The sequence below is a fragment of the Fictibacillus sp. B-59209 genome, from assembly GCF_036216745.1.
Classification (GTDB): domain Bacteria; phylum Bacillota; class Bacilli; order Bacillales; family Fictibacillaceae; genus Fictibacillus_C; species Fictibacillus_C marinisediminis.
On the sequence record NZ_JARMMC010000016.1, the window covers coordinates 1 to 57,671 of the forward strand.

56 protein-coding genes and 2 other annotated features (1 of these 58 running past the window's edge) are annotated in these 57,671 nt (G+C 44.2%); of the genes, 9 read left to right on the forward strand and 47 right to left on the reverse strand.

The annotated features are described in order from the left end of the window. From P4361_RS11805 to nadB, 4 genes are all read right to left on the reverse strand, one after another. Window positions 1–1,135: LysM peptidoglycan-binding domain-containing protein (locus P4361_RS11805; protein ID WP_328089548.1), on the reverse strand; the 1,135-nt coding region annotated here is incomplete at its 3' end. 140 nt (window positions 1,136–1,275) lie between these two features. Then, on the reverse strand, window positions 1,276–2,379 hold the full coding sequence (gene nadA, locus P4361_RS11810; RefSeq protein WP_328089549.1) for a quinolinate synthase NadA: 1,104 nt from the start codon (window positions 2,377–2,379) through the stop codon (window positions 1,276–1,278). Beyond that, window positions 2,336–3,220, reverse strand: coding sequence for a carboxylating nicotinate-nucleotide diphosphorylase (gene nadC, locus P4361_RS11815; RefSeq protein WP_328089550.1), 885 nt, complete (start codon window positions 3,218–3,220; stop codon window positions 2,336–2,338). Before nadC ends, nadA begins: the two co-directional genes overlap by 44 nt. Next, the gene (gene nadB, locus P4361_RS11820; RefSeq protein ID WP_328089551.1) at window positions 3,174–4,745 is read right to left on the reverse strand and encodes an L-aspartate oxidase; all 1,572 of its coding nucleotides are present in this window, start codon (window positions 4,743–4,745) and stop codon (window positions 3,174–3,176) included. Before nadB ends, nadC begins: the two co-directional genes overlap by 47 nt. A 99-nt stretch (window positions 4,746–4,844) precedes the next feature. On the opposite strand from nadB, the gene P4361_RS11825 reads away from it, so the two are divergent. Together P4361_RS11825 and P4361_RS11830 are read left to right on the forward strand one after the other, a co-directional pair. Then, window positions 4,845–5,987: an IscS subfamily cysteine desulfurase gene (locus P4361_RS11825; protein ID WP_328089553.1), complete on the forward strand. Its 1,143-nt coding sequence runs from the start codon at window positions 4,845–4,847 to the stop codon at window positions 5,985–5,987. Between the two features lie 9 nt (window positions 5,988–5,996). After that, window positions 5,997–6,530, forward strand: coding sequence for a transcription repressor NadR (locus P4361_RS11830; protein ID WP_328089554.1), 534 nt, complete (start codon window positions 5,997–5,999; stop codon window positions 6,528–6,530). Between the two features lie 145 nt (window positions 6,531–6,675). Here P4361_RS11830 and P4361_RS11835 read toward each other — a convergent pair whose 3' ends face one another. The 28 genes from P4361_RS11835 to P4361_RS11970 all read right to left on the reverse strand — a co-directional run bounded on the left by P4361_RS11835 (window position 6,676) and on the right by P4361_RS11970 (window position 31,513). Beyond that, window positions 6,676–7,119, reverse strand: a complete 444-nt coding sequence (locus P4361_RS11835) for an ACT domain-containing protein (RefSeq protein ID WP_053357706.1) — start codon at window positions 7,117–7,119, stop codon at window positions 6,676–6,678. Between the two features lie 98 nt (window positions 7,120–7,217). After that, window positions 7,218–8,501 (reverse strand): GTPase ObgE, encoded by a 1,284-nt coding sequence (gene obgE, locus P4361_RS11840; RefSeq protein ID WP_053357705.1) that lies wholly within the window; start codon window positions 8,499–8,501, stop codon window positions 7,218–7,220. A 27-nt stretch (window positions 8,502–8,528) separates the two neighbouring features. Beyond that, window positions 8,529–9,071, reverse strand: a complete 543-nt coding sequence (locus P4361_RS11845) for a Spo0B C-terminal domain-containing protein (protein ID WP_256226207.1) — start codon at window positions 9,069–9,071, stop codon at window positions 8,529–8,531. Window positions 9,072–9,200: 129 nt separating this feature from the next. Next, window positions 9,201–9,491 (reverse strand): 50S ribosomal protein L27, encoded by a 291-nt coding sequence (gene rpmA, locus P4361_RS11850; protein WP_053357703.1) that lies wholly within the window; start codon window positions 9,489–9,491, stop codon window positions 9,201–9,203. A 41-nt stretch (window positions 9,492–9,532) separates the two neighbouring features. Next, window positions 9,533–9,871: a ribosomal-processing cysteine protease Prp gene (locus P4361_RS11855; RefSeq protein WP_091004197.1), complete on the reverse strand. Its 339-nt coding sequence runs from the start codon at window positions 9,869–9,871 to the stop codon at window positions 9,533–9,535. 5 nt (window positions 9,872–9,876) lie between these two features. Then, window positions 9,877–10,185, reverse strand: a complete 309-nt coding sequence (gene rplU, locus P4361_RS11860) for a 50S ribosomal protein L21 (protein ID WP_053357701.1) — start codon at window positions 10,183–10,185, stop codon at window positions 9,877–9,879. Window positions 10,186–10,198: 13 nt separating this feature from the next. Further along, window positions 10,199–10,272, reverse strand: a sequence feature (ribosomal protein L21 leader region). Between the two features lie 52 nt (window positions 10,273–10,324). Next, window positions 10,325–11,812 (reverse strand): Rne/Rng family ribonuclease, encoded by a 1,488-nt coding sequence (locus P4361_RS11865; RefSeq protein WP_328089556.1) that lies wholly within the window; start codon window positions 11,810–11,812, stop codon window positions 10,325–10,327. A 37-nt stretch (window positions 11,813–11,849) separates the two neighbouring features. Next, window positions 11,850–12,710, reverse strand: coding sequence for a M50 family metallopeptidase (locus P4361_RS11870; RefSeq protein WP_091004194.1), 861 nt, complete (start codon window positions 12,708–12,710; stop codon window positions 11,850–11,852). Beyond that, complete coding sequence (locus P4361_RS11875) at window positions 12,703–13,452, reverse strand: M23 family metallopeptidase (protein ID WP_328089558.1); 750 nt, start codon at window positions 13,450–13,452, stop codon at window positions 12,703–12,705. Before P4361_RS11875 ends, P4361_RS11870 begins: the two co-directional genes overlap by 8 nt. Before the next feature lie 158 nt (window positions 13,453–13,610). After that, window positions 13,611–14,405: a septum site-determining protein MinD gene (gene minD, locus P4361_RS11880; protein ID WP_053357697.1), complete on the reverse strand. Its 795-nt coding sequence runs from the start codon at window positions 14,403–14,405 to the stop codon at window positions 13,611–13,613. Between the two features lie 19 nt (window positions 14,406–14,424). Further along, window positions 14,425–15,099: a septum site-determining protein MinC gene (gene minC, locus P4361_RS11885; RefSeq protein ID WP_053357696.1), complete on the reverse strand. Its 675-nt coding sequence runs from the start codon at window positions 15,097–15,099 to the stop codon at window positions 14,425–14,427. A gap of 65 nt (window positions 15,100–15,164) precedes the next feature. After that, window positions 15,165–15,683 carry a rod shape-determining protein MreD gene (mreD, locus tag P4361_RS11890; RefSeq protein WP_328089560.1) on the reverse strand — a complete coding sequence of 173 codons (519 nt, stop codon included), beginning with the start codon at window positions 15,681–15,683 and terminating at the stop codon, window positions 15,165–15,167. Beyond that, a complete protein-coding gene (mreC, locus tag P4361_RS11895; protein WP_256226212.1) occupies window positions 15,683–16,558 on the reverse strand; it encodes a rod shape-determining protein MreC in 876 nt (291 codons plus the stop codon). The genes mreD and mreC overlap by 1 nt, the downstream gene beginning before the upstream one ends. Window positions 16,559–16,573: 15 nt before the next feature. Continuing rightward, entirely contained in the window at window positions 16,574–17,614 is a 1,041-nt protein-coding gene (locus P4361_RS11900) for a rod shape-determining protein (RefSeq protein WP_053357693.1), read from the reverse strand. A 71-nt stretch (window positions 17,615–17,685) separates the two neighbouring features. After that, on the reverse strand, window positions 17,686–18,357 hold the full coding sequence (radC, locus tag P4361_RS11905) for a RadC family protein (RefSeq protein WP_328089596.1): 672 nt from the start codon (window positions 18,355–18,357) through the stop codon (window positions 17,686–17,688). Between the two features lie 32 nt (window positions 18,358–18,389). Next, window positions 18,390–18,977: a Maf family protein gene (locus P4361_RS11910; protein ID WP_053357692.1), complete on the reverse strand. Its 588-nt coding sequence runs from the start codon at window positions 18,975–18,977 to the stop codon at window positions 18,390–18,392. 249 nt (window positions 18,978–19,226) lie between these two features. Then, window positions 19,227–20,246 (reverse strand): SPOR domain-containing protein, encoded by a 1,020-nt coding sequence (locus P4361_RS11915; protein ID WP_328089562.1) that lies wholly within the window; start codon window positions 20,244–20,246, stop codon window positions 19,227–19,229. A gap of 129 nt (window positions 20,247–20,375) precedes the next feature. Further along, window positions 20,376–21,224 (reverse strand): hypothetical protein, encoded by an 849-nt coding sequence (locus P4361_RS11920; protein ID WP_328089563.1) that lies wholly within the window; start codon window positions 21,222–21,224, stop codon window positions 20,376–20,378. Next, window positions 21,221–21,814, reverse strand: a complete 594-nt coding sequence (locus P4361_RS11925; protein ID WP_328089564.1) for a PilN domain-containing protein — start codon at window positions 21,812–21,814, stop codon at window positions 21,221–21,223. Before P4361_RS11925 ends, P4361_RS11920 begins: the two co-directional genes overlap by 4 nt. Continuing rightward, the gene (pilM, locus tag P4361_RS11930) at window positions 21,804–22,802 is read right to left on the reverse strand and encodes a type IV pilus biogenesis protein PilM (RefSeq protein ID WP_328089565.1); all 999 of its coding nucleotides are present in this window, start codon (window positions 22,800–22,802) and stop codon (window positions 21,804–21,806) included. Before pilM ends, P4361_RS11925 begins: the two co-directional genes overlap by 11 nt. A gap of 28 nt (window positions 22,803–22,830) precedes the next feature. Continuing rightward, window positions 22,831–23,586 (reverse strand): A24 family peptidase, encoded by a 756-nt coding sequence (locus P4361_RS11935; protein ID WP_328089566.1) that lies wholly within the window; start codon window positions 23,584–23,586, stop codon window positions 22,831–22,833. A 61-nt stretch (window positions 23,587–23,647) separates the two neighbouring features. After that, on the reverse strand, window positions 23,648–24,094 hold the full coding sequence (locus P4361_RS11940; protein WP_328089567.1) for a type II secretion system protein: 447 nt from the start codon (window positions 24,092–24,094) through the stop codon (window positions 23,648–23,650). A 61-nt stretch (window positions 24,095–24,155) separates the two neighbouring features. Further along, entirely contained in the window at window positions 24,156–25,367 is a 1,212-nt protein-coding gene (locus P4361_RS11945; RefSeq protein ID WP_328089569.1) for a type II secretion system F family protein, read from the reverse strand. A gap of 1 nt (window position 25,368) precedes the next feature. Beyond that, window positions 25,369–26,409: a type IV pilus twitching motility protein PilT gene (locus P4361_RS11950; RefSeq protein ID WP_328089597.1), complete on the reverse strand. Its 1,041-nt coding sequence runs from the start codon at window positions 26,407–26,409 to the stop codon at window positions 25,369–25,371. 9 nt (window positions 26,410–26,418) lie between these two features. Further along, window positions 26,419–28,083 (reverse strand): GspE/PulE family protein, encoded by a 1,665-nt coding sequence (locus P4361_RS11955; RefSeq protein WP_328089570.1) that lies wholly within the window; start codon window positions 28,081–28,083, stop codon window positions 26,419–26,421. 5 nt (window positions 28,084–28,088) lie between these two features. Further along, complete coding sequence (locus tag P4361_RS11960) at window positions 28,089–29,516, reverse strand: G5 domain-containing protein (RefSeq protein WP_328089571.1); 1,428 nt, start codon at window positions 29,514–29,516, stop codon at window positions 28,089–28,091. A gap of 17 nt (window positions 29,517–29,533) precedes the next feature. Beyond that, window positions 29,534–30,265 carry a PRC-barrel domain-containing protein gene (locus P4361_RS11965; protein WP_328089572.1) on the reverse strand — a complete coding sequence of 244 codons (732 nt, stop codon included), beginning with the start codon at window positions 30,263–30,265 and terminating at the stop codon, window positions 29,534–29,536. 51 nt (window positions 30,266–30,316) lie between these two features. Next, window positions 30,317–31,513, reverse strand: coding sequence for a hypothetical protein (locus P4361_RS11970; protein ID WP_328089574.1), 1,197 nt, complete (start codon window positions 31,511–31,513; stop codon window positions 30,317–30,319). Window positions 31,514–31,649: 136 nt separating this feature from the next. On the opposite strand from P4361_RS11970, the gene P4361_RS11975 reads away from it, so the two are divergent. The 3 genes from P4361_RS11975 (at window position 31,650) to P4361_RS11985 (ending at window position 34,404) form a co-directional block, all read left to right on the forward strand. After that, entirely contained in the window at window positions 31,650–32,135 is a 486-nt protein-coding gene (locus tag P4361_RS11975; protein WP_328089575.1) for a prepilin-type N-terminal cleavage/methylation domain-containing protein, read from the forward strand. Then, window positions 32,132–32,611 carry a prepilin-type N-terminal cleavage/methylation domain-containing protein gene (locus tag P4361_RS11980; protein ID WP_328089577.1) on the forward strand — a complete coding sequence of 160 codons (480 nt, stop codon included), beginning with the start codon at window positions 32,132–32,134 and terminating at the stop codon, window positions 32,609–32,611. The genes P4361_RS11975 and P4361_RS11980 overlap by 4 nt, the downstream gene beginning before the upstream one ends. A gap of 167 nt (window positions 32,612–32,778) precedes the next feature. Further along, window positions 32,779–34,404 (forward strand): hypothetical protein, encoded by a 1,626-nt coding sequence (locus P4361_RS11985; RefSeq protein WP_328089578.1) that lies wholly within the window; start codon window positions 32,779–32,781, stop codon window positions 34,402–34,404. A 33-nt stretch (window positions 34,405–34,437) separates the two neighbouring features. Here the strand turns inward: P4361_RS11985 and P4361_RS11990 are convergent, their stop codons facing one another. Further along, complete coding sequence (locus P4361_RS11990; protein ID WP_265410058.1) at window positions 34,438–36,120, reverse strand: sensor domain-containing diguanylate cyclase; 1,683 nt, start codon at window positions 36,118–36,120, stop codon at window positions 34,438–34,440. 126 nt (window positions 36,121–36,246) lie between these two features. Continuing rightward, entirely contained in the window at window positions 36,247–37,551 is a 1,305-nt protein-coding gene (locus P4361_RS11995; protein WP_328089579.1) for a folylpolyglutamate synthase/dihydrofolate synthase family protein, read from the reverse strand. A gap of 85 nt (window positions 37,552–37,636) precedes the next feature. On the opposite strand from P4361_RS11995, the gene P4361_RS12000 reads away from it, so the two are divergent. Next, the gene (locus P4361_RS12000; protein ID WP_062234085.1) at window positions 37,637–38,548 is read left to right on the forward strand and encodes an ATP-grasp domain-containing protein; all 912 of its coding nucleotides are present in this window, start codon (window positions 37,637–37,639) and stop codon (window positions 38,546–38,548) included. Beyond that, on the forward strand, window positions 38,541–39,416 hold the full coding sequence (locus P4361_RS12005; protein ID WP_256226232.1) for an ATP-grasp domain-containing protein: 876 nt from the start codon (window positions 38,541–38,543) through the stop codon (window positions 39,414–39,416). Before P4361_RS12000 ends, P4361_RS12005 begins: the two co-directional genes overlap by 8 nt. Before the next feature lie 19 nt (window positions 39,417–39,435). Here the strand turns inward: P4361_RS12005 and P4361_RS12010 are convergent, their stop codons facing one another. Continuing rightward, a complete protein-coding gene (locus P4361_RS12010; RefSeq protein ID WP_328089580.1) occupies window positions 39,436–42,084 on the reverse strand; it encodes a valine--tRNA ligase in 2,649 nt (882 codons plus the stop codon). Between the two features lie 45 nt (window positions 42,085–42,129). Then, window positions 42,130–42,378: a binding site (T-box leader), on the reverse strand. Between the two features lie 178 nt (window positions 42,379–42,556). Between P4361_RS12010 and P4361_RS12015 the strand changes: the two genes are divergently transcribed. Continuing rightward, window positions 42,557–42,769, forward strand: coding sequence for a hypothetical protein (locus P4361_RS12015; protein ID WP_062234076.1), 213 nt, complete (start codon window positions 42,557–42,559; stop codon window positions 42,767–42,769). Window positions 42,770–42,807: 38 nt separating this feature from the next. Here the strand turns inward: P4361_RS12015 and ysxE are convergent, their stop codons facing one another. From ysxE to hemA, 9 genes are all read right to left on the reverse strand, one after another. Next, complete coding sequence (gene ysxE / locus P4361_RS12020) at window positions 42,808–43,851, reverse strand: spore coat protein YsxE (protein ID WP_091004137.1); 1,044 nt, start codon at window positions 43,849–43,851, stop codon at window positions 42,808–42,810. Continuing rightward, window positions 43,848–44,768: a hypothetical protein gene (locus tag P4361_RS12025; protein WP_062234070.1), complete on the reverse strand. Its 921-nt coding sequence runs from the start codon at window positions 44,766–44,768 to the stop codon at window positions 43,848–43,850. The genes ysxE and P4361_RS12025 overlap by 4 nt, the downstream gene beginning before the upstream one ends. 15 nt (window positions 44,769–44,783) lie before the next feature. Further along, the gene (locus tag P4361_RS12030) at window positions 44,784–46,136 is read right to left on the reverse strand and encodes a LysM peptidoglycan-binding domain-containing protein (RefSeq protein WP_328089581.1); all 1,353 of its coding nucleotides are present in this window, start codon (window positions 46,134–46,136) and stop codon (window positions 44,784–44,786) included. Between the two features lie 119 nt (window positions 46,137–46,255). Then, window positions 46,256–47,539, reverse strand: a complete 1,284-nt coding sequence (hemL, locus tag P4361_RS12035; protein ID WP_328089582.1) for a glutamate-1-semialdehyde 2,1-aminomutase — start codon at window positions 47,537–47,539, stop codon at window positions 46,256–46,258. A gap of 18 nt (window positions 47,540–47,557) precedes the next feature. Next, window positions 47,558–48,526, reverse strand: a complete 969-nt coding sequence (gene hemB, locus P4361_RS12040) for a porphobilinogen synthase (RefSeq protein WP_062234059.1) — start codon at window positions 48,524–48,526, stop codon at window positions 47,558–47,560. Between the two features lies 1 nt (window position 48,527). Continuing rightward, on the reverse strand, window positions 48,528–49,286 hold the full coding sequence (locus P4361_RS12045; RefSeq protein ID WP_053357666.1) for a uroporphyrinogen-III synthase: 759 nt from the start codon (window positions 49,284–49,286) through the stop codon (window positions 48,528–48,530). Next, entirely contained in the window at window positions 49,283–50,215 is a 933-nt protein-coding gene (gene hemC, locus P4361_RS12050) for a hydroxymethylbilane synthase (RefSeq protein WP_062234054.1), read from the reverse strand. Before hemC ends, P4361_RS12045 begins: the two co-directional genes overlap by 4 nt. A gap of 34 nt (window positions 50,216–50,249) precedes the next feature. Beyond that, window positions 50,250–51,077, reverse strand: coding sequence for a cytochrome c biogenesis protein (locus P4361_RS12055; protein ID WP_091004126.1), 828 nt, complete (start codon window positions 51,075–51,077; stop codon window positions 50,250–50,252). 38 nt (window positions 51,078–51,115) lie between these two features. Beyond that, window positions 51,116–52,456: a glutamyl-tRNA reductase gene (gene hemA / locus P4361_RS12060; protein ID WP_328089583.1), complete on the reverse strand. Its 1,341-nt coding sequence runs from the start codon at window positions 52,454–52,456 to the stop codon at window positions 51,116–51,118. Between the two features lie 519 nt (window positions 52,457–52,975). Between hemA and P4361_RS12065 the strand changes: the two genes are divergently transcribed. Continuing rightward, entirely contained in the window at window positions 52,976–53,452 is a 477-nt protein-coding gene (locus P4361_RS12065) for a LiaF transmembrane domain-containing protein (RefSeq protein WP_053357662.1), read from the forward strand. Between the two features lie 20 nt (window positions 53,453–53,472). On the opposite strand, the gene yihA is transcribed toward P4361_RS12065, so the two are convergent. From yihA to lonB, 3 genes are all read right to left on the reverse strand, one after another. Next, window positions 53,473–54,063 carry a ribosome biogenesis GTP-binding protein YihA/YsxC gene (yihA, locus tag P4361_RS12070; protein ID WP_053357661.1) on the reverse strand — a complete coding sequence of 197 codons (591 nt, stop codon included), beginning with the start codon at window positions 54,061–54,063 and terminating at the stop codon, window positions 53,473–53,475. After that, the gene (lon, locus tag P4361_RS12075) at window positions 54,060–56,384 is read right to left on the reverse strand and encodes an endopeptidase La (protein WP_256226240.1); all 2,325 of its coding nucleotides are present in this window, start codon (window positions 56,382–56,384) and stop codon (window positions 54,060–54,062) included. Before lon ends, yihA begins: the two co-directional genes overlap by 4 nt. A gap of 242 nt (window positions 56,385–56,626) precedes the next feature. Continuing rightward, window positions 56,627–57,671: the 3' portion of an ATP-dependent protease LonB gene (gene lonB, locus P4361_RS12080; protein WP_062234043.1), read on the reverse strand. Its footprint extends 629 nt past the window's final position; 1,045 of the gene's 1,674 nt are visible here — the last part of the coding sequence; its start codon lies off the right edge, out of view — the gene reads right to left on this strand; it ends in the stop codon at window positions 56,627–56,629.

Sequence of the window (57,671 nt, forward strand, 5' to 3'; positions counted from 1 at the left end):
GCTGAACTTGCATTCCCTGGCCCATCGGCTGACCTTGCATCGGCATAAACGTAGCATATGGATTTTGCTGCTGATCCTGCGATAGCATCATTCCGTGCTGGGATGCCATATTAGGCTGCTGTTGCATTCCAGTCTGAGGCATGCTGCTGTATCCCATCTGGCCTGAACCTGGCGCCCCCATACCCATTTGTAAACCGCCTGGGGGACCTTGAGGATAAGATCCTGCCTGCTGTCCCTGGCCTTGATAAGGCATGGCACTGAATGGCGGCATTCCTGCCCCTGCACCTCCATATACTGGAGCAGTGTACCCCTGAGGCTGTTCAAACATCGGCGGAACACCTGAATACATCTGGTTCATTACAGAAGATGACTCTTCACCCAAGAATGGATGTTTATGCTGTTTCCCCATTCCAAACTGGTCTTTTCCATGGACGAGCCCCGGGGAAAGATAGGCAGGCGGCACATAGTTCATTTGAGGTTCTTTATAGTGAATCGGCTCGTGGTGATGTCCCCATTTCATATGTGAAGATGAGGATGATTCCATAAACGCCGCAAAATCTTTATGAGACATAGGGGCAAGCGGTTTTGGTGATTTCATGGACGATTCTTTGTAATCTTTTTTCGGAAGCAATGGATTAAATGGCATATCCTTTTTTGCCGGTGCCGGCTTTAACGGCATGATGGGTTCTGCTTTCATCGGCATTTTATGCTCGGCCTTTGGCGCCATTTTAGGTTCAGCTTTTAGGATTATCGGTGCTGCTTTTGCGATTATTGGTGCTGCTTTTGGGATAATCGGTGCTGCTTTAGGCGGAGCTGGAATAGGTGCAGGTTTTGGCGGCGGTGGCGGCGGGGCTGGAACCGGAATTTCCTGAACTGGAGCTGCTGGCATTTCTTTTTTGGGCATTTCTTTTTTCTTCGGCTGCTCTTTTTTAGAGCCTGGCATCATAAACGGCATCTTTGCTTTCTCTCCGCGTCCGATCGGCACTTGTTCAGAAGGAATCTTTACTTTTGATCCTCTTTCAAGAGCGCCTGAAGATAAACCGAAATTCACTCTTCTTAATTCTTCAGAAGTTACATTATACTTATCGGCGATTTTTTCGAGAGTATCACCTTTTTGAACGATATGAATTCTCACGTAAACAAAACTCCCTCCTGCCAAATTTCTATACAGTATATGAGAATCTGGGCATTGTGCTACTACCTATTTCAGTAGTCGGTCTTTTACCAATTTATGCCCTGAAAATCAGCTGTATGACTTTGACAGGAAGGAGTCATCTACGCTCTTGCTAACATTCTCTCAAGAGCTTTTACTGCGTATTCAGTTGTTTCGCTGTCCACTGTTATGATGTTCTGAGGATCTCCCTGTGCGATTTTTTCAAGCGCATATGTCAGATGAGGAAGATCAATGCGGTTCATCGTCAGACAGGGGCACATATTAGGATTTAAAGAAATTATCCGTTTATCCGGATAGTTTTTTTTAAGGCGGTTGACGAGATTCATCTCTGTCCCTATCGCCCAAGCGCTGTTTGGCTCAGCGTTTTGGATCGTCTGAATAATATAATGAGTGGAGCCCGCCATATCCGATTGCTGAACGACTTCATGGCTGCACTCTGGATGGACGATGACCTTCATCTCTGGATCGTTCACACGCAAGGATCGAATATTATCAACTGTGAATTTTTCATGGACCGAACAGTGTCCTTTCCAGAGAATCACTTTAACTGCATCCAGATTTCCGTCATATTCCAATTTATTAGCAATTGGATCCCATACAGCCATTTGCTCTAATGGAACACCCAGCGTATAGGCAGTGTTCCGGCCCAAGTGCTGATCGGGAAGAAAAAGGATTCTTTCTTTTTGTGCAAACGCCCATTCCAGCATTCGTTCTGCATTTGATGAGGTCACGGTTGCACCCCCATTCTTACCGCAGAATGCTTTGATGGCTGCCGTAGAATTGACATACGTGAGCGGCAGGAGCGTATCACCGAACAAGGACTGTAATCGGTCCCACGCTTTCTCTGTCTGATGGATATCCGCCATGTCCGCCATGGAACATCCGGCTCTCATATCCGGAAGGATCACTTTTTGATGAGATTCCGTCAGCATATCCGCTGTTTCCGCCATGAAGTGCACCCCGCAAAATACGATGAATTCCGCATCACGGTTATTGGCCGACTGCTGGGCGAGCTGTAGCGAATCTCCCGACGTATCCGCAAATTGAATCACTTCATCTTTTTGATAGTGATGTCCTGGAATATACAAACGGTCTCCGAGCTTCTTCTTAACTGCTCTGACCCGTTCGATCATCTCTTCTTCCGTCATCGTGAAATAGGTTTCAGGAATTCCGGATTTCAGCTTGAAGGCTTCCAGTAAGCTCATCTTTTAACCCCCCTGTAATGTTTAAACTGATGTCGAGTGATACCGCTGAGTGAGTGAGCAATCCAAGCGAAATAAAATTCACTCCTGTTTTCTCATAATGACGAAGTTCATCAAGGGATATGCCTCCGGAAGCTTCCGTAATGATATGACCAGGAACATGATGTTTCCATGCTCCAATCTCTTCTGGTGTGCGGTTATCGAACATAATCACATCCGCACCTGCGCTTACAGCTTCTTTCACCTGTTCAAGATTCTCTGTTTCTACTTCCACTTTCACCATGTGTCCCAGACTGGACTTCACAGTATTTACGGCTTCAGTTATACCGCCAGCCCGGGCGATATGATTGTCTTTGACCATCACCCCGTCATACAGGCCGAAACGGTGGTTATACCCTCCGCCGCAGCGGACAGCGTATTTCTCGAACATCCTGAGCCCTGGTGTGGTTTTACGCGTGTCGCAAATTTTCGTTGTTTCACTGTTTAGAACGGTTACTGCTTCATTCGTTAGCGTCGCTATCCCTGACATCCTCTGCACGAGATTCAGAATGACTCGTTCTCCGCCAAAAATAGCAGATGCAGGACCTTTCACCTCAGCAAGAATCTGTCCAGGTTTAATAACATCGCCGTCTTTCACATTAGGAACAACTGTACAATTTTCGCTTAGCAGCCGGTACCCTTCGGAAATCACATCCATTCCCGAAAATACACCGGATTTTTTAGCGATAAAGCGCGCTTCTGTCTCCTCATCCTCCGGAAACAGCAATCCGCATGTGATGTCCCCTTCTCCAAGATCTTCAAGAAAAAATTCCTGCAGCTGCTTTTTTAGCTTCAGCTTGTTCATTTTGATCCTTCTTTCTGTATACTTGTTTTTTCAGCCAGCAGTTATCATCGTTGGACGGAAAATCACTTCTGTAATGGCCGCCCCTGCTCTCTGTCCGCAAGCGAGCAGATGTAACGATCAGCCAGCCGGTTTGCAGCATGTTAATCCTTTCAATTTCATCGGGTTTACAGTGATAATCCGGCTTTTCTATGGAGAAATTTTCAAACCAGCGGATCGCTTCACCCAGGCCTTCCCTTGTCCGGACAATCCCTGCATACTGTGTCATTTGTCTTTGAATCTCATGTTTCTCCGGCCATCTCCTCTTCTGTTGTTCTGTATATTCCCATTTAACCGGGTACAGGGAGGCTTCATGCTCTTTCAAAGCCATAATCCTTGCAGCTGTCCGTTTGGCGAAGACTACACCTTCAAGCAGTGAGTTGCTCGCAAGCCTGTTGGCGCCATGCACGCCGGTTCGGGAAGCTTCCCCAACAGCATACAGATGAGGAACTGTCGTTTCCCCCCATTGGTTTGTGACCGCTCCTCCCATTGTAAAATGAGCACCCGGGGCAACAGGAATTCTGCCTTCGTTAAGTACAATTCCAGCGTTTCGGCAATTTGCTGTTATGGCAGGAAACCGGTTTGTGAAGCTTTTCACTTTTGAAACATCAAGAAAAATTTCATATCCCTTTTGAATGAATTCAAAAATAGTCCTCGATACGATATCTCGAGGTGCCAAGTCACCCATCTCATGGACACCAGACATCAAGGGTGTTCCTTCGGAAGTAACCAATGTGCCCCCTTCTCCTCTTACCGCTTCCGATACTAAACCGAAAGATGCCCCATTCGTAAATAGCATCGTTGGATGAAACTGTATAAATTCCAGGTCAGAGAGTACCGCACCTGCTCGAAATGCAAGGGCGATGCTGTCTCCTGTAATGCTTTTGTCGTTGGAATTGACGGTATAAAGACCAGCTGCGCCTCCGGAAGCAAGAATGACAGAGTCTGCGAAATAAACAGTAATCTTACCGTCCGCATTCTTTGTCCAGGCACCAACGCATTTTCCTTGCTTAATGATAAGGTCCCCAGCTATTTCAAATTCTTTGACCGTAATATGATGTGAGATTCTTTGATAAAGGACATCAACTATTTTTGAACCTGTTCTATCACCGCCAGCATGGACGATCCGTGCCCGCCGATGTTCTCCTTCCCTGCCGAGCGTGGGACTGCCATCTTTGTTGCGGTCAAAGGGAACCTTCCAATCCTCCATCGTTCGGATCATGTCCGGACCTTCTTTGACCAGAATCTCGGTGAGAGTTTCTTCATTGTGAAAACTTCCTGCTTTTACGGTATCTATAAAGTGTTCAGCCCAGTGGTCTTCTTTTTCAGTGACCGCTGCAATCCCTCCTTGGGCATGATAAGAATTGCTGTTCTGGAAGGAAGACTTTGTGATGATTGTCACATTCTTATGCGAGCGTAAACATTCGGCTGTCATTAATCCAGCAATGCCGGAGCCGATAATGAGAACGTCTGTAGACTCTACGTTCATGACGAAACCCCCGTTCATTTTCTTTACAGGTGTCTTGACACTTATATTTACATAGAATTACACTTATGACAAGAGTTTTTTACGAGAGGCGGTTTAAGAATGATTTATCTTGATTACGCAGCAACGACTCCTATGTCAGAAGAAGCACTGTATGCTTTTACAGAAACAGCAAAAATGTACTTTGGAAATACCTCGAGCCTGCATGACCAAGGATCACAGGCTGCAGATCTGGTCAATCTGGCACGTTCTGAACTGGCCGGGATGATTGGCTGCAATAGTGAAGGGATCTACTTTACAGGAGGAGGGTCCGACGGTAATTTTCTTGCGCTCACAAGCCTTGCTTTTGGAAACAAGGAAAAAGGAAACCACATCATCACTTCACCGCTAGAGCATGGATCCGTGCAGCAGGCCCTTGCTTTTCTAGAAAATGAAGGCTTTGAAATCACCGTACTTCCTGTTGATCAGAACGGGAGGATCGCTTTAAACGATCTTCGCAGCGCCATTCGAAAAGAGACCATTCTCGCTACGATTACTCATGGAAACAGTGAGATAGGCGTTATCCAGCCATTAGGTGAAATCGGAGCTTTGCTGAAAGAAGAGAATGTCATTTTCCATAGTGACTGTGTCCAGACGTTCGGAAAGATCCCTCTTCATGCGGTGAAAATGAATATTGGTGCTCTTACTGTTTCTTCTCATAAAATTCATGGCCCTAAAGGTGTAGGTGCTGTATATATTTCCCCCACTCTCACCTGGCAGCCGCTGCTCAAGAACGGTACACATGAAAAAGGGTTTCGCCCTGGAACAATCAACACTCCGGGAATCGTTTCTTTTATTACAGCGGCAAGCAATCACGTGACTCGTATGGTAGAATGGAAGACAAATGTAGAAGAATTAAAAAACTACTTTCTTTCCCTGACAGAAGAAGATGAATGTTTAATCATTGAAGGAGACAGCCATACGACGCTGCCACATTTTCTGGCCATTCGTCTGAAAGGGATTGAAGGGCAGTATGTCATGCTAGAATTAAACCGCCAGAAGATCGCTGTTTCAACCGGTTCAGCTTGTAAAGCAGGAAAGCAGGAACCTTCCAAAACACTCCTTGCGATGGGGCGATCAGCGGATGAAGCACATGAACTCGTGCGGATTACACTCGGAAAAGAAACAACAAAAGAGGAAATTAAGGCTTTGGCTGCAGCCATCCATGATCTTACACAACGCTTTTATTATCAAACAGGGAGTTGAAAATGTGTAATGGAGACTCCAAAAAAACCAGGAGACGAAAGAAGAGACCTCATACTAAAGTGGTTAAAAGAGAGCAAGAGCCCAATCAAAGGCGGTGAACTCGCACTTAAAACAAATGTCAGCCGCCAGGTTATTGTTGGCGACATCTCGCTGTTAAAAGCAAAAAATGAACCGATTATCGCCACTTCCCAAGGATACCTCTATTTAAAAACGGAAGAAAAAGATGTTCCACATAGACATTTGATTGTTTCCAACCATTCTCCTGAGCAAACGAAAGATGAACTTTTTACAATTGTCGATCATGGAGTGACTGTTAAGAATGTAATTGTCGAACACCCGATTTACGGAGACCTGACTGCATCTCTTCTTCTCAGTACCCGAAAGGATGTAGAGGATTTTCTCGGCAAATTGTCATCAACAAACGCTGCATTGCTCAGTACATTAACAGAGGGCATCCACCTTCATATGCTCGAGGCACCAACGAAAGAGCAGCTGGATAACGTATGCAGGGAGCTTAAACAAAAAGGATATTTGCATTCATAAAAAAGAGGGGGCTGTCCTGAAAGTCGAAAATTGACCTTCAGGCAGCCCCTTTGACGTGAAAAATCTTCANNCCGCGGAAAGCGAGCAGCCTGGAGCGGAGATCAACAGCTACCAGACTTCTTGGACAGCCCCCTTCTTTTTGTTGTTATGCCCCGGTTCCAATCACTTCGACTCGCTCTACAGCTTCCATACGATTCAATGTGGTCAGCAGTTCATTGATTTCACCACGAAGGCCGTTGGTTTCAATCGTCAGCATCACATTGGCTCTCCCTTGCAGCGGTATGGTCTGGTTAATGGTGAGCACATTGCAGCCAACAGAGGCAACAATGGTGAGAAGGCTTGACAACGCACCTGAACGGTCTTCGAGATTGATGGAAAGGGTGATGATCTTTTCTTTGATCATCGTATGAAAAGGAAAAATTCCATCCCTGTACTTATAGAACGCACTCCTGCTGAGGCCCACTTTTTCAGCAGCCTCCGCGACAGTTTTTACCTTGCCACGGTCTAACAAGGATTTTGCTTCAAGCGTTTTTTGCATGGATTCTGAAAGAACATCTTCCCTGACCATGTAAAATTGCCTTTCTTTCATATGTAACCTCCAAAACGGGCTTTTTCATAAGTATATCCAATGAGATAACCATATGTCTATCCCATATAGACAAAAAATAGACTGCCCTCAAGCGCAGCCTATTCGATAAATTCAAATTCATATTTCAAGATTCGGATGGTATCCCCGTGTTCCGCACCTTTTTCACGAAGCGCTTCGTCCACACCCATGGAACGCATCTGGCGTGCAAACCGTTTTACTGACTCGTCTCTTGTAAAGTCTGTCATTTTGAATAGTTTTTCGATCTTTGGTCCGTTGATGATAAATGTACCAGCAGAATCCCGTGTAATATAAAAACCGGACTCTTCCTTTTCGTGGCGGTACAGCACCCGGCTCTCTTCTTTTTCCTCATGGATCAGCGGGAACTCAGGTGTGTTTTCCAGAAGATCAGCTGTTGTGTAAAGGACCTCTTTTAATCCTTGTCTTGTAACTGCTGATATCGGATAAACAGGAATATCCTCAGATAGCCTCTGTTTAAATTCTTCCAGGTTTTCTTCCGCACCCGGAATATCCATTTTGTTGGCTACAACAATCTGCGGACGTTCTGTAAGCCTTAAATTGTATTGCTTTAGTTCTTCATTAATTTTAATGAAGTCCTCGTATGGATCTCTTCCTTCCATGCCGGACATGTCGATCACATGCAGGATAACCCTTGTCCGTTCAATATGGCGAAGGAACTGATGTCCGAGGCCAACGCCTTCATGCGCGCCTTCGATCAACCCTGGCAGGTCAGCCATCACAAAGCTTCTGCCATCATCTACTGCCACTACGCCTAAATTAGGAGTGATGGTCGTAAAGTGGTATTCTGCAATCTTTGGCCTAGCCGCGGATACAACAGAAAGAAGCGTGGATTTCCCTACGCTCGGGAATCCAACAAGCCCAACATCCGCTAGTACCTTTAATTCTAAAACAACTTCTCTTTCTTCACCTGGTTCCCCGTTTTCCGAAAGCTCAGGAGCAGGGTTTGCCGGTGTAGCAAAACGGGTATTTCCCCTTCCTCCTCGTCCGCCTTTGGCAATAACAGCACGCTGTTCATGATGAACAAGGTCTGCTAGTACTTGTCCTGTTTCAGCATCTGTTACGACTGTGCCAGGTGGTACTTTTACGATCATATCTTCTGAATTTTTGCCATGCATGCCTTTGGACATGCCATGTTCACCGCGCTTGGCTTTAAAATGCTTGTTAAAGCGAAAGTCCATTAACGTACGCAGACCCTCTTCTACTTCAAAAATAACATTAGCGCCTTTACCGCCGTCTCCGCCGGCAGGTCCGCCGTTAGGTACGTATTTTTCACGGCGAAACGCAACCATTCCGTTTCCGCCGTCTCCGGCTTTCACAAAAATTTTGACCTGATCCACGAACATGTTTGCTCGCCTCCTTCTATAATTTCTTTACTGTTTCATCTGTAAAACAAGAAATACTTCATGGGGTTGAATATAGCTTTCGATTACGTCTAATAATTTATGTGCTGAAATGACATCCTTCAGCTCCGACTCAAATTCCTCTGTATTATGTATACTGCCCGTTAAGCGAAACATAAAAGCGGAAGGATGCTGTTGGTTTGAGATCGTGAAAACAAGCCGATTTTCAGCCAGCGGATTAACCGAGCGGTTCATGACCGCAAAAAGAGACTGGCAAGCCTCAAGTATGACCTTCCCAACCTTTGAGAGGTCTCTCGCCTCACCGGCAACTTCCGTTTCAAGTACAATGGGGTGTTTCAGCCAGTTGAAGGTTATGAGGTACTCTGCCAATTCAGGAACTTTCAAATTCATGAGGTTTGATTCGTGCCTGGAAATAAGAATGATTTCCTCGATAATCTCCTTTGCCCGTTCGGTCCGACCCATAGATAGGTTTGCCTTAATAAGCTGGAGCTGATTGAGCCAGTCATGGCGGGCATGCCTTAATAATTCTAACGTTGACCAATCTTTACCCATATTTGCACTCCTGTTTGAATAGTTAAATTGCCATTTCCTCTGCTTCAATGGTATTAGACCCAAAAGCCTGTTAATAAATACCCATTTACAAAAGAAAAAGCTCTAACCAACCCGGTTAGAGCTATCTTCTTACGCTTCGTTTGCGATTGGGTATACACTTACTTGTTTGCGGTCACGTCCAAGACGCTCAAAACGAACAACTCCGTCCACTTTCGCAAAAAGAGTGTCATCTCCGCCACGGCCAACATTCATACCAGGATAGATTTTTGTACCGCGCTGACGGTAAAGAATAGATCCGCCTGATACCATTTGACCATCCGCTCTCTTAGCACCAAGGCGCTTTGATTGGGAATCACGACCGTTCTTTGTGCTACCTACTCCCTTTTTGGAAGCAAAGTATTGAAGGTTTAATTTTAGCATTCGTCCCACCTCCTCATTCGGTGTTTTGCAGCAAACCAAGACTATGCTTGTTTTTCCTGCAATGAAATAAATCGACCATAGTCGTTTTCGATTGTTTTTAAGGAAACAACCATACCTTCCAGAAGAAGCTGCACTTTTTCATGGATATGGTCTTCAAGATGATCCGGAGCACGGAAAACCAGGTAGCCTCCATCCTGTTGTGTTTCCACATCAGGTGTAATGCTGCACAGGACTTCCATCGCATTGATCGCTCCAAAAGAGACGGCTGATGCACCGGCACAGACAAGATCTTGTCCATAAGGGCCGGAATCGGCATGTCCACTCATTGAAAATGAACGAATGTGATGCTGTTCATCTCTGTAGATGGTTACCTTAATCATTGGAATTAACCGTTGATTTTGTCGATAACTACTTTAGTGTAAGGCTGACGGTGACCTTGTTTACGACGGTAGTTCTTTTTCGCTTTGAACTTGTAAACGACCACTTTTTGGCCTCGCCCATGTTTTTCAACTTTACCTGTTACAGTCACTCCATCAAGCAAAGGAGCTCCTACTTTCAGGCTGTCTCCACCAACCATAAGAACATCCTCGAATGTTACAGTATCGCCAGCTTCCACATCAAGCTTTTCAACATAGATCACTTGACCTTCTTCAACTCTTACTTGTTTGCCACCAGTTTGAATAATTGCGTACATCACGTGCACCTCCTTGTAAACTCAGACTCGCCATCACAGGTGCTTATGTAAGCTTGAAAACCTGTTCCTGAGCGGTTGGAGCGGGTGCTCCAATAAACTAACAGAAGAATCATACCATGTTGTGTTCTGCCATGTCAATTTATCTTTTCATTCTTTCTTCAATTTCATTAATCGGCCCGATATGGCGGATAGCATAGGATGGGATGGAATCGTGGCCGCTTTCACTTATATAAATCCGATACGAGAGAAGCGACTCAAGATCTTGAAGATGTTCACTGTCTATCCCTCTTAAATGGCGGGCTACTTCAGGAGTAGCTTCGATCCACAGAGCTTCATCATCCATGTGGCGATATTCCCGCAGCGCCAGTTCTGCCTGATTGGCGACTGTTCTTGCAGACTGCACCCTGCCTGTGCCCTTACAGACAGAACAAGGCTCGGTCAGTACATGGAACAGTGGCTTTTTCTCTTTTTTGCGAGTCATTTCAAATACGCCCATTCGGGTAAATCCGTGAACCACGGTAGTTGTTCCATCGAGAGCAAGTGCAGCTTTTAAAGCTTCCTCTACACGCTGCTGATCCTCTGGCTCGTTCATCGTAATGAAATCAATGACAATCATGCCGGAAATGTTTCTAAGCCGAAGCTGTTTCGCAATCTCCTCAGCCGCTTGAAGGTTCGTTTGAAGAACAGTTTCCCTCCGGCTTGATTTCCCTGTGAATTTATCCGTGTTAACATCAATAACAGACATGGCTTCGGTGTGATCAATCCGCAATGAACCTCCGTTTTTGAGCCAGACATGCGGTCGGAGTGCTTTTTCCCATTGTGCGTCAACTCCGTAATAGGAGAAGATATTCTCCTTCCCGCTGTACAAAACGATATTCTTTTGAAGCAGCGGAAAAGGCTTGGCCAGCCAGATCAGTTTCCTGAATTCCCCTCCGTCATCAATGATGATCTCCGTTTCGTCTTCATACGCATGGTCACGGATAATCTTATTCAGATAATCACCTTCATCATGCAAAAGAGCAGGAGCTGCCGCTTGTTCCGCCCGTGCCGCCAGATGGCGGTGCCTCTCTACAAGTCCGTCGAACTCCGCTTGTATATCATCTTCCGATTGTCCCGTGCATGCGGTACGAAAAATCACGCCATCTTCGCCTTTCACAAGAGAATGGCCAAATAGACGCCATTTTTCCTTCTCGTTCCTGCTCATTTTCTTGGATACACCGATATGAGAAGCGTTCGGAAGGAAAACAAGCCGTGAGCCCGGGATTGCCAGCATCCCGGTCAGCCTCGCTCCTTTTGAATCTGTTTCTTCCTTTATTACCTGGACGATCAGTTCTTCCCCCTCTTTCACAAAAGAACTGATGGATGTCCCTTTCTTATCTTCTGGTGCCATATACGTCTGCTGATAGGAAAGCAGGTCATCACGATGAATGAATCCGTTCTTCTCAGCTCCAATGTCCACAAAGGCCGCCTGCATGCCAGGCAGCACTTTCTTTACCCTGCCTTTATAGATGCTTCCAGGTACAGTCTGATCGGACGAATCATCAACTTGAAGTTCTATCGCTTCATCGAAATCCATGACTGCTGTTCTTTTGATTTGGGTTAAAGCATTAATAATAATTTTTTTCACATTTACTTACCTCGCTTACGTCACTCATCCTTTTATTTTAACGAAAAAGATGTCCGATTGCACATCTGACCTGATTGGATGAAAAAAACATGTTAAGCACCTGCTTCTCTTCCACGATCCTGTTTGTTTCCGAAGCCTGGATGACGATAAAATGACGGACCCCTTTTCGAAACAGACTGATGACGTCATAAAGCGCTGCATCCGAGGGAACATGTATGGGCTTTGTCAGCCAGCCCGATCTCCTGTCATCCGCAATCCTCGACATCAAGAAACGAAGGAAGACAAACTGCCGCCTTTTCCACTCGATATAATGAGAGACACCAAGGAAGATCGTCACGAACCATAGATTTAAATGCAGGGGATCCCGGGGTAAAAATGAAAAGAACAGGATCAGCATGATGGAGAAAGAGGTTAATAAAAATACAGTATGTGCTTTTTTAAATGGAAAAATGCTGGCTGCAGCGGCAAACATCAGTTTTCCTCCATCAAGGGGCCATACCGGCAGCAGATTAAAAACCAGAAGAGTTACGTTCATTTTAATAAACCACTCAAAGTCCTGAGGATTCCACCAGCCAAGCTGAAATAAGAAAAAAGCGGCCAGCATAAGCCAAAGATGCTGCACAGGGCCCAGCAGTGTAACGATCACTTCTTCACGGAACGGCCGGTTTCCATGTTCCTCTACTTCCGCAACTCCGCCAAACGGAAAAAGTTCGATTTTCTTTACACGCCATTGAAAAAGATGGGCCCCCGCATAATGACCCATCTCATGTATAAAAACTGCCAGAAACAGCAATATGATTTCACGAAAATGTCCGGTGATGATTGAGAGCCCAATGATTAGCCAAAAAAGGGGGTTAATCTTTACTTTGCTGAAAAATTGAAAAACAGGATTATTCAAAAGGGATCACCTTGCTCGGATCAACAAATGTGTTGCCTTTTTTCAGGGCAAAGTAAAATTTACCTGTTTTTCCGTCCTTATTCGGTGTCACTTTACCAAGGTGTTTTTTGCTTTCCATATAGCTGTAGAGCTTTACATCGGGATCAATGCTGTCCAACTCGCCATACCAAGATTCTTCCCCATTGCTGTGCTGGATGACGACGGTATTTCCAAGGTCTTTCTTTTTGCCGATAAAAATGACATATCCTTCTTTTACGGTATCCACGTTCGATGTTTTTCCCGTCTCCATCATAATGCCTTTTCCGTTCGTCTCAAAGGATTCATACACTCTTCCAGATGCAGGCTGGGCATAATCTTCGTTTTTATTTGCAGCTGTTGCATTCTTGCCTGGTTCAATTTGTTTTTCAGGCAATAACGCCAGTGGTTTCCCAAATTGATTCTCGTACCATTTTTTCGCGGCTGCAAACTGAAACTCACTGTGGTACATTTTCTTAATCAAACTCTGCCCTTTTGCCGAAAGCTCACTGTCATTTTTAAATAGAATTCCCGCCCCAAGAAAAAGGCACACGGACATCATGATCTGAAATAAAAAGAACAACCCGTTAAATCGGGGGCCTTTCTTCTTTTCTTCCATTGAAGCTGTACTCCCTGTATACAAGCTGGTTCTGAACGTTTCATTCTCTCCTTGAGCAAGCCTGTCTGCATACCGCCGTCTTATATCATCCGCACTGTTTCTCATCATCCATTCCTCCGCATCATGTTATACCACATCTTATGACTTGTCCGCGGGCCTTATGACAGAGGAAGAAAGGGTCTTTGCCTGAAGAATAAAAAATCCTCCAAGTCCGGGGAAGGGCAGATGGACTGCCTCCCTTTTAATGAAGGAAATTCGGGAATGAATTATCTCATTCCCAGCAACGTTTTAATTTTTGAGAAGAATCCTTTTTCCTCATCAATCGTAGTCAGAGGGACAGATTCTCCAAGAATTCGTCTTGCGATATTCCGATAGGCGATGGACGCTTTGCTATCGGGGTTCATCGCGATCGGTTCACCTTTATTTGCCGCTTTGATGACATTCTCATCATCAACGACCACGCCGATCAGCTCAATGGCAAGGATGGATACAATCTCATCCACATCAAGCATGTCACCGCTTTTAGCCAGGTGGTTTCGTACTCGGTTAACGATCAGTTTAGGAGCTTCCACTTCTTCTTGTTCAAGCAGCCCGATAATACGGTCAGCATCACGAACCGAAGAAATTTCAGGATTCGTCACCACGATGGACTTGTCCGCACCTGCAACTGCATTCTTGAATCCTTGTTCGATACCAGCAGGACAGTCGATGATGACGTAATCATAATCCTGTTTTAATTCTGTAATGATTTTCTTTATCTGTTCCGGTTGAACGGAGCTTTTATCCTTGGTCTGCGCGGCAGGAAGAAGGAATAAACATTCAAACCGTTTATCTTTAATCAGCGCCTGGTGAAGCTTGCAGCGCTCTTCGACGACGTCAACCAGATCATAAATGATTCGATTTTCCAGACCCATTAACACATCCAGATTGCGAAGGCCGATGTCAGTATCAACAAGACATACTTTTTTACCAGAAAGGGCAAGGGACGTACCGATATTCGCAGAAGTCGTAGTTTTACCGACTCCCCCTTTCCCAGAAGTAATGACTATTGCCTCTCCCATGATTCATTCCCCTTTCTTACTATAAACGATTCAAATTGGGCCTGATTCTATGTACTGTACTGATTCGGTCAATCAAAATTTGATTTTCTTCATCAGAAATATAGGCGCATTCCATTTCGTGCCCAATTTCCGGATAATGGTCAGGCGCCCGGCTGATCAGATCCGCAATTCTTAGCTGAGTGGGTTTCATGACAGAAGCGGCAATAACCGCTTCACGGTTACCGGATGATCCTCCGTGGGCGATGCCTTTTAACGAACCCATCACAAAAATATTGCCGGTTGCCATTATCGTGCCGCCTGGATTTACATCTCCGATCAGCAAAAGATCCCCCTGAACACTTAACACCTGGCCGGAACGGATGACTTTTGAAACTCTCATGATCTGAGCTTCTTTCTTCATTTCCTCCGCTTCAGCCACCGTAATGACATTGGATTCAAACCGCTTGATGTCCAGGTTCTGCTTTTGTCCGATAATTCCACGCACCAGCTCCGACTGCTGGTCTGATAAATACCGGTTGCCGGTTTTGACAATGACTGAAATAAGCGGTCCATTCAGCAACTGTCCATGGTCGTCGGATAATTTATCATGTAGCTCCTCGACCAGCTGCTCAAATGAGCATAGGTCGTCCAACAGCAGGACAAGACCGTCTTTCGTGCCTTTTATTGTAACATTATGTTGGAGTTTTTGTGCCATTGCCATCGTTCACCTCAACATACTTTCATTCGACAACTTTTTAAATAATCCTCTTTTTATGTCCATTAGTTTTCATGGATGGTTTTCTTCACCTTTTTCAGCAGCTTAACAAACGGATAATAAACGAGAATCGTAAACACAGCGTTCAAGATAAGCGTGGGTAGCAGCCTGTCATAAAAGAAGGAGTCTATACTTGTATCGGCAATACCAATTAAAGAGTTTAATCCATAAACCATAAATTCAAGTCCTGCCACCCCGGCTGCACTTAAAAGTATAGCAACAAAAAAGTTGCTGAAAAGATAGCGGGATAAAACAGAAATAAAGTAAGCCACCAATGCGGTAGAAAACATGTACACACCGATCAGATCTGTATAGATAAGATCGGTAAGAAGCCCAAAGATCATCCCGAACACGATGCCAAACGAAGGTTTAAGATAGCATGACATCAGAATGATCAGGACAAGAGAAAAATGCGGAATTAACAGGAAGCCCCATCCATAATGTTCGGGTGCCAGCACCTGCATGACCGTACTCTCAGCCACAAACGCAATATAGGTAATAAAAGGAAGAAGAATCCTATTCATTATTCTTCCTCCTTTGCTTTAAATTCGTTTTCATCGACTTGAGGCATCGACCGGTCAAGAATCATCACATGATCAAGATCATAAAGATTAGCAGACGGCTTTAAATATGCGGTCTTTGTCAGCCCATATTCATCCGGCTTTACTTCCTTGACTGTTCCGATCAGCAGCCCGCGCGGAAAGACCTCGCCAAGACCCGATGTAATCACCTTCTGGCCTTTTTCCAGCTTGGCATTTACCGGTATCTTTTTAAACAGCAATGCTTGTTTCTTAGAATCATAGCCTTCAATCATTCCGAAAATACGCTTATTGCTTTCAGCGATAGCGGAAATACGGTTCGTCCTGTCGTTGTCGCTGATCAGCTGTATCGTGGAATGGAAAGCAGATACCTTCGCCACTTTGCCGATGAATCCTTCAGGTGAAACTACAGCCATCTTGGATTTGACACCGTCTCTGTATCCTTTATTCACAAAGATGAATTTGTTCCATCGATCAGGAGAGCGTCCGATGACAGAAGCCTCCCTCACCTTATACTCCGTAAGATCAGCCTCTTTTTCGAGCTGGCTCTTTAATGTTTTGTTTTCCTTTTTCAGTTCCTGCACATCCACAGACAGCTGTGCATATTCATCCAGCTTGGATTTCAGCAGTTTGTTCTCATGATACATATGCTTCATTTCTGTCAGGTTCTCAAAGAAACCCGCTATAGAGTTAGCGGGTTTATAAAACAGCGACTGGCTTACACCAACCGTATCTTTTAAAAATTGTTCCGGCCAGCTTAATTCTTCACGATCTTTCATAGAAAAACCGATCATTGCCACCAAGACTATGATACTCGCAAGAAGAATAATTAGCCGCTTGTTTGAGAAAAATTGTGGCACGATCTAAACACCTACTTAAGCCTTTGTTTTCGAACGAGAAGTAATCCCGGCCTTTGAACGGAAAAGATGCAAGTTTTCAAGTGCGCGTCCTGTTCCGACAGCGACACAGTCCAATGCGTTCTCAGCAACGATGACAGGCATCTTGGTTTCTTCGCTGATCACCTTATCCAGGTTACGAAGCAAAGCTCCTCCTCCAGTAAGTACAATTCCGCGGTCCATGATGTCAGCAGCAAGTTCAGGAGGTGTTTTTTCAAGCGTCACTTTTACTGCCTCCATGATGCTGTTAACCGTATCTCTAAGAGCGCTGGAAACTTCTTCCGCGGAAATCGTAATGGTTTTCGGCAGGCCTGTCAATAAATCACGGCCGCGGATGTCCATGTTCTCAATTCCGTCTGCAGAACCGGCAGAACCGATCTCAAGTTTAAGCGTTTCAGCTGTACGCTCACCAATCATCAAGTTGTAGGTTTTCTTAATATACTGAATAATTGCATCGTCCATCTCATCTCCGGCAATACGGATCGATTGGCTCGTTACAATTCCTCCAAGGGAAATGATCGCCACTTCTGTAGTACCGCCGCCGATGTCAACGACCATGCTTCCTGTAGGCTCCCATACCGGAAGATCTGCACCGATTGCTGCTGCAAAAGGCTCTTCGATCGTATACGCTTCACGGGCTCCAGCTTGTTTTGTTGCATCTTCTACTGCACGTTTTTCAACCGCTGTAATTCCAGAAGGAACACAGACCATGACATTTGGTTTTCTAGCAAATACAGAACGGTTCTTCTGTGCCTGCTGAATAAAATACTTCATCATTGTTGCTGTTGTTTCAAAATCCGCAATGACTCCGTCTTTCATTGGACGAACCGCTACAATGTTTCCTGGTGTACGGCCAATCATATTTTTTGCATCGTTCCCTACTGCTTCAATTGATCCTGTATCAGTTCGCAATGCCACCACGGAAGGTTCACGCACAACAACACCCTTACCCTTCACGTAAACAAGAGTGTTAGCAGTCCCTAAATCAATCCCTAAATCTCTTGAAAATCCACCAAACATTTATGTAACTCCTTTCATCAAGCAAAACTCATAAATATGATTATACGCTAACAAAAGCGCAAATGACAATGTTAAACATAACCTTTTTCTTTTAAACTTACATATTTTAAATCGCCGATAATAATATGGTCCAAAAGCTCAATTCCAAGCATTTTTCCGCATTCTACTAATCTTTTTGTAACGTCGATGTCTTCCCTGCTCGGAGCGGGGTCACCGCTTGGGTGATTGTGGAAACAAATAATGGAAGCCGCAGACCTTCTGAATCCTTCCTTGAAAACTTCCCTAGGATGGACGATCGATGAATTCAGGCTTCCAATGAAAATCGTTTTCTTGTGGATGATTTGATTTTTCGTATTTAAATAGAGACAGACAAAATGCTCCTGCTGAAGGAAGCGCAGTTCATCCATCATGTATTGAGCCCCATCGTCAGGTGAGCGGATCGCAAACCGTTCGTCAAACGGCAATCGGCTGATGCGCCTTCCCAATTCAATGGCCGCGAGAAGCTCAACGGCTTTCGCATCCCCAATTCCGTGAATTTCTTTCAATTCACCAATCGTTGCGTCTTTCAAAAAACGAAGCCCTTCAAAATGCTGAATGATTCGGTTCGCAAGCTGAAGGACAGATTCGTTCTTTGATCCTGTTCTCAATAATATAGCCAGGAGTTCATGGTTCGCCAGGGTTTCCGGTCCGCTGTTGAGCATTCGCTCACGCGGCCGTTCTTGTACAGGATAATCTCGAATCATAAGCGGTGTTTCGCCCACTTACGTATTCCTCCTTAAATGTCATCTTCCTGACTGACTGCGCTGATTCCAAAGCTTTCAAGCTCCCTTACTACTCTGGATACTGGCAATCCCACCACGCTGTAAAAATCTCCGGCGATCGACTGGACGAGCCTTGCGCCCAATCCCTGGATCCCATAACTGCCGGCTTTATCAAACGGTTCTCCGCTGTTCACATAATATTCGATCTCTGCTTCTGAAAGCTCCCAAAACGTTACGTCTGTAGAAACTGAAAACAAACGTTCTACGCCTTCGGACAGAATGCAGACACCTGTATACACGGTATGAGTCCGGCCTGAGAGCGAACGGAGAGCAGCGACGGCTTCTTCCCTTCCAGCCGGTTTTCCCAATACGGTACCATTGTTCACAACAATCGTATCTGCACCAAGCACCACATGTTCTGAGTGCAGCCCAAATACATCTTCCGCTTTTTGCCTAGCAAGCGAACAAACAAGCTCTTCAGGTGACAATGAGGGATCCATGACCTCTTGAATAGTACTTGGAATAACTTCGTACGAGAGAAGGTTCATTGAAAGAAGTTCTTTTCTTCGAGGTGAAGAAGAGGCTAGTATGAGGCGTTTCATATAATCACCCTTTTAATTAGCGGTTCACTAAAACTGTCTAACTTCAAGAGAGATTGAATTAAGCATATCAAAATCTCCAAAGTTAGACAATAAGTAATCCGTTTATCATGATTGTTCTATTAATTTTTCGCCAAACCTTGTCTGTTTATGTCTTGATTTAACATTTTATTTTAAAATTTGTCGGATTTCTTTTATATGGAAAACATAAATGAAGCAAGGCAGGTTCACCCCGCTTTGCTTCATTATAGGCTATTTTAAGGTTTCAAGGAGCTTTGTATAGGACACAAAGCTGTCTAGCACAGATTGCTGCAGCGGCCAGTCAGCCTCGTCAGACCGGTTTGCCGTCAGCTTGGTTAACGCCCGGGAAATATCCTCCTCATAGTTTTTAACAGCCTTTTCCTGTTTGGCTGGCCATTGTTCATGCTGCTTATCACCGTATGCTTTCCATCCTTCATAATCTTCCATTATCGAATCCTTCGCTTTCTTGCTGAGCGACGGCACCTGGGAAAGGGTAATCACATTCTGCAGGAGAATCTTGCCGTTCACGATAAATGGTTCATCCATCTTGTGCGGAATTTTCAAGTTCGTATAGGAAGCATCGAGCTGTTTTGGCCACACTTCCACTCCTTTAAGCTTATAAACATCCGCCAGTGTTTGGGCCTCTTCTTTTTTATTGCCTAGACCAATGAGGACAGAATAGTTTGCCCCTTGTTTGTAAACAGCCGCTGCATATCCTTGATCTTTAATGCTCTCGCTTATTTCCTTCGCTTTTTTCTCTGTGGAAAAGAGTCCATTCTGAGCGGCATGAAAGTCCATGGAGATATTTGAAATTGTTGCCGGAGCCTGTGCTTTGGAGCTAGCATTGCCAGGTTGGGCAGCCACTGTCTGGCTCTGGGTCGATGCCGTTTCACCGGTAAAAAGCATAAGGATAATGGCTCCAAACGTGCAGCCTGTTACAATCGCAGCAAGGACTGCAGTCATGAATTTTTTTGAGAACAGACTGGTGTTCCTTTTATGATCCATGATTATCATTCTGCGTTTGGACCACTTTTTCCGTAAGGTCGACGGGCGAGGAACTGAAGAAATTACTTTTTTGAAATCAAGCACTTTGCCGGCGCCTTCCGAATCAATAATCTCCCACCCTGCTGCTTCTTCTGTATAAATAGCCGCCGCGATTTCCTTCGTCGAAGTCTCCTGCTCTTTCTGCACTTCTTTATAGGCAGTGGCTTTGCCGTTGATCAATACCGTGATCGGCTTTTGGTCCTTCATAACATCCGCTCCTTTGTTCTATCATCTAGTAAACATGGTATGCAGATCACCCATTTCATAGAACTAAAAGAATGTTATTTACTAGAATAGAAAAGAAAAAGACAAAGCACTCCAAAGAGCGCTTTGTCCTTATTTTTTCTTTTCATTTGAAAGCTCAGCATTTGTGAGCGGATCCTTTTTTTCTACTGGATGATCATACTTCATTTTCGGCAGATCTTTCATATATTGTGTTAGCTCCGGCAAATAGTAGGCGCTGATTAAAATTTTAAAAGATAGTCCCTCAGGCTGATCCTCTGCCATTAAAGGCGTCTCTTCTGTCGATGGAAGTTCTTCCTCCGGACCAGTAAAAGCGACTCCCTCAATAATCGAGATCCGCTTCAGTTTTTCAACCTCTTTTACAAACCGGGCTAGCCCACTATAGTCCTTTGAAGTAACGGTAAGCTCCACACTGGTTTTTTTTACGCCTTCAGGAAGAGGCGCTCCAGCAAGAGGAACAGCTGCTGTTTCTTTATCGGAACCCGTCTTTGGATCTTCAGTTTTTCCAGTTTGTGAAGCTGTTGTTGAATTGGTATCTGGAGTGTTAGATGAGTTCTGGGAAGAAGAACCAGTACTAGCCGGCTGGGAAGTTTGCTGTCCCTGAGCAGGAGCCGCCGATCCATCCTCTCCTTTAAATTCCATTCCTTCAATAATACTGTCAGAAAGGACCTCCGCTTTTTCCAGCTGAAGCATGAATTGGTCAACGAGAGGCTTGATCGGCACCTCTTGCTGAAGAGCATACGTATTTTCAATCATGGATGGAGCTGAAGCTTCATGGACGGCTGGCATCTCGTTCTGCTTCTTCAGCAGCTTGGTCTCCGTTTCATTCTGGTTGGCTTCTTCATGCAAAGGAGTAATAACCCCAACATAAAACAAGACGCCAGCCAACAGAACGATAACAGCTGAAAACGGAAGAATGTATTTTTTTAGTGATTCGGTCATTGTTTTCCGCCATCCTTTAAGTCCTTAAATGCCGCTTCGTTTAACGTCAGCTTATAGGTCGCCAAGTATCTTGGGAGTACATTTTTTTCACCTTTAAGATCATCTGTTTCCAATTTTTTTGATTCCACTTTTTCAAGCTCCGCATCCGTAAAATTCGGGGATGATGACAGCTCATGCAGGTACTGTGCAGAATCAGGCAATGTATCAAACTGAACAGCTATGGAAATAGCTTTGCCGCCATCATATTTGTACGTTATAAAATAGCCGCGCTCCGGCAGGAAAGAGACAAGATGCTGAAGCAGTTCGGCTGCAGGTATTTCCATACCTTTTATATAGTCGATCTTTTCCTGAAGCGGCGCACTCGCTACGGCAGGCTTTGTGCTTTTCGCATTCTGCTTTTGAATATCAGCCATTTGCTTTTCTTGTTTAAGGTCATTCCTCGTCTGGTTAACCTCTTTCTTTGCAAGATAATAATCCACCCCAAGCCAGATGCTCCCTACAAGCAGTATGGCCAGAACACCCATGGGCAGCAGCTTGGATGAAAAAGATGACCGCTCTTTTCGCGGCAGCAGATTGATATCAACTAACATGCTGCACCTCTTTTAAACCAAGGCCAAGCACGACATCAAACCGGGATGGAAGATCTGCTGAAATTCTCTGGTTGGATTCAGAAGAAATAATTACAATTGGAACGGAAAACCTGGCAGAAAGCTTCTCTTTCACATAAATCAGTTCTGGGTGTTCACCGGTCAACAGAATTTTCGTCACACTTTCTTGTCCCGAGCTTAAATTGTTTCGATAGTGTCCGGCAATCCGGTCAATTTCCAGCATCATATCATCAATTTCACCATGCAAATATCCAGGTTCTCCGTCCCAAAAGGCCGCTTGGCTGTTATGTGCATGGTTAAATGTAACGTTTGAAAGATCTACATCCATTTTCAAATGATTGAAGAAGTATGGTTTATGCTGATGAAAGATACTAAGCTGAATCGACTGGATATCAAACTGAAGGCAAAGGATGTGTTCCTCTTGATCCGCCAAACTGCGATGAAAAATATAACGGTACAGCGCCAAGAAGGAAGCATCCGCAACAACGGGCTTCAATTTCGCCTGTTCAAGCATTGAAGTGTAATCCGACACAATTTCTTCTGCCGCCGCAAACAGCAATATTTCAAGAGAAGACTTCGATCGGTTAAGGATCACATAGTCAAATACAGGATTATCAAACGGTACATGGATGGTGGAACCCAATTCTAAATAAAGGTACCCCTTGATCTCCTCCTCTTTCAATTCAGAGGGCAGGTTTTGTTTGCGCATCACGAGTTTTGCATCGGGCACATTAAATTGCACTTCTCTCCCTTTAATCCCCCAGTCACTAACACACTCTTCCAAAATAAGAGAAAGTGTTTCATGATCCTGAATTTTACCATCCCTAATAAGCCCTTCAGGCAGATACTTTTCCCCAAATTGACGAATATCAAGCGTTTCCGGCTGCTTAAATTCCACGAAACGAATGACATGATCCTGTATGAATAAGTTTGCTTTCCTGCGGTTAAATGAAGCCAATCCCCATGCCATTTCTTCTACACCTCTGTCTATGTTCAACTCAGTTCATTAATTGAAAGTACCATTTGATGATCTCGTGATAAAAAAAGTAGGATACGAGAGTGCCAAGTACAATATAGGGGCCAAACGGAATCGGCTGCCCTCTTTTCACAAGCTTTAACGCCAAACCCGCAACCCCGAGCACTGCTCCAAACAGCGTGGCCAGCATAAAAGCTAGCAACGTTGCCTTCCAGCCAAGGACGATGCCAAGAACTCCCATCAGCTTGATGTCTCCGCCGCCCATTCCTCCTTTTGATACAACAGCAATGAGGAACAGCAGCCCGAAACCGAGAGCAAAGCCAGCAACAGGATCCCACCATGGATCGAGAGGGATAAAAATACGCAAAATGATGAATATAGGAGCAAAGAATAGTAGAACCTTATCCGGAATAATCATGTACTTGATATCTGAAACTGTAACTATAATAAGAAGCGAGATTAAGGACCAGGAAACAAGCAGTTCCTTTGACCATCCCACCACCAGTGGCGAAATCGTAAAAAGAATTGCCGTGGATAATTCTGTTACCGGGTAGAGAGCTGATATTTTCGTTTGACAGCCTCGGCATTTCCCTTTTTGAAAAATCCAAGAAAAGACAGGAATGAGTTCATACCAGTTAAGGTTACGGTCGCAGGTTGTACAGTGGGAGCCTGGATGTACGATCGATTCGTTGTTTGGGATACGTAAGCCGACTACGTTGAGGAAGGAGCCAAGTAAGTGCCCAATTATTAATATAAAAATTGATAAAAATGGTATCATGTCAATTTCCTTTGATTTAGTTTAACCCTCTCAATATATCGAGAGGGTTAAACTAATTTTTTTAATTATCTCTAACTTTTGAGCGTTCTAGATTTTCAGAAAGCGTTGCAGGAATATTTCTTTTAGAACCAACCAATTTAACAGTATAAGTAAAAGCATTACCTGATTTAGCTATTGTAACAAAGCTTGTATTGGCATCGTAATTCCCGCCGTCTGGATCTTTCATTGTATCTATTAGATTTTCACTATATAGCTTTGATAGTTTTAAAGTAACTGTATCACCTGTGAAATTACTCCCGTTAGCGTTGCCTGTTACCCACATTTTTGCTGACGTTACCATTTGCTGAGCATTCGCAACATGCGCATCCTTCTTGGAATTATCTAAAATCCCTCCAATACTCAAAACAGCAATCCCTGCAATGATCCCCAAAATAACTACGACAACCAATAGCTCAATAAGTGTTAGCCCTTTTTCATTTTTTAAATACTTTTGCATTAACTTACGCATCCGTATTCCTCCTTTTTTCTTATATATCGGTTTGCTTCAGGAAATTTTTATAACTTTCCGACTACTTTCCGACAGAATCATAGATTTTAAACATAGGCACAATGATGGATATAACTATTGTGCCGACCACCGAGGCAAGAAAGACGATCATGAGCGGTTCAATTAAGGATTTGAGCCGATCGGTCGCGGTTTCAACCTCTTTTTCATAGAAATCAGCTACTTTTCCAAGCATCGCATCGAGCGATCCTGTTTCCTCACCGATCGCGATCATCTGTGTAACAAGCGGTGGAAAGATCCAGTGTTCTTTCATCGGTTCAGCTAAACGCTGCCCTCTCTCAAGTGCGCCTCTTGATTGTCTCAGTACTCGGGCAACCACCTCGTTTTCTACTACCTTTTCCACTATTGATAGAGCCTGCAGCACAGGCACGGAACTGGAGAACAGTGAACTTAAGGTACGAGCCATCCGTGCCAATGAGGACTTTTGTAACATTTTACCGAATAATGGTAATTTCAATATAGCATAATCTAGGTAATATTTACCAGATGATTTTTTTCTGATGAGATAGATTGATAGAGAAAATAGAAAAACAAGCACCAAGATAATCCACCAATATCCCTGAACAAAATGACTGGCTGAGAGAACGAACTTTGTAATACCCGGAAGCTCTCCTCCAGCCTCTTCAAGCATGGAAGCAAACGTCGGCACAACCTTTGCCAGCAAGAATATAACTACCCCAACGGCGACGACTCCGACGATGGCCGGATACGTCATCGCTGAAATGATCTTCTGCCTCGTGTAGTGCTGCTTCTCAAAAAAATCAGCAAGTCTGGATAACGTTTCCTCCAAACTGCCCCCAAGTTCTCCAGCTGCAATCATATTGATGACGATGGAAGGAAAGATTGAAGGGTGTTTCCCCATCGCTGCCGAGAGTGGATTCCCTTGTCTCAGCTCTTCTTCCACATCAATCAGTACCTTTTTCAATGCCTTGCTTTCGGTCTGGCCGGCAAGGATTGAAGTTGAGTCAACCACTGAGACACCGGCTTTCAGCAAGGTGGAAAACTGCCGAAGAAAAATAACAAACTGCTGGGACTTTACCCGCGGCCCGATGGAAATCTCTTTGTTCAAGAGAGTCTGCTTTGCATCATGCAGCTCCATGACCGCGATGCCTTTCTCACGGAGCTTGAGCACCACTTCCCGTTTAGAAATTCCGATAATGGTACCGGTTTTCTTTTTGCCGGTCCTGTCCCTGCCGGTATATTGAAATTGCGGCATGCTAGTAACTCCTCTCCTGAAGGTAAGGCTCAGCCGACTCTTTTAATATTTCCTGCCGTTCCAACGCTTCCTTCAGCGACATCTCAAAGGTATGCATGCCCGATGCCTTGCTCGTCTGCATGACATTATGGATCTGGTGAATTTTCTCATTGCGGATCAAGTTGGCAACTGCAGAGTTGTTTAAAAGAATTTCTGTTACGGCTTTTCTTCCATTCTTATCAGGAGTTGGGAACAATCGCTGTGAAAGAATACCGACAAGCACGGAAGCCAGCTGAATGCGGATCTGTCCCTGCTGATTCGGCGGAAACACGTCTATGATCCGGTCGATCGTGGACGGTGCACTGCTTGTATGAAGCGTTCCTAACACCAAATGTCCCGTTTCCGCAGCAGTTATGGCTGTTGAGATCGTCTCCAAATCTCTCATTTCCCCCAGCAGAATGACATCAGGATCCTGTCTGAGCGATGAACGAAGCCCGTTAGCAAAGTTTGCCGTATCAAACCCGACTTCACGCTGGTCGATGATGCACGTATTGTGCCGGTGCAAGTACTCAATCGGGTCTTCAAGTGTGATGATATGGCGTCGCATCGTGCGGTTCATATAATCAATGATAGAAGCTTGAGTGGTCGATTTCCCGCTTCCCGTCGGCCCTGTTACCAGGATCAGCCCTTGCGGCTTTGCTGCCATCTTTTTTAACGTATCAGGAAGGGCAAGATCCTCCAGAGTCGGGATGCTTGTAGGAATAACCCGGATCGCCAGACTGACACACGACCGCTGATGGTATGTATTGATCCTGAAACGGGATACTCCTTTTATGCCGTAGGAAAAATCAAGTTCTCCCTTTTCTTTGAAGGTTTCATAGCTTTCAGAAGGAATAATCGACCGGGCAATCCCGTACGTGTCTTCCGGCAGCAGCGGCTCGTTTCCGTATTTTTTTAAATCACCATTAATCCGGAAAACCGGCGGCATGCCAACGGTTAAGTGAACATCCGATGCTCTCAGCTGAATAGCTGCCCTCAGCCATAATTCCAATTTTTCTTTCATCATTTACACCTACTCACTCGTGGCTACCCGCAGGATCTCTTCAGTTGTTGTTAGTCCTTTTTTCACTTTAAGCAGCCCGTCATCGATCAAAAAGATAGTGCCGCTCTTTAAGGCATATTCACGGACTTCAAGCATCGGACGGTTATTCATGATAAGCTGCCGGATATGCTCGTCCACGACTAAGATCTCGTGAATAGCAAGGCGCCCTTTGTAGCCTGTCATGTTGCATGTTCCGCATCCTTTGCCGCGAGTTACAACCTCGATTTTCATGCCCCTCTTGGAAAAGATTTCTTTTTCACGTTCTGTCGCTTTATATTGCTTCTGGCAGTCCCGGCAGACTCTGCGGACGAGGCGCTGTGCGACGATTCCGGAAAGAGAAGCGGCCACGAGGAACGGCTCAACGCCCATATCCGTTAATCGGGCAATAGTGCCGATCGAATCGTTCGTATGAATCGTACTTAATACAAGGTGTCCTGTTAAGGAAGCCCGCACGGCGATTTCTGCTGTTTCCGTATCCCGAATCTCACCGACCATGACAACATCGGGGTCCTGCCTCAGGATCGCTCTCAGACCGTTGGCAAATGTCAGTCCGACATTGCTGTTTACCTGAATCTGGTTGATGCCCTCGAGCTGGTATTCTACCGGGTCTTCAACCGTAACAATGTTAGACTCTTCATCGTTCAGACGATTAAGCGCGGCATACAGCGTGGATGACTTTCCGGAACCCGTCGGACCTGTGATCAATACGATGCCGTTGGGCTGCTCGATCAGCTGCGTAAACCTTTGATAGTTCAGCTTGTTGAAGCCGAGGTTATCCAAATTGTTCAGAGAGCTTCCCAGATCCAGGATACGAAGAACGATTTTTTCTCCATATATGGTCGGAAGCGTGGAGACACGCAGATCTACCGGATGCATATCCGCGTTCATTTTTATCCTGCCGTCCTGAGGAAGCCGGCTTTCGGTAATGTTCAAGTTAGCCATGATTTTAATTCTGGCAGTCAGCATGTTCTGCATGTGTTTTGGCAGATTCCGGTCTGTTTTCAGCATACCGTCGTTCCTGTAGCGCACAGCTAATTTCGTTTCCTGCGGATCAAAATGGATGTCTGACGCCTTTTGAAGCACCGCCTGCAGGATGATCTGATTAACGAGCTTTACGATCGGTGAATCTTCTTCCGTGATGCGGCTCTCATCGCTTAAAACTGAACCTTGCGGAAGCAGATCCATTAGCTCGCTCATCGATTCGTCCATATTATAAAACTTGTTATGCGCCTTTAAGATATCGTCTTTCGTCGCAATGGCACGCTCAATCTGAAATCCTGTGGACAGACGCAGGTCATCGATCGCTGTAAAATCCATCGGATCCGCCATCGCGACGAGCAGTTTGTCTCCTTCTTTTTTTAGAGGAATGAGCTGGTACCTCTTAGCCACGTCTCCCGGAACAATCGATACGATCTGTTCCTCGATGGGGTAGCGGAAAAGGCTGATATGCGGTATGCCGAGCTGAAATTCAAGCACTTCTATCAGCTGCTGCTCTGTGATGTAACCTCTCTCAATAAGCGCATCGCCGAGCTTTTGTGATTTTATTTTCTCCTTTAACGTCTGCATCAACTGCTCTTCCGAAAGGAGTCCGGCTTCAACCAAAATGTCACCAAGTCTTTTTCGCTGGCTTATCATTCCGCTCACTCCTGTTTATCTCCCTTATCCGACTGAAGGTTATTCTGGCCAGCCGCAGACTGTGTGTTTGAATCATTCAATCTTTTTCTCGCGATATCACCTGAGGGTATTTCGGGTAACGGCGGATACGTTACGGTTCCGGAAGTTCCTGGAACAGCAGGTGTTGAAGGCCCCGGGTCCGTTGATGATCCGGGATCTGTTGATGTTCCGGGATCTGTTGAACTGCCTGGATCCGTCGTCCCCGGATCGGCAGGAGATGTACCGTCAGTTGCCGTTTCTATCGGAAACCCGCGTTTTTCCATCCGAGGAACCGGAGGATAGAAGTCCTCTGAAAGCTTTGTTTTTTCAACGACTTTGCCTGCCCCATCATAAGATACTCTGAAAACCGCAGCCAAAATCCCCTTCTCTCCTGCCTGTAAAAGCTCGATAGCGCCAGGGTCCATATCTTTGTTATATTGAACGATTGTCCTTGGATCATATACTGTTTTCTTAACCGCTGTTTTATATGTAAACGGAAATGGAGCTCCGACAAGAGAGACTTTAACCGTTTTCTTTTTATAGCTCATGCCAAGGATATAAGAACCCGGATTCGGATTTTGGAATACGAGATCCTGCTCATCCGGATCAACTGCTGCTTCAAAGCCCAATTTAATAAAACCAGGAAGCTCCCTAGAAGTATTCCTTTCAATCATTCCAAAATTGGACTTAGCTACCACCGAATAAATTGAGCTTGCAAGAAGAGCCAGATCATCAGAATCTTTCGGCTGAAGGCCCTTTTTCTCCATGACTTCACGCAAAGAAAAGATAGCACCCGGTTCAATTTGATAGCCGTTGAGTGCTTTGACCCAGTCCTCCAATAAAAAATATTCATATTCCAATGGCACTTTAGCTGTGCTTACTTTAACTGGTTCAAGATTTTGTTCAGCATAAAAGTCTCCAAGTTTAAGTACGGTCTGGCCGGAAGCAAGGATGGATGCCGTCTCTCTTATTTGGTGGAGAAGCAAATCCATATTCAATGATTTTTCCAGACCTTTATCTTTAAACTTTTTTAAAGAGGCTGTCACTTTTTCCTGCTTTACATCAACGAGAAGAGGATTGTCACCTTCTTTCGCCTGGTTCAGGCTTTCGGAGATCCGAAAAGCCACGGCTCCAGCAGGGAGAATAACTTGTTTTTCGTTATAAGCCAAAAGGATGCTTGAACTCTTTTTCCAATCAGCAACCTTCTTATCAAGTAACCCTAGTGCATCTGCGTTTGTTTTATTTCCCAAAGAAACCGGCCCTACTTGGACCCCCTTATTTTTTATTTCTTCTCCGAATGATTTATTGTATAAGTTTGAGCCGTAGAGAGAAACGCCAAAAATAAAAAAGGAGGAAAGGCAAAGAATACCAAAAATCATTAGGAACCGTGTGTTCTTAAATTCTGGTTGCGCCAAATTCCCTCCCCCCTTTTTTAGTCAGCCACGTTCATGGATAGCTCAACCATGACAGAAGGGCCTTCCTCACGAGCTTTTACAATATCTTCTCTGCTGAGCAGTGTTCCGCTTGGGATAATTAAATTACCTGTTTTTGAATAAATGTCTTTGGAAGCACGCTTACCATTTAACAGTTCTAACTGTTTTTCTTTTAGCGGATCTTCGTTCGCGAATCGATCGAGTGTCAATTTTTCTAAAGTCTGTTCAGGCTCGATTAGCTGTTCTGGTTCATTTAAAAAATGTAACTGGCTTTCTTCCTTCACCACGATTAAATCACGTCCAAAGGTCACCACAAATTCCGATTTCAAGACTACCTCTTTATCATTCATACCGATCGTCAGACCAAGGATCGATCCGTTATCTTCGTTAATATAAAATTCACCGACTTCACCAAGCAGCTGCCCTTTGCGGTCAATGACTCTAGCTCCCGAAATACTGATTTTTTTCTGTACTAGTTCGTTGGCAATCGGTATCTCTGTTAAATCGAAAATAGAATTGCGGTCTTCGATGGTTACAGCAAATTCACCGACACCCACGATTTTTTTAAACGGAACCGCCCTTACACTGATCTGCCAGTCCTCATGTTCTACAGTTAAAAAGTCAACGCTCCCCTGCTGTGCGTTGATCACCAGGGACTTCACTGTTCCGATTTCTGCTCCTTCATTGATGCTGATAATCGGCAAGCCGACAAATTGGTTGCTCTTCTTCACACTCATCACTCAATTCTATCTAAAATGGTAATATTATCATGCAACACCAAATTATTGTACTATATCTTCCGGAATTAGGTAAGTAGTAAAATAGTACTCTATTTCATTTTTTATCACACCATACTCCGAATAGCGTTCTTTCAACTCTGATAACAATGATGCAAGCTTGAGATTTTCCTTTTCCTGAATATAAAAATCCCTCAGTAAACCTGAAAAGATATAATAATCTTTAGGTGAAAGCTGCTGCTGCAAAACCGTTTTCAGCACGCTTTCGAATTCTGCTCTCTCGCCATGTTCCCTCACCCAGCTCACCTGTTCGATCATAAATTCAAGAATGTCTGGTGACAGATCTGCCTTTTTTTCTTCCATAACATCTGGCAATACGGCCTCTGCCTCATTCTCCTCAGAATCCTCTGAATCTTGTTCAGTCAACACATCAAGTTGGATCAAGTCTTCCAAATCTTCAAGCTTATCTTCAAGCTCACTTGCAGCTTGAACTTCAGTCTCTTCCAAATCCTCTGGCTGAGCGATGTCTGTTGTTTTTTCCTCAGCAGATGCCTGGTCTTCAATTTCTGATACCTGTACTTCAGACAACTCTCCTAGCTCTTCCAATTCTCCCAGCATCTGCTCGCGTCCGTGAGCAATCTCAGCAGAATGTTCCTCAGGCTGCGTCTCTTCCTCCATAACCGGCTCTGTCTTTCGTCCTTTTACGAGGAAATCAAATTCATCCGTATTTTCTGCTTCTTCCAGAATTGTTTCAGGTTCAACAGGAACAGCTATTTCCTCCAGTTCCGGAATTTCCACGTTCTCAAGTTGGTTCGGCAAGTCCTGAAATACTTCAAGCTCTTGTTCAACTTCACTCTCCACTGGTAATGGAGACTGTTGTTCAGCAGTGTCCACATGGTGAACCACTTGAATACTGCGGCTCTCGGGCCCTAGTAAACTATCGTTTTGTGTTAATCCGGCCGGCTCCGCTGTTAACGGAATTGCTTCCCATCCAGCTTGATCGGCAGGTATGGCTCCCAGTTTTTTCTCCGTTATGTAGGCGGCAATGAATGAGAGTCCCGCCATGAGACCTGCTGTATGCCAAAACGGCAGGTAACCTGCAGCAATCAATCCAATGAACGAGAGTAGGATTGCGGTCACAGCCAGCAACAATTTATTTTTCTTCGGTATGAAGCCCGGTCCAAAATAAAGCAAGGCTGTAACAAGTATCGCGCCAATTATTGCTATAAAATAAAGAGCCAATTGCCTCCATTCCCCTCTGTAAAATTCAACCATTTGATAAAATTATTTCTTTTATTACAAAATATATCAAATTTCTGTAAACAAATTGTATAATAAAAACTATTAATTGGAAAGAACCTTTGCGGGGGGATTTTTTTTGAAGAAGACAGCCGAATCCGGTTTTACATTAGTAGAAGTACTTATTTCATTTACAATTCTTATCATTCTAACGGCTGCTGTTTCCCGTTTTTTCTTGCAGGCCAACGCCTATTCCGAACAAAACAACAAGAAATTGGTGGCAGTTAACCTTGCCAGACAAATTGTTGAGGCCGTCGAAGCGTCTCCGCCTAAGGATGTGACAGCACTTACACCTGCCGTTCAACAAGCGGCTAACATGAACTATGATACTTGTGTTCAAACGAGTCTTTTAACTCAGGATCAATGCTCTGGTTTCTATAAGCACTTGATCAATAACACGAACTATACCGTAAAGCTTTTGATTACAAACGGACAGACGGACGAATGGAATGAAAAACTCGTTCCGTTTACAGCAAGAGTTGACTATAACGACGGCAAGGACCGCTTTGTTACTGTTGAGGGCAATTATTTGAATACCAAATGGAAAGGGACTTCCACTCCATGAAAAAAAGAATAAAAAATGAACGCGGTTTAACCCTTGTGGAGCTATTGCTTAGCCTGTCGATCATGCTTATCATATCAGCCGTCGCTTATTTTGTTTTTTTTAACGGCATGAACAGCTACAAAAAAACATATACAGAAACCCTGATTCGTGATGAAGCCGATCTCATCATGACCCAATTTATGAACGCCGTCTACCCAGCTAAAGACGCTTTACTTTCAACCGATAAAAATAATGTCATCATTCTGGACAAAGGGAAACAGACCGAACAAAAATTTGGCTTCGACGGCTCGAACGCTGTCCTTAATTCTACTGCCCTCAACAATTCAGATTTTGATCTCAGCGGTTCGGTGCTTGAGCTGGATACAACGGCGAATACGATAAAGATCAAGATGAAAATAAAAAGCACAAAATCAGATAAAGCGAAGCCATTGGCATTGAACAGTCAGATCAGCCTGCTGGGGGGAGGCGGAAACTAGTGAGGTTCCGTTTAGATGAAAAAGGATCAACATTAACTCTTGTACTATTAATCTCTGCAGTGTTCGCCATAATAGGATTGACGTTAATCAGTACGACGATAAACGGGGCAAAACAGACAAGTACCAGGGAAGCTGAAGTACAGGCTACCTATCTTGCCGAAAAAGGCATGGATTATACCGCAGCCAAGATTAACAATAAACTTAAAACAGAAATAGGAAACGGAATTCTGGTCAGCCAGTTCCCAGCCACCTTCACAAGCGTAATTAATTTTGTCAAAGGACAAGTTATCGGAAAAACCATCAATCCAAGCGGAAATGGAACGTATACAGTAAAAGATATACAGTTTACAGATACGAGCAGCACAACTCCTAACCGGAAAAGTGTCACGATTCAAGTGGAAGCTAACGTCAAGAACCAGACAAAGCTATTGAAACGAACCATATCTTTTGGAACTGGTAATGCTCCTGAAATATTGAAGTATGCATTGGGTTCGTTTTGTTTATCAAAGAATTGTCTTCCAGGAGAAGGAAATATGTACCTTCAAGGAGCTTCTCAAATAAAAGGAGATCTCTATGTAGCGAATAATTTATTTGTAAAAGACAGCGGCCCTACAGTTTACAATTATAATTATAGTTATGGAACTTATACTGTTCCTTACTGGAACGATACGCTTTCACCACAGCTTATTCCTAATGATTCTTCAACAAAATCAAAAATAGCATTAGGAGGTAATCTTTTTACTTTTACAGACGCGGCTCCTTTTTTTAATTTTAACTTTTCAGGATTAAAATATGAGAGTGAGTATAAAAGTATCAGCAACAATTATCAAGCCCATTTAAACAAGCCGGATGTTACAAATAGTTTTTACCAGAATGTAACCAATTCACCCGTTAATTATTTTACCTCTTCTGTTCCGTCGATTGTTAAAAGTAATTTCCGGCCTCCTATTATAGAAATTGCAGGAAAAAGAAACAGTTATAAATATAATTGGAATGATTCAGGTGTTTCCCCCATTCCTTTACCAAACAACAGAATGAATGATTCAAATACTTTATATAAGAGTTTGAAGATTTATCCTTACGATAAAAATGGAACGAACTTTGATTCTTTTATACTTGAGGGAAACAACACGATCAATCAGTTTTCTTTTCCAGGCAATACCGAGATCACTGGACAAAGCAATAAAATCTCCAGATTAGAGTTTACAAATGGAGCTTATATTGGAGGGGATTTAGAGATTGGGTCAAAAAGTGCTTCAAATAATCCTAATACTTATCCAACTATTCAAATCAGAGGTCCTATTTTTGTTGACGGTGACTTAACCATTAATAATGTAAATGGACAGTTTGCATCACTCATCTATGTAACCGGAAAAACAACCATTGAGTATTCAACATTAAATGGTTTAAATGAATCTTTAAAACCTCCTGGTTCCTTGATTGTTTTCAGCAAAGGAGATATTAATATTCAAAACAACAGTCTATACGATGATAATCCAAGCTACTTAAAAGGATTTTTTTATTCCGAGAGAGATATTGAAATGTATGGGGTAGGATCAAACATTTCTATAGATGGAGGCTTGTCGGCAAGGAAAATCATTTTGAATGCACTGGCTGGAAAGTACGCTAACCAGGGCCAAGAAGCTCTCATAAAATCCAGTGATATTAACTTATCACGGTTAAAAATCAATTACGATCCGGATATCATTGAAACATACGCCAACCTTAAAGAATCCGAACCGATGATTACAGATCTTGATGAGCCTGCAATCGCTGAACCTCATATGAAATAAAAAAAGGCCTTCTCCGATGAGAAGGCCTTTTGGCTATCCTACATACCTCGCAACCTTGTTCCTGCCCTGCTGTTTGGCGCCGGTGTACATGGCGCGGTCTGCATTGCGCAGGAGAGTGAGCGGATCTTCGCCCTGAAGTGGAGCAGTAGAAATACCGATGCTGGCGGTAATGTAGATTTGATGATGGCGTTTGTCTTTTAGATCATCTTTAATGAGAAACGGATGCAGGGATATAATGCTCCGCAGTTCTTCTGCGACGCGATAGCAAGTCATCTCATTCGTATGAGGAAGCATGATGACGAATTCTTCTCCCCCATATCTTGCCACTGTGCCGTTTTCCCCAATGTATTGTTCGAGACGGCGTGCCAATTGAATTAACACTTCGTTACCGCTTTGATGTCCATATGTATCGTTAACCTTTTTAAAATGGTCAATGTCCATAAGGATGACAGAAAACTCCCGCTGAAAATAATTAAACTCATCATACATTTGAGAGAGGAGATTCTCAAAATATCGGTAATTAAAGAGTCCCGTCAAAGGGCATTGCTCGCTTTTGAGCTTTGTTGTTTCATAATTTTTTGCATTATCGATGGCTACCGCTAAATAGTTGGCCAGAATTTCCATAATCATCAGATGGTGTTTTTGAAACGTTTTTTTCTTCTGGTTCATAAACGTAATGACACCAACAATTTTCTGGCTTCGAATCATCGGAACGGAAATAATAGATTCTCCGTGCCCGTTAAAATGGCTCTCAGAAGTATCTCTCCATTGTTTTTTTGATGAGTAGAGTATACTCTTCCCAGTTGCCCAAACTTTTCCGCTCACCCCTTCTGTACGGAGGAGTTTAATATCATGTTTGATCATGCCCTCATTTTTCTCGTATTTCCGGATGAGTTTAAAATATTCTCCGGACTCTGCATCAAAGATATAAGCACCATCGACCAAAATAAACGAAGTCAGCTTATCAATGAACACATCCAGTATGTCATTTACTTGCAGATGCTCAGACAGCTGCTGGCCGATCTCACTGGATTTTTGCAGGAGATCATTGACCTGCTGGCTCGCATGGTACAAGTTGATGATGATGGACAGGCTTAAAAATGGAAAACCCACGTAAAAAATGGCCGGTGTACCAATCTGCGAATAGAGAACATAAAGGAGTACGCCGACAGGAATGACCAGCATCTCAAAAATAATATCGACCCAAAGATCTTTTTCAATAAAACGAACTTTTTGTGCAAACGCATATGTTCTTACCACATATAAAAAGAGATGGTTCAATAAGAAATGTGCCAATATGTATCCGGCAATCGGTATTAAATAAAATCCTTTGTTAAGGTCGTATGGGCCGGTATGCCCCCCGAGCAGCTCAAATATGATGCCGGATCCTACCGATATCCAGGCAAACATCAATGTATTGGTTAAATACCGATAATGCTCATTCGTACTGAAATACACCTTAAGAGTTAATGAGAATACAGCAATCTGAGTGATGATCAGGGAGAGAAATAATCCATAGTAAAGGAAAATCGCTAGCGAGATGCCGGTAATAAGCGAAATATTGGAGTTTAATACTCTGATCGGGAAAAGTGAAACGACCACGGTGAGTACCGTTAATACCGAAATATCAAAAAAAGAAATGGATGCAGGAAAATCATTCAGGGAGTAGCCTGTCCAAATTGCTGCTGGATAGAATATAACCCATACTATCCACATAACAAGCCGCCTTTTTTTATCCATGTTCCCTCGGTCCCCCTTCATGAGCCAAAAGTTCTATACCCTGCATACAGCTAGGTAAATACTATTATCTACTTATTGTAACAAAAGTTTGGAAAATTTCAATTACTTACCAATTATTTTCTTTAAAAATTTCTTGCACGCCCCAATAAAGTAGAGGGAGCCTGTGATTAGCAGGATATCTTGCTCATTACCTGTTTCAAGAAAATTCATAAGAGCGGTCTCAAAATTCTCATCATATTGCTTTTTTTTCATAGTACTTTTTTCATACAAGGATTGGGCACTGTCCGCTCGATGATGCTCAAACGAAGTAAACATCATGGATGAACTGATCTCCTCCAACGGTTTGAGCATGCTTCCAGTGTCTTTATCCCTTAATGCAGCAAACAGCACATGAATGGCTTTTCCGGGAAAATGGCTTTTTAACGTTTCCGTTAAGGCCAGGATGCCCTCGGGATTGTGGGCTCCATCCAAAATTATTTTTGGGCGGTCGTTTACAACCTCAAATCGGCCAGCCCACTTCGCCTTTTTTATTCCACTGGTGATAGATTCCTCATCGATCACCCACCCTATCTCATATTTCAGGAGATCCATTGCCATTAAAGCTAATCCCGCATTGCTGACTTGGTGCTTTCCTGGCATGGTAATTTCCATAAGTGTTCGGTTTGAATAAGGTGATCTATAGGAAAATATCTCATTCCCTTCTGACGCCTTTATACGCTCCGTGTACATTTCTTTACCCAGTCTGTAGCATTTCGAGTGATTGTCCTTGGCTGTTTTTTCAATTACAGACAGAGCCTCAGTCTGATCAGCACCTGTAATGACAGGAACAGAAGGCTTGATGATCCCCGCTTTATGATGGGCGATCTCTGAAAGGCTTGAGCCAAGAAGATTCATATGGTCGTAGCCAATGCTGGTAATGATAGAAAGCAAAGGCACGATCACGTTCGTTGAATCGGTCCGTCCTCCAAGTCCGGATTCTACTAGGCAAAAATCCGGTGCACGCTGGCTGAAAAAAACATAAGCAGCAACTGTCACCGCCTCAAACTCGGACAGGCTGCCTAATCCTTCGTTTTCCACGTCCCTGACAAGAGGCTTCATCTTCTCTATGATTCTTTCCAATTCCTTATCTGTAATCCATTTACCATCGAGCTGAATATGTTCTCTGACGTTAACTAGAAAAGGAGACGTAAATGTGCCTACAGAATATCCTTGTTCACGGAGAATGGCTTGAATCATCTGGATGGTAGAACCCTTCCCATTCGTTCCTGCCACATGGATGCAGCGCAAGGTTTTCTCCGGATTACCGAGTTTCTGAAGGATTGCCATCATGCGTTCGAGGCCCATCTTCATCTCTCCTGCATCTGTCAGTTCCAGTTCATGGTTGATGTCTTCATAAGATGTAAACATCCACGCTTCCCCTTTCGTATTGTGATATATTCTTGGGAACGATAAAATAACGGTATAGTATTTGTAACACGGACGGAGGACAACAATGGCACAACCATCCTGCTGGATCATCTATAACGGAAACCTGCACCAAAAAAAATTCATGGACTTTGCCGAGTGGACGGCCAAAGCGGCTGAAAAAAAAGGCATTAAGCCCACCATCATTAAAAACAATGACCTGCTCGTTACATTTAAGAACGGAAAATCTATGATTTCTGGAAGCTATAAAAATAGCTCTCCTGATTTTGTGATCTTTGGAGACAAGGATATCTTCCTTGCCAAACAACTCGAAAAATTAGGTATTCCACTATATAATTCTGCCGATTCCATTGAAATCTGCGACAACAAGTCGAGAATGTACCAAACCCTCGCAGACCGCGGAATCCTTTTTCCAAAAACCATTATAGCACCAAAAGTATTTGGAGACCTTCATGATGAAAGCCATTATTCTGCTATTGCAAAGGAAATCGGCTTTCCGATGGTTATTAAAGAAGCCTACGGATCGTTTGGTATGCAGGTTCACCTAGTAGAAAATGAACCGGAACTGCTTGACCTGATGAAATCTCTAAAAAACACCGAATATGTATTCCAGGAATTGATCAAGTCCAGCTACGGACGGGATGTACGCATCAATATCGTAGGCGGCAAGGCTGTTGCTTCCATGCTGAGAAAATCCGAGACAGATTTCCGGGCAAATGTCAGTTTCGGCGGAAAAACAAAGCCTTATACACCGACCAAAGAACAAATCGATCTGGCGGCAGTCTGTGCGGAAGTTACAGGGACATCATTTGCTGGAGTCGACCTGCTGTTTGGCAATGATGGCTCTCCCCTCGTCTGTGAGATCAACTCCAACGCTCATATCCGCAGCATTTATGAATGTACAGGAATTGATGTAGCTCTGCATATGATGGATTTCATCCTCAATGATCTAAAAGAAAGAGGGCTCTCACATGAATAAAAAGGGATGGTTGATTTACAGTGTACAAGATGCTGAAAAGAATGCCTCCTTTATAAGCTGGATGACAGAGGAGGCTGCAGCAGCCGGGTTAGACCTTGAACTTCGATACACTGAAAGATTTGCATTTGGTGTAACGAAAAATCAGCTTTCAATTTATTACGAAAAGCGTCAGGACCCTTTGCCAGCGTTTGCTGTGGTCCGTACGATTCACCATCTCTTCTCTCAGCAGCTTGAACAGTTGGGTGTAAAAGTCTTTAACTCTTCTTTTGTTTCCAGGGTAGCCAATGATAAGGCAAGAACACACCAGCTTCTGGCGGAGGCTGGTATTCCCATGATGGACACCCTTTTCATCTCTCCTTCTTTATATCGTCCTGATTCTTTGCCTTTTGACTTTCCTTTAATTGCAAAGTTATCTTCAGGAAGGGGCGGATCACAGGTCCACCTTGTAACAGACGAACAAGAATTGCGTGAGGCCCTTTCCACCTATCCCCATCAAGAATGGGTGATTCAAAAACCTGCGGCTCATCCTGGAAGAGATGTCCGGGTATTTGTCGTCGGAGATCAGATCGTCGGCGCAGTCCTTCGAAGTTCTGACGAAGATTTCAGAGCGAACTTTTCACTCGGCGGAAAAGCTCAGTTCTACGATCTAAATGAGGAACAAAAAGTATTGGCTCAAAAAGTAATGTCCCATTTTGAGATGGGAATGGCCGGAATCGACTTCTTACTGGATAAAGACGATTCTTTTATTTTTAACGAAGTGGAGGACGTGGTGGGCAGCCGCACGTTAAGTGCTACATCAGACATCAACATCGTTAGGACCTATATGGCCCACATCGCCGGACAAATAAAAGAGCCTGAAAGTGACTGATCACTTTCAGGCTTTCTTTTTATGCTTTCAGTTCTTGAATGCGCTGGCGGACTTTATCGCGTTTTTCGCTATAGTCCTTTTCTTTTGCACGCTCTTCTTCGATTACTTTTTCAGGCGCTTTCTTCATGAAGCCTTCGTTGCTTAGTTTCTTCTGTACACGCTCGACTTCTTTGTTGTATTTTTCAACTTCTTTTTCAAGACGCTGAATTTCTTCGTCTAAATTAATCAATCCTTCAAGCGGCAGATACATTTCAACCCCGGTAAGTACAGCACTCATTGATTTATTCGGTGCAGATAGATCTGTTCCGAGTGTCAATGTGCTTGGGTTACAGAACTTTTCAAGATAGCTGCGGTTTGCCTCAAGCGCGTTCAGCACTTCCTCACTCTTGGCATTGATCTGAAGCTCGATCGGTTTGCTCGGTGCAACGTTCATCTCAGAACGGATGTTACGTACTGTACGGATGATTTCCGTTACGAGATTCATATCTCTGGCGGCTTCCGGGAAATGAAGATCTTCACGCTTCGCTGGCCACTGAGCCACTGTGATGGATTCACCCTCATGAGGAAGATGCTGCCAGATTTCCTCGGTAATAAATGGCATGATCGGGTGAAGCAGTCTCAATGTGTGATCCAGGACATAAGCCAATACAGATCGAGTCGTTTTCTTTGCTGCTTCATCTTCTCCATAAAGCGGCAGTTTCGCCATCTCGATATACCAGTCACACAAGTCATCCCAGATAAAGTTATAAAGGAGACGGCCAACTTCTCCAAATTCATACGTATCGATCAGCCTTGTTACATTTTCAGCGGTTTCGTTGAAACGGGTTAAAATCCATTTATCCGCCAGGTTCAGCTCTCCAGTAAGATCAATTTCCTCAACTTTCATTCCGTCCATGTTCATAAGGGCAAATCGGGAAGCATTCCAAATCTTATTGGCAAAGTTCCAAGTAGATTCTACCTTTTCCCAGTAAAAACGAAGATCGTTTCCTGGTGAGCTGCCTGTGGATAGGAAGAAACGAAGAGCATCCGCTCCGTATTTTTCAATAACATCCATCGGGTCAACACCATTGCCAAGAGATTTACTCATCTTACGGCCTTCGGAATCACGTACAAGTCCGTGGATCAATACATCATTAAACGGCCTTTTTTCTGTAAACTCCATGCCTTGGAAGATCATGCGTGCTACCCAGAAATAAATGATGTCATAGCCGGTAACCAATGCATTGGTCGGGTAATAACGCTTGAAATCAATCGCTTCTTCATCCGGCCACCCCATTGTGGAGAACGGCCATAATGCGGATGAGAACCATGTATCCAATACATCTGTATCCTGCTCCCAGTTTTCTTCATCTTTCGGCGCCTCGTGGCCTACGTATACTTCGCCTGTTTCTTTATGGTACCAGGCAGGAATTCGGTGCCCCCACCACAGCTGTCTTGAAATACACCAGTCACGGATGTTTTCAATCCAGTGAAGATACGTTTTCTCAAAACGCTCCGGTACAAAGTTTACTTTGTCCTCTGTTTTTTGAAGCTCGATCGCCTTTTCTGCCAAAGGCTTCATCTTAACAAACCATTGTGTGGAAAGATAAGGCTCAACTACTGCTCCACTTCTCTCAGAGTGCCCTACGGAATGCATGTGGTCTTCGATCTTGAAAAGAACTCCTGCATCTTCCAGGTCTTGAACAATTTGTTTACGGCATTCGAAGCGATCCATGCCTTGGTACTTTCCGGCATTTTCATTCATTTTTCCGCCTTCATCCATAACAAGGACACGCTCAAGGTTGTGGCGGTTTCCAATTTCAAAATCATTCGGGTCATGAGCAGGTGTGATTTTTACAGCACCTGATCCAAATTCCATATCTACATAGTCGTCCCCGACAATCTCAATCTCGCGCCCGACAATTGGGAGAATTGCTTTTTTGCCAATCAAATGCTTGTAGCGCTCATCTTCCGGATGAACGGCAATGGCGGTATCACCAAGCATCGTTTCCGGCCTTGTTGTTGCGATTTCAATATGGCCGGATCCGTCAGCAAGAGGGTATCTCATATGGTAGAACGCACCCTGTACATCCTGATGGATAACTTCAATATCAGAAAGAGCTGTTTTTGTCTGCGGATCCCAGTTGATGATGTATTCGCCTCGGTAAATCAGTCCTTTGTTGTAAAGCGTTACAAACACTTCACGAACAGCATCAGACAAACCTTCATCAAGGGTAAAACGCTCACGCGAGTAATCGAGGCCAAGTCCAAGCTTTGACCATTGATTGCGGATAAAGTCAGCATACTCTTCCTTCCACTCCCAGGCTTTCTCAAGGAACTTTTCTCTGCCAAGATCGTAGCGGGAAGTGCCTTGTTCACGGAGTCTTGCTTCAACTTTAGCTTGTGTAGCGATTCCGGCATGGTCCATTCCAGGAAGCCAAAGTACATCATAGCCCTGCATTCTTTTTGCTCGGCTCAGGATATCTTGAAGTGTTGTATCCCATGCATGGCCAAGATGCAGTTTGCCGGTAACGTTCGGCGGCGGAATGACAATGGTATATGGCGTTTTGGATTCATCACCCGTTGCCTCAAAAAATTTGCCGTCCACCCAATATTTATACCAGGAATCTTCGGTTGCCTTCGGATCATATTTCGTTGGCATTGTAAGTTCTTGCTTTTCAGTAGACATGAACGTCTCCTCCTTCTCAATACAAATAAAAAAGCCCCCTCCGTCTCAAAGGACGAAAGAAGCATTGTTCGCGGTACCACCTTTGTTTGCAGAAAGCAGAAATAAACGCCTTTTGCACACTCATTGCCGGATAACGGTTTTTCGCCGTCTTCTTCTAGAAAGGCCGTCTGCCTTTGTTCAAAGAAGCTGCTCCAGGGCGACCTTCCATCGCTGTTTCCTTAGGAAATCTCTCAGCCATCTGATTTCCCTCTCTTTAAGGACAGTCGTTGTACTCTTCCCTTTCAAAGCAAGTTATATGATTTCATTGGTTCTATTTTAACTAGTAAAACAGGAAAACGTCAATAGTTTTCCCATTTGTTGTAACAATTATTCTATTCTTATACAAGAAATATGTGCATTCCGGCAATATTCACGAATAGGCAGGCTGGTGAATACCATGATATCAACCTAGATGTACGAAAGAAGGATAGTTATGGCCAGACGTTATTTTAAAAGAAACCGCACGCCGTTTAAATTTCAGGTTCCCGATTGGCTTCGGACAGCAAGGGATATCGTAAGCCAATTTACAATACCTCTGATCGTGTTCCAGATCATCCGTACCATTCTGTTCCCTTCCGGCATTGATTTTGTAATCATGCTTATTTTAATCATTCTTCACTTTTGCTTTTCCTATGAGGTGTTATAAAGAAAAGCGGAAAATAAAAAAAGATCACATATAGGCTACTATATGTGATCAGTATTTTCATTCATATCGAGCGGTTCCGGCGGCGGCGGGGTCAGGATCAGATCACAGAAATCCCTGATGTGCCTCATCGCTGAAATTCGTTTTTCCAAACGGTGGACAAACTCGATTTGGCTGTATCGTTCCCTTTGATGACGATATAAATCAACGGAGTTAAAGATTGGTTCGGGATAGCTCATATAGCTGACCAAGAGGCTTTTTTCCTCCTCGAGGAGTGGAATGTGCCTTTGATACAGCGAGAGCAGCCTCCCGCCCTCTTCTCTCGTCCAGTTCGAAAGGTGTACTGCTTTTCTGAAGAAGATCGCCAAATCTCTTACAGGCGTATCAAGCACTGCTTTTTCAAAATTGAGGAGATGCGGTTCCCCATGATGAGAGAATAACAGATGATTTCGTGATAGTTTGCCGTGGCAAAGTGCACTGCGATACCTTTTTTCCGCATGGCAGGCATCATACCAGTCTTTCAAACGGCGTTTTGCTTCCTCCGCCATTTTCATCATGTGGTGAAAATGGCTTAAATACGTCAGCTCAAAAGGAGACATGTACGGCATGCGTTCGGATTCTTCAGCAAACCTCTCCATTTCAAGCTGGCGTGTTTCCCATCTCTGCATTAAATACTGAAAAGAATGGTCTACCACTTCTGGCGAGAAATCCTGTTCTTTCAGGGTCAGATAATGAATTTTTCCGATCTCATCGATCATCACTTCTTCCCGCGTCTGGCCGAGCCGTTCACCACCTGCAAACCACGGCATGAGATAGTACGTTTTGTTTCCATGCTGTACGGTATAATCACCGTATTTAGTTGGATAGAGCGGCACCACCTGATGATAGCCGATTTCCGACAATCGGTGAACGACATGGGTAAACCAGTTCGATTCTTCTTCGTTTAAACTCGTTTCCTTTAAAGCAAACGTGCCTCTTTTTGATATCACTTTTTTCACTTTGCCGAACGCTTCGATTTTCTCTGGATAAAGATCGTACTGAAATAAAACCGGACCATAATTGACGTTTTCACTTGAATGGCTCACAAAGCCACCCTCTTTCGTTTATCGTCCATCCAGTCAGTAAAACAGTGAAGCAGGATTCTGTTAAAATCCCAATCCTGTTCAAAAGATTCAACGCAAGCAACAATGTGTGAAAGCTCTTTATTCTTTAACTGATCCACACAATCCTGAAGTTCCCATGGTGTCAAAATCTCTGCCAGAAGCAAATATCCCTGTTCCCGTTCCAAAGAGAAATGTTCATTGATGCAGGTTAATAATTTCCGCAGTGAGTAGGGGCCGCATTCCTTTAGCCACTCGGTCAAAAAATTGCGCAACGGGCGATAACCCTGTTCAGGATAACCATTGCTTCCCCGGTAAAATAATATATTAAAAATTTGTGCTCCATTGCTCATGTGTGTATCAGAATCAAGGAGCGGAAGCGGCACATTAGAGGATGCCTGTTTGAGTTCCATGGCAAGGTTCAGTCTTTTATTTGCTTCAGGCAAAGAATTTCTGACACTGACAAGTTCATTGTAATCCTTGCTTAGTTTGTGGATCGCTGCCAGGCAGGCGTCAAAGGAATAGTGATCAGCATGGGTAATGGAACCAAACTCTTTTTGCAGATCTAGGCCCGCTTGAAGCATGTTGCCCAAGAGAAGGCCCCACCTTTTTTCATGGCCTCCCCTTTCATGCCGGCCTTCTACATAATCATGCAGGGTAAGGTACCTGCCTTCCAGCTCAACCCATGGATTTCCATCCGCCGTCCTGATCATTCGGTCTGCTACAGCCAAACTGTTCTTGCCGACTTCATCCCTCCATCGGACATGCCAGTTTAAAAGGTTCAGATCATTCCAGATCCTGATCCGTTTGACCCCGCAATCAGTGTCCACCAGGCTTTCTTTATCTTTCCATGTCACGGTTTGAAGATCATAATGCTTCTTGATTTCATGTAATAGGGTCATCGCTTCCACCCGACCTTAACGGCTTTGTGAAACTGGGATGTAAATAATTTGGCCTTCTGCGACCTCTTCCTGATTGATCCTGTTGACTCTCATCAGAGAATGAATAGAGATATCATAGCGTTCACAAATGCTGTCAAGCGATTCCCCACGCTGTATAATATACATTTTTACCTTTGAAAACCTATCTTCATTTCCAGAAAGCATTTTTGTTAAATATAATGCATTTTCCTCTTTCCTTGCCTCAGTGGAGGAAACTTTTTCTTGTTCCTCCTCCCGCTCCTGCTCCTGTTCAAATGCTTCTTGAGGCGGCTGCTGATTGTAGTTATAAGCTTCCTGTTCTTCCGAATGTATATTGATCTGCTCGATTTGAGGCAAAGCAGGCGGCGGTGGCGGCGGTGTATAGGAAGGTGTATAGTAAGAAAGTGACTTTAAAGCCGGAATCCCATTGTCAGCCGGTTCTTCCTGATATTCTTCCTGATATTCTTCCTGATATTCTTCCTGATATTCTTCCTGATATTCTTCCTGATATTCTTCCTGCTCTTCTTGCTCTTCCATTGCTTCCGCTTCAGCAAAGGTTGGGGTTGGATAGGCTGCCGGTTCATCGTCTTGACGGTTGTAATTGATCGCTGGCTCTGTGAATTCTGCTTGCGCAGGTTCGCTTTCCGGTTCAATGACCGGCATCTCGTACAGCTTCTTGGCTTCAAATTGGAAAGGAGCAAATATTTCTTGTTCTTCCGTTCTTGCTTCCTCTTCTGAATTCATCTCATCCTGCTGCTCATTCTCTTCAAACCTGGCTTCAAATACGGGAACCTGGAACGGCTCGTATTCCGTTTCTTCATTCATCGGCGTTTCCTCAAATGTCATGCCCTCATCTTCCATCGCCTGACCCTGAAAAGATTCTTGCTCCTCTTGGGCAGGTTCTTCATTCCCATCCTGAATGCCTGAGATGGAAATGGATGCAGTTAGCTCCAGGCAGGTTGGATTGGGAAGCTCATAATCAAAGGCATCAACAAGAACAAACACCTCTTCAAGCTTTTGGACCCGTGTTGAAGGGATCGTGATGTCAACAGGGAACCGATGATCCAGCTCTGCTATCCCCTCATCGTTCATTTTCAGCTGTGTCAGCGAACGATAGGAAACCTGCTCTCTGAGCGAGCCTGTTTCCAAATTGAGAGAATTCCCATCATCCATTGCACATGGACGGTACTCTCCATGCAGCTTTAAAGCTCCTTTAACACAAACCTGGCCGCCTTCTTCAGTGATCTGAATATCAGGCTCCAGTGCCATTGATAAAACTTCTGCAACTTCCTGTCCTTTCTTTAACCAGACAGACTCCTCTATGGAGAAACGCAGCTTCGATGGATTCATGCCTTTCTCCTCCTTTCAGCCAAATATCTCATACGTTACAGGATTATGACCAACTTGGTAAAAATATGATTGGAAAGAGAAGAACAAAAAAAACTGCTCCTCAAAGGAGCAGTTTGTCTTTATAGTCTGGAGAAGGCTTTTTCACATGCAGCAATGGTTTTCTCAATATCCTCAACACTGTGTTCAGTTGATAGGAAGAGACCTTCAAACTGGGAAGGAGGAAGTGAGATTCCTTCTTCCAGCATATATTTAAAGTAGCGTGTGAAGTAATCAAGGTTAGATGATTTCGCAGTTTCGTAGTTCACCACGTCCTCATCGGTAAAGAAAAATCCGATCATAGAGCCCGCACGGTTGAAGCTATGCGGAATGCGGTATTTTTCTGCAGCCGCTGCAATCCCCTCAGCGAGGCGGTCGCCTTTTTTTACAAAGTCCTGATACGATTCCGGTGTAAGCTGAGACAGAGTCTCATAACCCGCTGCCATCGCCAGAGGATTTCCTGAGAGAGTTCCTGCCTGATAGATTGGACCGCTTGGTGCGATCTGCTCCATGATCTCCTTCTTCCCGCCGTACGCGCCGACAGGAAGGCCTCCGCCAATGACCTTGCCAAGGCAGGTAAGATCAGGAGTAACGCCAAAATATCCTTGCGCGCAATGGTAATCCACACGGAAACCGGTCATGACTTCATCAAAGATTAAAAGAGATCCATATTGTTTGGTTACCTCTCGAAGACCTTCCAAGAATCCTTTTTTGGGAGGGACTACGCCCATGTTTCCGGCAACCGGCTCGACGATAATACACGCAATGTCATCACCGAACTGCTCAAACGCATAGCGTACACTTTCAAGATCATTGTAAGGGACAGTAATGGTGTTCTTAGCGACCGACTCAGGAACTCCCGGGCTGTCAGGAAGTCCAAGCGTAGCCACACCTGACCCTGCTTTAATGAGCAATGAATCGCCATGGCCATGGTAACATCCTTCAAATTTCAGGATTTTGTTTCTGCCTGTATAACCGCGGGCAAGGCGAAGCACACTCATCGTCGCTTCTGTTCCGGAGTTCACCATTCGGACGATTTCAATGGAAGGGACCCTTTCTACAACAAGCTTGGCGAGCATCGTTTCCCACTCGTTCGGAGCTCCAAAGCTCGTACCAAGCTCGGCTGTTTTTTTAAGGGCATCCACTACTTTTTCATTGGCATGTCCAAGGATTAAAGGACCCCAGGATAGCACGTAATCTATATACTCATTTCCATCGATGTCATAGATTTTGGAACCTTTTCCGCGTTCCATGTATACAGGATCCATGTTTACCGATTTAAACGCACGCACAGGGCTGTTGACACCGCCTGGCATGTATTTCTTGGCTTCCTGAAAGGCTGCACTTGATTTTTCAAAGCTTCTCATGTTTAAATCCTCCTGTCCTTAGCGGTTTAACCAGCGTGATACATCTTTCGCATGATACGTAATGATCAGATCAGCACCTGCACGCTTCATGCCTGTCAATGTTTCCATCACGATGCTTTCTTCATCAATCCAGCCGTTTTGGGCAGCGGCTTTAATCATGGAATATTCACCACTCACATTATAGGCGACAAGCGGAAGAGGGTAACGGTCTTTCAGTTCACGCAGTACATCCAAATATGCAAGCGCCGGTTTTACCATAAGGAAGTCTGCTCCTTCTTCAATATCCGACTCTGCTTCACGCAGTGCTTCCAGGCGATTGGCCGGGTCCATCTGATAAGATTTGCGGTCCCCGAACTGAGGAGAGCTGTGAGCAGCCTCTCTGAACGGCCCATAATAGGCAGAGGAATATTTTACAGAGTATGACATGATCGGCACATTGATAAAACCCGCTTCGTCCAGTCCTTCACGAATCGCTGCAACAAACCCATCCATCATATTGGAAGGAGCAATGATGTCCGCTCCAGCTTTTGCTTGAGAAACTGCTGTGTTTGCAAGCGCAGAGAGTGATTCATCATTCAGAACTTCTCCGTCCCGAATGATCCCGCAATGTCCATGGTCCGTATATTGGCAAAGGCATGTATCAGCAATAACGGTAAGCTGCGGAAAACCATTTTTTATTTTCTTGATCGCTTTTTGTACAATTCCATTATGGTCATACGCCGAGCTACCTGCATCATCCTTATGGTCGGGTACTCCGAAAACCATAACAGAACGGATGTTAAGGTCCACAAGCTCTTGCATTTCCTCTTCTAGATAATCAAGTGATACGTGGTATACACCAGGCATGGAAGGGACTTCCTGCTTAATGCGCTCACCTTCTACAAAAAAGATCGGATAAATCAAATCGTCTGTTCTTACATGCGTTTCCCTCACGAGTGCACGCATACTCTCACTGCTTCGCAATCTTCTATGACGCTGAAAATTCATATTATTTCTCCTCTCCGATAAAACTCTTCACAGCCTCTATTATACCTTCTTCTGTATAATCAGTGGCACTGATCCGCTTATGAAACCCGGATTGTTTCGCTTTCGCCTCTGTTACTGGCCCTACACAGGCTGCCCAAGTGTTCTTCTGGTACATTACCCGGCGATCACCAGCCGCTTCACCGAAATAAACAACACTGGAAGGGCTCATAAAAATGATCACGTCCACCTTCTCGGGTAGCTGGTGTATTGATACTTCTGCCTTCTTCGTCTCGTAAACGATGATCTCGGTTACTTGTGCAAGGTCATGTAGCGTATTTGCCACCGTCTGCTTCGCAAGGCTGCCTTTTGGAACGAGTACTTTGGAACCCGGTTTCACTCTTTTCTTTAATTCTACCGCCAGTTCTTTCCCTTCATACTTCCCCGGCATCAGATCAATAGAAACTCCATTCTCCTCAAGCCTTCTACCGGTTTTTGGGCCGACCGCCGCTATTTTCTGAGAAGTAAACGTCTTCCCGGTCTCCTGAAGCATTTGAAGAAAATAACGTACCCCGTTCGCACTCGTAAAGACCACCCAATCAAACTGCTCCAGCTGCTGAAGCACAGCTTCTTCTTCTGAATCCATGGTTGCTTTTGCTATGTGCAGTACCGGAAAGCTGACAGCCTCTGCCCCTTCTTCTTCAAGCTTTGCAAGAAGACTTGCAGATTGATGAGCCGGCCTTGTGACGACAACCGTCTTTCCCGCTAAAGGCCGGGACTTCATATTCCCAGGTCTTTCTTTACTTTCTCAAGGATCTCAAGTGCACCTTTCTCCTGAAGCTTAACAGCTAGTGTCACTCCGAGCATGTTAGGATCATCCGAGACAGCCTGCTCCTTGATTACTGTTTTGCCATCAGGAGTAGCAACAAGCCCAGTTAAGGAGATCTCCCTCTCTTCTGTTCTTTCTGCGTAGGCCGCAATCGGCACCTGGCATCCGCCTTCAAGCGTGTGAAGGAATGCGCGTTCTGCCATCACCGTTTTGTACGTGTCTTCATCATTCAAATGCTGAAGAAGAGCTCTAAGCTCAGCATCGTCTCCCCTGCATTCAATGGACAGAGATCCCTGTCCTACCGCAGGAAGGCTCAGTGACACTGGCAGGTATTCAGTCACCGTATCCGCTGACCAGCCCATTCTTTCAAGACCTGCAGCCGCAAGAATGATAGCATCAAACTCACCAGATTTTAATTTACCAAGACGTGTATCGATGTTTCCTCTGATTGATTTAATTTCAAGATCCGGACGGACATGCAAAAGCTGTGCAGCCCGGCGGAGTGAGCTCGTACCGACAATCGATCCTGCCGGAAGCTCTTCTAACGAGTTATATTTTTCTGAAATAAAGGCATCCCTTGGGTCAACACGTTTAGGTGTGCAGCCGATGATCAGCCCATCCGGCAGAACAGAGGGCATGTCCTTCATACTATGTACTGCCATATCAATCTCTTTATCAAGCATGGCCTGTTCAATTTCTTTCACAAACAGCCCTTTACCTCCTACTTTTGAGAGAGTGACATCAAGGATCACATCTCCCTTGGTCACGATTTCCTTCACCTCGAACTCAAAAGGAAGGCCCAGCGCCTTCAATTGGTCAATGAACCAGTTTGTTTGAGTGAGTGCCAGTTTGCTTCGTCTTGAACCTACTATTATTTTTCTCATCTATAAAAACCTCCTAAAAGAGTGACCGTAGGCCTTATTGATACCAAAAATGAAATTCAGTAAGGGTAGATGCCAGAAAATAATTGATCAGAACGATAAGAAAAGCTCCCGTGTTCCAGATCGCCAAAGTCTTTCCTTGAAGACCCTTCGCCACTTTTTGATATAAAAACACACTGTATACTGCGATGACGATAAAAGACGTAATGACTTTGGCGTCAAGCAGTGAAAAGCCCTGTATCTTTAAGAATGCCCAGATTACGCCTAGTATTAAACTTAAAAGCAGAATTGGAACACCTGTCATATTCAGTACAAAGGATAACCTTTCAAGGGTAGACAGGCTTCCAAGACGCTGCAGCCTCTTGCTCCACTTTTTCTTCTTTAAGAGCCTGTGCTGAAGCAGATACATGATCGAAAAGATAAAAGAGAGGGTGAATGCACCATAGGAAACGAAGGCCATCGTAACATGGATCACCAGCAGCTCCGAAATGAGACGGGTCGACATCTCATCACTCACCTGTTCTCCAGGAGCAAAAAGATTAATAGACATAATCAAAAATCCGAGCACGTTCGTAAAGAATACTAAGAAATCGATCCTGAAAAAATAGTTCATGACCAAAGAGAAAGTCACTAAGATCCAGGCATAAAAAAACAAGCCTTCAAAAGGCGTTAAAATAGGCGGACGGCCTACTTCTATCATTCTCTGGACAAAAAATACCGTCTGCAGCATCCAGACAATAGAAAGCAACCAGAAGGCCATTCGGTTAGCCTTCCGGTTGTTTTGTAAAAAGTCGATAAAATAACCTATGATGCTTAAAGCATACAAGATGATTGTTGTATCATATATCCAATTTGCGTTCTGCATATCAGAAACTCCTCTCTAGGAGCCCAGTGACATTCCCGTTACAGAGGCAATGAAGGGGATGTTTCACTTAACTTTGTTGATTCCATTTCACTTTTTAGCTCTTGCCGTTTAACCTCTTCTTCTAGCGCGAAGATCTTTGTGAAAAATTCAAGCGCCTGATCCGCCCCAGGTTCTCCGGCTTGCTCTTTAATCCTTACGATTGGATCGCGCAGCAGCTGATTCACTATGCTTTTGGTATGCTTACTCAACACTTTTTTCTCACGGTCCGTTAACTGAGGCATTTTACGCTCAATGCTCTGCATTGTTTCCGCTTGTACAGCGAGCGCTTTTTCACGCAATGCAGTTATCACCGGCACAACTCCAAGCATGTTGACCCATGAATGGAAGCCTATAATTTCTTCTTCGATCATGATCTCGATCTTTTCAGCTTCTTTCTTTCGCTCAGCCAAATTGGCTTCTACGATGCCTTCCAGATCATCTATATCGTAAAGAAAAACGCTTTCCAGTTCGTCCAATGATGGATCCAAATCACGTGGAACGGCGATGTCCACCATGAACAAAGGACGGCCTTTTCTTTGCTTAAGTACAGATTGAACCATCTCTTTTGTAATAACGTAGGAATCCGATCCGGTTGAAGTAATGACGATATCGGCATGTGCCAGCACAGATGTTAAATGCTCCACAGGGTGAGCCGTTCCTTCAAACCGCCCAGCCAGTTCTGACGCTTTTTCAAACGTTCGGTTGACGACATGGACACTGGCTACGCCATTGCTGTGAAGATGCTTGGCAGTCAGTTCACCCATCTTGCCTGCACCCACGATTAAGATGTCTTTCTTTTCAAGCCCGCCAAAGATTTTCTTTGCAAGCTCAACAGCAGCATAACTTACAGATACAGCATTTTCCCCAATTTCTGTTTCCGAGTGGGATCGTTTTGCAAGTGTTATTGCCTGTTTGAACAGATGGTTAAAGATTGTGCCTGTTGTTCCTTCCTGTTGTGCAAGAAGGAAGCTGTCACGAACCTGTCCGAGAATTTGCGTTTCTCCGAGAACCATAGAATCAAGACCCGCAGTAACTCTGAAAAGATGCTCGACAGCGATCTCTTCTTCACGGATAAACAAGAACGGATTCAGTTCATTTGTATCAATAGAAAACCATTCTGCGAGGAAAGACTTCATGTAATAGCGCCCTGTATGGATCTGATCCACCACGGCGTATACTTCTGTCCGGTTGCATGTTGAAACGATCGTACATTCCAATATGCTTTTTCTTTCCCGCAAAGCCTTCAAAGCCTGGTCCATCTCATTTGGATTGAATGCAACTTTTTCTCGAATCTCAACAGGTGCTGTCTTATAATTTAAACCGACAACAAGGATGTGCATCCCACTCACCCCCTTTATCTCTATCGTAAATACCACAGTAAATATCCATAATCATTATAACATGTACTATGAAATAATCATTTTAAAATTGTGAACAGAATATGAATCGTATGCTATGATAGGACAAGCGAAATAGTTCTTCCCTATTCTGTCCAAACCGTAACAAACTATAAAAAAATAGCGCTAATTAAAAAAAATAATAAACTAATACCCATATAAAAATAACAAATTTCGACCCTTTTAGCAAAGGTTTGATTTACTCGTTTGGCTATTTTCGCAATCTTTGGTGCTCTTAGGAGTGGTTGATTTCCGTTTCAGGTTGCTCGCTTTCCGCGGGGCGTGCGGTGAGCCTCTTGGCGCAGGCGCCTGCGGGAGTCTCACCTGTCACGCAAGTCCCGCAGGAGTCTCGCACCTTTCACTCCAATCAACTTGTCAAGGAAGGAAGCTAGACATAAACCCTGCACCAAGCAACAATCTTTAAGATAAGAGCCATTCGTGTCAAATGATTTGGAGGTTATAATGAAAGGTAAAGGAAATTTTTCAGGAATTGTATTGCTGGGAATCGGGCTATTTTTCTTAGCTCGGCAAATGAACGTTACATATGTACTTCCCTATTTAACTTGGCCAACTTTTCTAATCATCATCGGCTTGGCCTTTCTTGTTCAAAGTGCAAGCGGAAAAGAGGGCCCAAGTGCTTTTTCTGCGATCCTGCTGCTTGGCTTAGGCATCCATTTTCACGCCATATCTCATATTGACGGCTGGCCCAAGGAGCCTGCCATGATCATCCTTATTATAGCTCTTGCCTTTTTATATATGTATAAGCAAACCAAAGAGGGCTTGCTGGCAGGCATTGTACTGCTTGCCATCTCAGGATGGAGCTTCTTCAACAAATCAGACACTCCCTCGATCAAAGAATGGTTTTCGTCCATTGAAGGATTTTGGCCGTTCATCCTGATCGGAGTTGGTGCTTATTTTATCTTTATCAAGAAAAAATAAACCAGAGCAGATGCTCTGGTTTATTTTTTTTGTGTGTATCCAAGGATGGTGCTCCATGCAGCATCCTTCCCATAGCCCGTTTCAGAAGAAAAAAGAATCAGCGGATCGTCTGGTTTCTTTTTCAATGTGTCACGGACGACTTTTAAATGTTTTTCCCATTTTCCTTTTGGAATCTTGTCACACTTGGTGGCGACAACGATGACAGGGATGTCATGATATTTCAGCCAATCATACATTATCACATCGTCTTTGGACGGTGCATGGCGTATATCAACGAGCTGGACAACAGCTTTCAGCTGTGGCCTTTCCATGATATAACGTTCAATCATCCTGCCCCAGGCTTCTCTCTCGCTCTTTGAAACTTTAGCAAATCCGTATCCCGGAACATCCACGAAATAGAGCTGCTCATTGATGATGTAGAAATTAAGAGTTTGCGTCTTACCTGGCCGTGATGATGTTCTGGCCAGGTTTTTGCGTGCAATCATTTTATTAATAAATGAAGACTTCCCAACGTTTGAACGGCCGGCGAGGCCGATTTCCGGTAGCTGGTCTTCAGGATACTGCTCAGGCTTTACTGCCGAAATGACGATATCTGCTTTTGTTACTTTCATTTACTATCTCCCACTAACGCATGTTTTAACACTTCATCCAGATGAGATACCGGTATAAACGCAAGACTGCTGCGGACACTTTCCGGGATATCATCTATGTCTTTTTCATTTTCTTTAGGCATGATAACAGTTTGGATTCCAGCACGATGGGCGCTTAATGATTTTTCTTTTAAGCCGCCGATCGGCAGAACACGGCCGCGAAGTGTGATTTCACCCGTCATGCCTACATCCTTGCGAACAGGCTTTCCTGAAAGTGCGGATACCAATGCCGTTGCGATGGTAATACCTGCAGAAGGTCCGTCCTTCGGTGTTGCTCCCTCCGGAACGTGAATATGAATGTCCGTCTTTTCATAAAAGTCCGGATCAATTTCGAACTCCTCTGCTCTGGAACGAACGTAGCTCAGCGCCGCCTGGGCAGATTCCTTCATTACGTCTCCGAGCTTACCGGTAAGAATCAATTTCCCTTTTCCAGGCGTAAGAGCGACTTCAATAGACAGCGTATCGCCGCCTGCGGTTGTATACGCCAAGCCTGTAGCTGCTCCTACCTGATCTTCCATCTCAGCCTGGCCATATCGGAAGCGCGGTTTTCCAATATAGCTCTCGAGGTTTTTGTCAGTGATGGTAACCCTTTTCTTCTCTCCTGACACGATCTGTTTGGCCGCTTTTCTGCATAAGCCTGCAATCTGGCGCTCCATGCTCCTAACGCCTGCTTCTCTCGTATAGCTTCGAACGAGTTTAAGAATGGCATCTTCTTTCAGCTGAAACTGCGATTTTGTCAATCCGTGCTCTTTTAATTGTTTTGGAATAAGGTGATTTTTAGCGATATGAACTTTTTCCACTTCTGTATACCCTGCGATTGAAATGATCTCCATACGGTCAAGCAGCGGGCCAGGGATGGTCGCCAGGCTGTTCGCTGTTGTAATGAACATAACCTTGGAAAGATCATAAGGTTCTTCGATGAAATGGTCGCTGAACGAATTATTTTGTTCCGGATCCAGGACTTCCAATAGGGCAGAGGATGGATCGCCTCTGAAGTCATTGGACATTTTATCGATCTCATCAAGAAGGAACACTGGATTGATCGTACCTGCCTTCTTCATTCCCTGTATGAGTCGGCCAGGCATCGCACCGACATATGTTCTGCGATGGCCTCGGATTTCCGCTTCATCACGCACTCCTCCAAGGGAAATGCGGACAAAATTTCTTCCGATCGCTTTTCCAATGGAACGCGCGAGCGACGTTTTACCGACACCAGGCGGTCCGACAAGACAAAGGATGGGCCCTTTCAATGAATTGGTTAACTGCTGAACAGCCAAATACTCCAGCACACGCTCTTTTACTTTTTCAAGTCCGTAATGATCTTCGTTTAAGATCTTTTCTGTACGGATGATGTCCAGCTGATCTTTCGTTTCCTTTGTCCAAGGCAAATTGATCAGCCAGTCGATATAGTTTCGAATGACCGAGCTCTCAGCAGAAGACCCTGGCATTTTTTCATAGCGATCCAATTCTTTAAGTGCAATCTCCTGCACATTTTCAGGCATATCCGATTTTTCAATTCTTTCTTTGAGCGAGGAGATTTCGCCTGTTTTGCCCTCTTTATCTCCAAGTTCTTTCTGAATGGCTTTCATCTGTTCACGAAGGTAATATTCCTTCTGTGTCTTTTCCATCGCCTTTTTGACACGCTGGCCGATCTTCTTCTCCAACCCTAATACTTCTTTTTCATTGTTCAGGATGGAAATAAGATGATTCAATCGTTCCTTTACGTCAACAATTTCAAGAATATGCTGTTTTTCTTTAATTTTTAACGATAGATGGGAAGAAATCACATCTGCCAATCGTCCCGGTTCTTCGATATCTTGCACAGAAGCCAACGTTTCAGGTGTTACCTTTTTGGAAAGGTTTATGTACTGCTCAAATTGCTGAAGAGCCGTTCTCATAAGGGCCTGAATTTCCAAATCCTTTTCGCCCTTGTCTTCTATCAGTTCTACTTCTACCTCCAAGTATTCCTCACGGTCGATGAACTGCTTTATTTTTCCGCGCTTAATACCTTCAACGAGCACACGGATCGTGCCGTTCGGGAGCTTTAGCATCTGATTTACTTTTGAAAGGGTTCCGATTTCATATATTTGTTCACCGCTCGGATCTTCTACAGCTACTTCCTTTTGTGTTGAAAGGAAAATATGCTGATCATCAAGCATGACTTGCTCCAATGCCTGTACGGATTTTTCCCTTCCTACATCAAGGTGAAGCACCATGGTGGGATACACCAGCAGGCCGCGAAGAGGAAGGAGGGGAAGGATGCGGGTTGTTTGTTCGTCCATTTAACACACCTCCGAATACTGCTTAATGTATTGAATGATTTCAAATTCATGCAGCCTATTTTTAGATTAATGGCATTTTCAGCTTCACAGCAGTATTTAGTTCGCCTCAGAGAGCTTTAACATACAATTGTAATGCCACAAGACAATGAAGAAATTTCTTCAGTCTTTGTACAATTCTACCTATAAAGAGCCATTTTGTCTAATTGGAGCTCATTTTCATACTCGAAAGCAAAGCCCCCTCTTCAGACAGATTTAGGAGGGGACTGTAAAAAGGCTGAAGCAGGAATGGCCTGCTGATTACCTTTATCCATTTCAGGAAAAGCGAGTTGAAACACCTGAGATAATTTTGTCACTGGAATGATCTCTATGCCAGTGATCTCCCGAAGTATAGCCTGATCGTTATCTTTTGGAATGATGACCTTCTTGACTCCCGCAAGTTTAGCGGCTAATACTTTGGCCATCACGCCTCCGACCGGCTTCACTTTTCCATGTACGCTTAATTCACCGGTCATAGCCAGTTCATTATCAATCTCCACATTGTGGATCGCTGAATAAATTGAAGTCGCGATCGCAATCCCTGCTGACGGCCCATCGACCGGCCCGCCGCCTGGAAAATTGACATGAATATCATACAGCGCAGAATCTACTCCCATATTTCGAAGGACGGTCAGTACATTTTCGACCGATCCTTTTGCCAGGCTTTTTCTTCTGATTGATTTTGTATTATTGCCGATCGATTCTTCTTCCACTATACCTGTTATCGTAATCGTACCCTGTTTTTTCGCAGGTAAAACGGTGACTTCAATCTCCAGCAATGATCCGCTGTTAGGGCCGTAGACTGCAAGTCCGTTTACTAGCCCCACCTTTGGTTCTTCAGAGATCTTACTCTCTGGACGCGGAGTCATCTGGCTGGAATGGATGACCCATTCCAAATCCGCTTTTTTGATGAAATTTCGGTCTTCTGTAATCGCCAGCCCTGCTGCAATCTGCATCATATTTACGGCTTCACGGCCATTTTTAGCATACTTGGAGAGCAGCTCGACCGAATCTTCTTCTACATTCATGGTTACTTTATCTGCTGCTTTCATAGCGATCTGCTGAATTTCGGGAGGCTGAAGCTCTCTAAAGAAGACTTCCAGACAACGTGATCGGATAGCAGGCGGAATTTCATCAGGCGTTCGTGTGGTTGCCCCAATTAGCCTAAAATCAGCAGGAAGGCCATTTTGAAAAATATCATGGATGTGTGAAGGTATGTTTGTATTTTCTTCATTATAATAAGCGCTCTCT

What these genes read in the sequence shown, in the direction of transcription:
- nadA (WP_328089549.1), bottom strand. Translation starts at nt 2,379, where the DNA reads ATGAGCTTACTGGAAGCCTTCAAGCTGAAATCCGGAATTCCTGAAACC.
- nadC (WP_328089550.1), bottom strand. Translation starts at nt 3,220, where the DNA reads ATGAACAAGCTGAAGCTAAAAAAGCAGCTGCAGGAATTTTTTCTTGAA.
- nadB (WP_328089551.1), bottom strand. Translation starts at nt 4,745, where the DNA reads ATGAACGTAGAGTCTACAGACGTTCTCATTATCGGCTCCGGCATTGCT.
- P4361_RS11825 (WP_328089553.1), top strand. Translation starts at nt 4,845, where the DNA reads ATGATTTATCTTGATTACGCAGCAACGACTCCTATGTCAGAAGAAGCA.
- P4361_RS11830 (WP_328089554.1), top strand. Translation starts at nt 5,997, where the DNA reads ATGGAGACTCCAAAAAAACCAGGAGACGAAAGAAGAGACCTCATACTA.
- P4361_RS11835 (WP_053357706.1), bottom strand. Translation starts at nt 7,119, where the DNA reads ATGAAAGAAAGGCAATTTTACATGGTCAGGGAAGATGTTCTTTCAGAA.
- obgE (WP_053357705.1), bottom strand. Translation starts at nt 8,501, where the DNA reads ATGTTCGTGGATCAGGTCAAAATTTTTGTGAAAGCCGGAGACGGCGGA.
- P4361_RS11845 (WP_256226207.1), bottom strand. Translation starts at nt 9,071, where the DNA reads ATGGGTAAAGATTGGTCAACGTTAGAATTATTAAGGCATGCCCGCCAT.
- rpmA (WP_053357703.1), bottom strand. Translation starts at nt 9,491, where the DNA reads ATGCTAAAATTAAACCTTCAATACTTTGCTTCCAAAAAGGGAGTAGGT.
- P4361_RS11855 (WP_091004197.1), bottom strand. Translation starts at nt 9,871, where the DNA reads ATGATTAAGGTAACCATCTACAGAGATGAACAGCATCACATTCGTTCA.
- rplU (WP_053357701.1), bottom strand. Translation starts at nt 10,185, where the DNA reads ATGTACGCAATTATTCAAACTGGTGGCAAACAAGTAAGAGTTGAAGAA.
- P4361_RS11875 (WP_328089558.1), bottom strand. Translation starts at nt 13,452, where the DNA reads ATGATGAGAAACAGTGCGGATGATATAAGACGGCGGTATGCAGACAGG.
- minD (WP_053357697.1), bottom strand. Translation starts at nt 14,405, where the DNA reads ATGGGAGAGGCAATAGTCATTACTTCTGGGAAAGGGGGAGTCGGTAAA.
- minC (WP_053357696.1), bottom strand. Translation starts at nt 15,099, where the DNA reads ATGGCACAAAAACTCCAACATAATGTTACAATAAAAGGCACGAAAGAC.
- mreD (WP_328089560.1), bottom strand. Translation starts at nt 15,683, where the DNA reads ATGAATAGGATTCTTCTTCCTTTTATTACCTATATTGCGTTTGTGGCT.
- P4361_RS11900 (WP_053357693.1), bottom strand. Translation starts at nt 17,614, where the DNA reads ATGTTTGGTGGATTTTCAAGAGATTTAGGGATTGATTTAGGGACTGCT.
- radC (WP_328089596.1), bottom strand. Translation starts at nt 18,357, where the DNA reads ATGATTCGAGATTATCCTGTACAAGAACGGCCGCGTGAGCGAATGCTC.
- P4361_RS11910 (WP_053357692.1), bottom strand. Translation starts at nt 18,977, where the DNA reads ATGAAACGCCTCATACTAGCCTCTTCTTCACCTCGAAGAAAAGAACTT.
- P4361_RS11915 (WP_328089562.1), bottom strand. Translation starts at nt 20,246, where the DNA reads ATGAAGGACCAAAAGCCGATCACGGTATTGATCAACGGCAAAGCCACT.
- P4361_RS11920 (WP_328089563.1), bottom strand. Translation starts at nt 21,224, where the DNA reads ATGACCGAATCACTAAAAAAATACATTCTTCCGTTTTCAGCTGTTATC.
- P4361_RS11925 (WP_328089564.1), bottom strand. Translation starts at nt 21,814, where the DNA reads ATGTTAGTTGATATCAATCTGCTGCCGCGAAAAGAGCGGTCATCTTTT.
- pilM (WP_328089565.1), bottom strand. Translation starts at nt 22,802, where the DNA reads ATGGCATGGGGATTGGCTTCATTTAACCGCAGGAAAGCAAACTTATTC.
- P4361_RS11935 (WP_328089566.1), bottom strand. Translation starts at nt 23,586, where the DNA reads ATGATACCATTTTTATCAATTTTTATATTAATAATTGGGCACTTACTT.
- P4361_RS11940 (WP_328089567.1), bottom strand. Translation starts at nt 24,094, where the DNA reads ATGCGTAAGTTAATGCAAAAGTATTTAAAAAATGAAAAAGGGCTAACA.
- P4361_RS11945 (WP_328089569.1), bottom strand. Translation starts at nt 25,367, where the DNA reads ATGCCGCAATTTCAATATACCGGCAGGGACAGGACCGGCAAAAAGAAA.
- P4361_RS11950 (WP_328089597.1), bottom strand. Translation starts at nt 26,409, where the DNA reads ATGAAAGAAAAATTGGAATTATGGCTGAGGGCAGCTATTCAGCTGAGA.
- P4361_RS11955 (WP_328089570.1), bottom strand. Translation starts at nt 28,083, where the DNA reads ATGATAAGCCAGCGAAAAAGACTTGGTGACATTTTGGTTGAAGCCGGA.
- P4361_RS11980 (WP_328089577.1), top strand. Translation starts at nt 32,132, where the DNA reads ATGAAAAAAAGAATAAAAAATGAACGCGGTTTAACCCTTGTGGAGCTA.
- P4361_RS11985 (WP_328089578.1), top strand. Translation starts at nt 32,779, where the DNA reads ATGGATTATACCGCAGCCAAGATTAACAATAAACTTAAAACAGAAATA.
- P4361_RS11990 (WP_265410058.1), bottom strand. Translation starts at nt 36,120, where the DNA reads ATGTGGATAGTATGGGTTATATTCTATCCAGCAGCAATTTGGACAGGC.
- P4361_RS11995 (WP_328089579.1), bottom strand. Translation starts at nt 37,551, where the DNA reads ATGTTTACATCTTATGAAGACATCAACCATGAACTGGAACTGACAGAT.
- P4361_RS12000 (WP_062234085.1), top strand. Translation starts at nt 37,637, where the DNA reads ATGGCACAACCATCCTGCTGGATCATCTATAACGGAAACCTGCACCAA.
- P4361_RS12005 (WP_256226232.1), top strand. Translation starts at nt 38,541, where the DNA reads ATGAATAAAAAGGGATGGTTGATTTACAGTGTACAAGATGCTGAAAAG.
- P4361_RS12010 (WP_328089580.1), bottom strand. Translation starts at nt 42,084, where the DNA reads ATGTCTACTGAAAAGCAAGAACTTACAATGCCAACGAAATATGATCCG.
- P4361_RS12015 (WP_062234076.1), top strand. Translation starts at nt 42,557, where the DNA reads ATGGCCAGACGTTATTTTAAAAGAAACCGCACGCCGTTTAAATTTCAG.
- P4361_RS12025 (WP_062234070.1), bottom strand. Translation starts at nt 44,768, where the DNA reads ATGACCCTATTACATGAAATCAAGAAGCATTATGATCTTCAAACCGTG.
- P4361_RS12030 (WP_328089581.1), bottom strand. Translation starts at nt 46,136, where the DNA reads ATGAATCCATCGAAGCTGCGTTTCTCCATAGAGGAGTCTGTCTGGTTA.
- hemL (WP_328089582.1), bottom strand. Translation starts at nt 47,539, where the DNA reads ATGAGAAGCTTTGAAAAATCAAGTGCAGCCTTTCAGGAAGCCAAGAAA.
- hemB (WP_062234059.1), bottom strand. Translation starts at nt 48,526, where the DNA reads ATGAATTTTCAGCGTCATAGAAGATTGCGAAGCAGTGAGAGTATGCGT.
- P4361_RS12045 (WP_053357666.1), bottom strand. Translation starts at nt 49,286, where the DNA reads ATGAAGTCCCGGCCTTTAGCGGGAAAGACGGTTGTCGTCACAAGGCCG.
- hemC (WP_062234054.1), bottom strand. Translation starts at nt 50,215, where the DNA reads ATGAGAAAAATAATAGTAGGTTCAAGACGAAGCAAACTGGCACTCACT.
- P4361_RS12055 (WP_091004126.1), bottom strand. Translation starts at nt 51,077, where the DNA reads ATGCAGAACGCAAATTGGATATATGATACAACAATCATCTTGTATGCT.
- hemA (WP_328089583.1), bottom strand. Translation starts at nt 52,456, where the DNA reads ATGCACATCCTTGTTGTCGGTTTAAATTATAAGACAGCACCTGTTGAG.
- P4361_RS12065 (WP_053357662.1), top strand. Translation starts at nt 52,976, where the DNA reads ATGAAAGGTAAAGGAAATTTTTCAGGAATTGTATTGCTGGGAATCGGG.
- yihA (WP_053357661.1), bottom strand. Translation starts at nt 54,063, where the DNA reads ATGAAAGTAACAAAAGCAGATATCGTCATTTCGGCAGTAAAGCCTGAG.
- lon (WP_256226240.1), bottom strand. Translation starts at nt 56,384, where the DNA reads ATGGACGAACAAACAACCCGCATCCTTCCCCTCCTTCCTCTTCGCGGC.